39 protein-coding genes (1 of these 39 only partly in view) are annotated in these 41,005 nt (G+C 47.6%); 17 read left to right on the top strand and 22 right to left on the bottom strand.

From position 1 onward, the window contains the following. Positions 1-237 precede the first annotated feature (237 nt). The 3 genes from gyrB to dnaA all read right to left on the bottom strand — a co-directional run bounded on the left by gyrB (position 238) and on the right by dnaA (position 5,494). Positions 238-2,631: a DNA topoisomerase (ATP-hydrolyzing) subunit B gene (gene gyrB, locus Q0X97_RS05580; RefSeq protein ID WP_302066175.1), complete on the bottom strand. Its 2,394-nt coding sequence runs from the start codon at positions 2,629-2,631 to the stop codon at positions 238-240. A gap of 184 nt (positions 2,632-2,815) precedes the next feature. Continuing rightward, the gene (gene dnaN / locus Q0X97_RS05575) at positions 2,816-3,919 is read right to left on the bottom strand and encodes a DNA polymerase III subunit beta (RefSeq protein WP_107928514.1); all 1,104 of its coding nucleotides are present in this window, start codon (positions 3,917-3,919) and stop codon (positions 2,816-2,818) included. A gap of 21 nt (positions 3,920-3,940) precedes the next feature. Then, positions 3,941-5,494 carry a chromosomal replication initiator protein DnaA gene (dnaA, locus tag Q0X97_RS05570; protein WP_302066183.1) on the bottom strand — a complete coding sequence of 518 codons (1,554 nt, stop codon included), beginning with the start codon at positions 5,492-5,494 and terminating at the stop codon, positions 3,941-3,943. Positions 5,495-5,838: 344 nt separating this feature from the next. Between dnaA and rpmH the strand changes: the two genes are divergently transcribed. The 6 genes from rpmH to hpaC all read left to right on the top strand — a co-directional run bounded on the left by rpmH (position 5,839) and on the right by hpaC (position 9,778). Then, on the top strand, positions 5,839-5,973 hold the full coding sequence (rpmH, locus tag Q0X97_RS05565) for a 50S ribosomal protein L34 (RefSeq protein WP_004283944.1): 135 nt from the start codon (positions 5,839-5,841) through the stop codon (positions 5,971-5,973). A gap of 3 nt (positions 5,974-5,976) precedes the next feature. Continuing rightward, on the top strand, positions 5,977-6,315 hold the full coding sequence (gene rnpA / locus Q0X97_RS05560) for a ribonuclease P protein component (RefSeq protein WP_302066212.1): 339 nt from the start codon (positions 5,977-5,979) through the stop codon (positions 6,313-6,315). A 2-nt stretch (positions 6,316-6,317) separates the two neighbouring features. After that, complete coding sequence (yidD, locus tag Q0X97_RS05555) at positions 6,318-6,530, top strand: membrane protein insertion efficiency factor YidD (RefSeq protein ID WP_302066213.1); 213 nt, start codon at positions 6,318-6,320, stop codon at positions 6,528-6,530. Between the two features lie 127 nt (positions 6,531-6,657). Continuing rightward, positions 6,658-8,304: a membrane protein insertase YidC gene (gene yidC / locus Q0X97_RS05550; protein ID WP_302066214.1), complete on the top strand. Its 1,647-nt coding sequence runs from the start codon at positions 6,658-6,660 to the stop codon at positions 8,302-8,304. Positions 8,305-8,813: 509 nt separating this feature from the next. Beyond that, on the top strand, positions 8,814-9,251 hold the full coding sequence (gene hpaR / locus Q0X97_RS05545) for a homoprotocatechuate degradation operon regulator HpaR (protein ID WP_302066215.1): 438 nt from the start codon (positions 8,814-8,816) through the stop codon (positions 9,249-9,251). Positions 9,252-9,268: 17 nt separating this feature from the next. Continuing rightward, positions 9,269-9,778, top strand: coding sequence for a 4-hydroxyphenylacetate 3-monooxygenase, reductase component (gene hpaC / locus Q0X97_RS05540; RefSeq protein ID WP_302066216.1), 510 nt, complete (start codon positions 9,269-9,271; stop codon positions 9,776-9,778). Positions 9,779-9,835: 57 nt separating this feature from the next. On the opposite strand, the gene Q0X97_RS05535 is transcribed toward hpaC, so the two are convergent. The 10 genes from Q0X97_RS05535 to pilC all read right to left on the bottom strand — a co-directional run bounded on the left by Q0X97_RS05535 (position 9,836) and on the right by pilC (position 22,525). After that, entirely contained in the window at positions 9,836-10,291 is a 456-nt protein-coding gene (locus tag Q0X97_RS05535; protein WP_302066217.1) for a ClpXP protease specificity-enhancing factor, read from the bottom strand. A 63-nt stretch (positions 10,292-10,354) separates the two neighbouring features. Next, entirely contained in the window at positions 10,355-10,960 is a 606-nt protein-coding gene (locus tag Q0X97_RS05530; protein ID WP_302066218.1) for a glutathione S-transferase N-terminal domain-containing protein, read from the bottom strand. Between the two features lie 204 nt (positions 10,961-11,164). After that, positions 11,165-11,953 carry a cytochrome c1 gene (locus tag Q0X97_RS05525; protein WP_302066219.1) on the bottom strand — a complete coding sequence of 263 codons (789 nt, stop codon included), beginning with the start codon at positions 11,951-11,953 and terminating at the stop codon, positions 11,165-11,167. Between the two features lie 14 nt (positions 11,954-11,967). Further along, a complete protein-coding gene (locus tag Q0X97_RS05520) occupies positions 11,968-13,317 on the bottom strand; it encodes a cytochrome bc complex cytochrome b subunit (protein ID WP_302066220.1) in 1,350 nt (449 codons plus the stop codon). Positions 13,318-13,328: 11 nt separating this feature from the next. Continuing rightward, a complete protein-coding gene (petA, locus tag Q0X97_RS05515) occupies positions 13,329-13,913 on the bottom strand; it encodes a ubiquinol-cytochrome c reductase iron-sulfur subunit (protein WP_302066221.1) in 585 nt (194 codons plus the stop codon). A gap of 122 nt (positions 13,914-14,035) precedes the next feature. Continuing rightward, positions 14,036-14,785 (bottom strand): Nif3-like dinuclear metal center hexameric protein, encoded by a 750-nt coding sequence (locus tag Q0X97_RS05510; protein WP_302066222.1) that lies wholly within the window; start codon positions 14,783-14,785, stop codon positions 14,036-14,038. Between the two features lie 245 nt (positions 14,786-15,030). Next, positions 15,031-15,861, bottom strand: coding sequence for a peptide chain release factor N(5)-glutamine methyltransferase (gene prmC, locus Q0X97_RS05505; RefSeq protein WP_302066223.1), 831 nt, complete (start codon positions 15,859-15,861; stop codon positions 15,031-15,033). Between the two features lie 149 nt (positions 15,862-16,010). Next, positions 16,011-17,123 (bottom strand): putative lipopolysaccharide heptosyltransferase III, encoded by a 1,113-nt coding sequence (rfaQ, locus tag Q0X97_RS05500; RefSeq protein ID WP_302066224.1) that lies wholly within the window; start codon positions 17,121-17,123, stop codon positions 16,011-16,013. A gap of 302 nt (positions 17,124-17,425) precedes the next feature. Further along, positions 17,426-18,838 (bottom strand): amino acid permease, encoded by a 1,413-nt coding sequence (locus Q0X97_RS05495; protein WP_367881740.1) that lies wholly within the window; start codon positions 18,836-18,838, stop codon positions 17,426-17,428. A 333-nt stretch (positions 18,839-19,171) separates the two neighbouring features. After that, complete coding sequence (pilC, locus tag Q0X97_RS05490) at positions 19,172-22,525, bottom strand: PilC family type IV pilus tip adhesin (RefSeq protein ID WP_302067686.1); 3,354 nt, start codon at positions 22,523-22,525, stop codon at positions 19,172-19,174. A 511-nt stretch (positions 22,526-23,036) separates the two neighbouring features. On the opposite strand from pilC, the gene carA reads away from it, so the two are divergent. From carA to pyrI, 10 genes are all read left to right on the top strand, one after another. Beyond that, positions 23,037-24,170: a glutamine-hydrolyzing carbamoyl-phosphate synthase small subunit gene (gene carA, locus Q0X97_RS05485; RefSeq protein WP_302066227.1), complete on the top strand. Its 1,134-nt coding sequence runs from the start codon at positions 23,037-23,039 to the stop codon at positions 24,168-24,170. A gap of 74 nt (positions 24,171-24,244) precedes the next feature. Next, positions 24,245-24,511: a helix-hairpin-helix domain-containing protein gene (locus Q0X97_RS05480; protein ID WP_302066228.1), complete on the top strand. Its 267-nt coding sequence runs from the start codon at positions 24,245-24,247 to the stop codon at positions 24,509-24,511. 43 nt (positions 24,512-24,554) lie between these two features. Then, on the top strand, positions 24,555-25,205 hold the full coding sequence (leuE, locus tag Q0X97_RS05475; protein WP_302066229.1) for a leucine efflux protein LeuE: 651 nt from the start codon (positions 24,555-24,557) through the stop codon (positions 25,203-25,205). A gap of 53 nt (positions 25,206-25,258) precedes the next feature. After that, positions 25,259-25,762, top strand: a complete 504-nt coding sequence (locus Q0X97_RS05470) for an isoprenylcysteine carboxyl methyltransferase family protein (protein WP_302066230.1) — start codon at positions 25,259-25,261, stop codon at positions 25,760-25,762. A 319-nt stretch (positions 25,763-26,081) separates the two neighbouring features. Further along, positions 26,082-26,924, top strand: coding sequence for a PhzF family phenazine biosynthesis protein (locus Q0X97_RS05465; RefSeq protein WP_302066231.1), 843 nt, complete (start codon positions 26,082-26,084; stop codon positions 26,922-26,924). Between the two features lie 540 nt (positions 26,925-27,464). Further along, positions 27,465-28,193 (top strand): hypothetical protein, encoded by a 729-nt coding sequence (locus Q0X97_RS05460; RefSeq protein WP_302066232.1) that lies wholly within the window; start codon positions 27,465-27,467, stop codon positions 28,191-28,193. 36 nt (positions 28,194-28,229) lie between these two features. Further along, positions 28,230-31,439: a carbamoyl-phosphate synthase large subunit gene (carB, locus tag Q0X97_RS05455; RefSeq protein WP_302066233.1), complete on the top strand. Its 3,210-nt coding sequence runs from the start codon at positions 28,230-28,232 to the stop codon at positions 31,437-31,439. Between the two features lie 69 nt (positions 31,440-31,508). Continuing rightward, positions 31,509-31,640, top strand: a complete 132-nt coding sequence (locus Q0X97_RS05450; protein WP_302066234.1) for a hypothetical protein — start codon at positions 31,509-31,511, stop codon at positions 31,638-31,640. A 300-nt stretch (positions 31,641-31,940) separates the two neighbouring features. Continuing rightward, positions 31,941-32,861, top strand: a complete 921-nt coding sequence (pyrB, locus tag Q0X97_RS05445) for an aspartate carbamoyltransferase (RefSeq protein ID WP_302066235.1) — start codon at positions 31,941-31,943, stop codon at positions 32,859-32,861. 12 nt (positions 32,862-32,873) lie between these two features. Then, entirely contained in the window at positions 32,874-33,332 is a 459-nt protein-coding gene (pyrI, locus tag Q0X97_RS05440; protein ID WP_302066236.1) for an aspartate carbamoyltransferase regulatory subunit, read from the top strand. Between the two features lie 76 nt (positions 33,333-33,408). Here pyrI and Q0X97_RS05435 read toward each other — a convergent pair whose 3' ends face one another. After that, the gene (locus Q0X97_RS05435) at positions 33,409-34,650 is read right to left on the bottom strand and encodes an aromatic amino acid transporter (RefSeq protein ID WP_302066237.1); all 1,242 of its coding nucleotides are present in this window, start codon (positions 34,648-34,650) and stop codon (positions 33,409-33,411) included. A gap of 222 nt (positions 34,651-34,872) precedes the next feature. After that, on the bottom strand, positions 34,873-35,571 hold the full coding sequence (murU, locus tag Q0X97_RS05430; protein ID WP_302066238.1) for an N-acetylmuramate alpha-1-phosphate uridylyltransferase MurU: 699 nt from the start codon (positions 35,569-35,571) through the stop codon (positions 34,873-34,875). A 203-nt stretch (positions 35,572-35,774) separates the two neighbouring features. Here murU and Q0X97_RS05425 point away from each other — a divergent pair, with 203 nt between their 5' ends. Continuing rightward, complete coding sequence (locus Q0X97_RS05425; RefSeq protein ID WP_302066239.1) at positions 35,775-36,197, top strand: META domain-containing protein; 423 nt, start codon at positions 35,775-35,777, stop codon at positions 36,195-36,197. A 102-nt stretch (positions 36,198-36,299) separates the two neighbouring features. Here the strand turns inward: Q0X97_RS05425 and Q0X97_RS05420 are convergent, their stop codons facing one another. From Q0X97_RS05420 to pdxA, 7 genes are all read right to left on the bottom strand, one after another. Further along, on the bottom strand, positions 36,300-37,232 hold the full coding sequence (locus tag Q0X97_RS05420; RefSeq protein WP_302066240.1) for a VacJ family lipoprotein: 933 nt from the start codon (positions 37,230-37,232) through the stop codon (positions 36,300-36,302). After that, positions 37,229-37,507, bottom strand: coding sequence for a lipid asymmetry maintenance protein MlaB (locus tag Q0X97_RS05415; RefSeq protein ID WP_302066241.1), 279 nt, complete (start codon positions 37,505-37,507; stop codon positions 37,229-37,231). Before Q0X97_RS05415 ends, Q0X97_RS05420 begins: the two co-directional genes overlap by 4 nt. Positions 37,508-37,510: 3 nt before the next feature. Continuing rightward, positions 37,511-38,113 (bottom strand): phospholipid-binding protein MlaC, encoded by a 603-nt coding sequence (locus tag Q0X97_RS05410; RefSeq protein WP_085390078.1) that lies wholly within the window; start codon positions 38,111-38,113, stop codon positions 37,511-37,513. A gap of 30 nt (positions 38,114-38,143) precedes the next feature. Next, positions 38,144-38,653 carry an outer membrane lipid asymmetry maintenance protein MlaD gene (gene mlaD / locus Q0X97_RS05405; protein WP_302066242.1) on the bottom strand — a complete coding sequence of 170 codons (510 nt, stop codon included), beginning with the start codon at positions 38,651-38,653 and terminating at the stop codon, positions 38,144-38,146. Between the two features lie 5 nt (positions 38,654-38,658). Continuing rightward, positions 38,659-39,435, bottom strand: a complete 777-nt coding sequence (gene mlaE / locus Q0X97_RS05400) for a lipid asymmetry maintenance ABC transporter permease subunit MlaE (RefSeq protein WP_302066243.1) — start codon at positions 39,433-39,435, stop codon at positions 38,659-38,661. 62 nt (positions 39,436-39,497) lie between these two features. After that, positions 39,498-40,307 (bottom strand): ABC transporter ATP-binding protein, encoded by an 810-nt coding sequence (locus tag Q0X97_RS05395; protein WP_302066244.1) that lies wholly within the window; start codon positions 40,305-40,307, stop codon positions 39,498-39,500. A gap of 373 nt (positions 40,308-40,680) precedes the next feature. After that, positions 40,681-41,005, bottom strand: partial view of a 4-hydroxythreonine-4-phosphate dehydrogenase PdxA gene (gene pdxA, locus Q0X97_RS05390; protein WP_302066389.1) — the final stretch only. Its footprint extends 656 nt past the window's final position; 325 of the gene's 981 nt are visible here — the last part of the coding sequence; its start codon lies off the right edge, out of view; it ends in the stop codon at positions 40,681-40,683.

Raw genomic sequence — 41,005 nt, 5'->3', positions numbered from 1 at the left:
AAGTTCGATGTCGAGACGGTAGGTGTTGTTGAGGGCTTCGGTGGCGGTGAAGGAGACGACGGAAAGGTTGGGGCTGAAGCGGGAGAAGCGGAGATGGTAGGATTGGGTCGGCATGGCATAAACCTTCTGGTAAAAATATTGCGAATATTAAATTATGCTTATTGGTTTTGTCTATTCATTTAAGATAAGAGGCCGTCTGAAAAGATATTTCAGACGGCCTCTTGTTTCCGGCAGCTACTACACGTCTATGTTCTGGGCAACAAGCGCATTATTTTCGATGAAAGCGCGTCGGGGCTCGACTTCATCCCCCATCAAGGTAACAAACACTTCATCGGCAGCAATCGCATCTTCAATACGCACTTTCAACAAACGGCGTACGGCGGGATCCATTGTCGTTTCCCACAATTGCTCGGGATTCATTTCGCCCAAACCTTTATACCGTTGGATAGACATGCCTTTTTGAGCTATGCCCATCAAAATTTCCAAGGCATCTTCAAAGCTGCCGACATCGAATTCGTTCTCGCCTTTATACAATTTCGCATCCGTACCGATTAAACCCTTGAGCGATGCGGCGGTTTGAACCAATGTTTGATACGCTTTACTACTCAAGAACTTAGGTTCGATATAGCTTACCATCACGTTGCCATGCAGTTTACGGGTAATTTTGATGAAGTGCCCGCCTTCATGACCGTCAACACGCTCTAAAGCCACTTCTTTTTCATCCAATAATGAATTCAGTGCAGCAATGGCGGCATTGGTACTTTCCTCCGAAGATAAATCCACCGTATCCGTATACAGCATGGCTTTCAGCACCAAATCGTCTATTACCCGACTTTCTTGGGCAATAACGTTTTTTGCCAATAAAAACTGCTTGGCGGTTTGCTCCAATTCCTGACCTTCGATTACACGGCCGTCTGAAACAATTTTGGCTTTGTCTAAGGCCAAACCGAGCAGGAATTGGTCTTTCTCGAATTCATCTTTCAGATAACGCTCCTGCTTGCCGTGCTTGGCTTTATACAGCGGTGGCTGGGCGATGTAGATATAGCCGCGTTCAACCAATTCGGGCATCTGACGGTAGAAGAAAGTAAGCAGCAAGGTGCGGATGTGTGCGCCGTCCACATCGGCATCAGTCATGATGATGATGCGGTGATAACGCAGTTTTTCAGGGTTGAATTCTTCTTTGCCGATACCGGCTCCCAAAGCGGTAATCAATGTAGCCACTTCCTGACTGGCCAACATTTTTTCAAAACGGGCTTTTTCCACGTTCAGAATTTTACCTTTCAGTGGCAAAATAGCCTGAAACTTACGGTCGCGCCCTTGCTTGGCCGACCCTCCCGCCGAATCGCCCTCGACCAGATAAAGCTCCGATAAAGCAGGATCTTTTTCCTGACAATCCGCCAGTTTTCCGGGTAAGCCCAAACCATCCATCACCCCTTTTCGGCGGGTAATTTCGCGGGCTTTACGGGCAGCTTCACGGGCACGGGCGGCATCAACGATTTTGCCGCAAATGGTTTTGGCTTCGTTGGGATTTTCTTCCAGAAAGTCCGTTAATGCCTGACTGATAACTTCATTGACTACCGGGCCGATTTCGCTGGAAACCAATTTATCTTTGGTTTGCGAGCTGAATTTCGGATCGGGTAATTTAACCGATAACACACAAGTCAAACCTTCGCGCATATCGTCGCCGCTGGTATCGACTTTAGCTTTCTTGGCGATTTCATTGGATTCGATGTAGCTGTTGATGGTGCGGGTCATCACTTGGCGCAACGCAGTCAGGTGCGTGCCGCCATCCCGTTGCGGAATATTGTTGGTGAAACATTGCACCGATTCTTGATAGCTGTCGTTCCACTGCATTGCGCATTCCACGCTCATGCCTTCTTTTTCACCGAAAGCGTAAAATACTTTTTCGTGTAACGGCGTTTTTTTGCGGTTCATGTATTGCACAAAGCCCGCCACGCCTCCGGAAAAAGCGAAATCCTCTTCTTTTCCGTCGCGCAAATCAATTAATTTGATACCTACGCCATTGTTCAAGAAAGATAATTCTCGGATACGCTTCGCTAAAATTTCAAAATGGTATTCAATCAGACCGAATGTTTCTTCGCTGGCTAAGAAATGAACTTTGGTACCGGTATGGCCTTCGGGCGCATCACCGACCACTTTCAACGGCTCGACAGCTACGCCACGGCGGAACTCGACGAAATGCTCTTTGCCGTCGCGGTAAATGGTCAAACGCAACCAATCCGACAAAGCATTGACGACGGAAACCCCTACTCCGTGCAGGCCACCTGAAATTTTGTAGCTATTGTTGTCAAACTTACCGCCTGCATGCAAGATGGTCATAATCACTTCGGCAGCAGAACGGCCTTCTTTCGGATGAATGCCGGTAGGAATACCGCGGCCGTTGTCTTCAATCGTAATCGAATTATCGGCATTTACAGCCACGGTAATTTTGTCGCAATGCCCCGCCAATGCTTCGTCAATGGCATTATCAAGCACCTCGAACACCATATGGTGCAAGCCCGAACCGTCTTGCGTGTCGCCGATATACATCCCGGGGCGTTTACGCACTGCATCCAAACCCTCCAGCACCTGAATGCTTTCGGCACCATATTCTTCTTGCTGCATCGTCATAGAAAAGTCTTTTCTTACTGATTTTAAATAAGGATGCCGTCTGAAAATCATCAGCAGCCAAACGGCAAAACAACTGTTGGATTATACCTGATTTTGCATGTATTTTCAGCGTTTTTGTGTAATTCAACAGCCATTAAAAAAGGCCGTCTGAATTATTTCAGACGGCCTTTTATCCATAAAAAACTTAAATTCGCATCGGCATTACAATATATTTGAAATCGGGATTATTGGGAATGGTAAACAACGTAGAACGGTTGGCATCACCAAACGCCAACTGCATATCGTCAGCGTGAACATTACGCAGCACGTCCATCAGATAGCCGATGTTAAAGCCGACTTCAAGCTCCCCCCCCTGATAAGCAATTTCCAACTCTTCACGCGCTTCTTCCTGCTCGTTGTTGCTACACACCACACTCAGCAATCCGGGGCGGATGTGCAAACGTGCACCGCGGAATTTTTCATTTGCCAAAATCGCCGCACGCTCCAATGCGCCAAGCAACTGGGTTCGCCCCACCAAGAAGATTTTGTCATTGTCCAATGGGATAACACGGTTAAAATCGGGGAATTTACCGTCTACCACTTTGCTGACAATAACGGTATCGTTGCAACGGAAACGCACTTGATTGTTCAACAACTCCACCGTAAGCGGTTCACTGGGGTTGTTCAGCAATTTAAAGAGTTCCAATACTGTTTTACGCGGCAAAATCACTTCGGCTTTGGGCAAATCGGCATCAATGGTGGTACCCGAATAAGCCAAACGGTGTCCGTCAGTCGCCACCAAACGCAATTGACTGCCTTCAACCTGCATCAGCAAACCATTGAGATAATAACGGATATCTTGTACGGCCATGCTGTATTGCACTTGTGACAACATGTTTTTAAATGCTTCTTGCGATAGTGAAAATGCGGCGCTGACTTCCTCGCCCACACTCATCAACGGAAAATCTTCCGCGGGCAGCGTTTGCAAAGCAAAACGGGATTTGCCTGCCTTTAAAGTCAGGCGGTTTTGCGCCCAATCTAAAGAAACCAACGAGCTTTCCGGAAGCGCGCGCAAAATATCTTGCAATTTTTTCGCGTTGGTTGTGATGCGGAAATCACCCGCCTCGCTATGGGGGCCCGAAGTATTGATTTGAATTTCCAAATCCGTAGCTAAAATGTTGGTATGCCCGTGCACGTTCTCGAGCAATACGTTCGACAGAATCGGCAACGTATGGCGTCGTTCGACAATACCGGTTACTGCCTGCAAAGGTTTGAGCAAAGCATCGCGTTCAGCTTGTAAAATCAACATGGTTATCCCTTCGGGCTAAATTTAATTTTGAATAATTATCAACAATTTTTCATAATCTTGTGCTAATTCGGGGTCTTCTTCGCGCAACTTGGCCACCGCCTTGACTCCGTGCATTACCGTAGTATGGTCGCGCCCGCCGAAAGCTTCTCCGATAGACGGCAAACTCAGATTGGTAAGCTCTTTGGTCAGGCTCATGGCGATCTGGCGCGGGCGGGCAATGTTACGAGTGCGTTTCTTACCGAGTATATCACTGATTTTTATACGGTAATATTTTGCCGTGGCATCAATAATCAAATCAGCCGTAATCACTTTATACGAGCTCGCCACAATATCTTGCAATGCTTTTCGTGCCAAATCAATATCAATGGGTTTGTTCAAAAAACGGCTGCTGGCACTCACGCGGTTAAATGCGCCCTCTAACTCACGCACATTGGAACGGATAAGGTTGGCAATAAAAAATGCGGCATCTTCATTCAAATCCACACCGGCCGTTTCCGCCTTCTTCTGTAAAATCGCCACCCGCATTTCCAATTCGGGAGGTTCCAACTCTAAAGTCAAACCCCATGAAAACCGCGATTTCAAGCGGTCATCCATGTCTTCGATTTTAGTGGGCAATACATCGCAGGTGAGGATAAGCTGTTTTTTTTCATTATGAAAATGATTGTATAGATAGAAGAATTCTTCCATCGTGCGGTCTTTGCCTTTGATAAACTGAATATCATCGATAATCAGCAAATCATATTGTTTGTATTGCTGCTTGAACATATCGTAGCCATTGGTGCGCACGGCATTCATAAAGCTGCGAATATAATCGTCGGAATGCATATAACGCACTTTTGCATCCGGTTTATTTTTCAGCAATTCGTTACCAATAGCCTGTACCAAGTGGGTTTTACCCAAACCCGTACTGCCGTAAAGGAAAAACGGGTTATAGCTTTGACCGGGATTTTCAGCAATCGATTGCGCCGCCGCTGCCGCAATACGGTTTCCCTTACCTTCAACTAAAGTTTCAAAAGTATAATCACGGGACAAATTGGTTTGCGTGTAACGCACATCATCTTGTTCGCATACAGGTTCGTTTTTGGCAGGTTTTACAGGTTTGGTTTCCGCTGCCTTTTTGCCCGTTCCACTCTCCGGTGGTAGCTGCTTGATGCGCTCGGCCAAAATATCCTGTGCGCTTTTTTTACCTGCCGTATTGGTTTTCGACACTTTTTCAGACGGCCTTATTGTATTTTTATCTTCGAGGCCGTCTGAAAAGGCATTATCAGTATTACCTTTATCCGTATTTCGGCTCGGTTCCGACCCATCTGACGGTGCCATTTCATAACACTGGCCGCAGCCGGTTTTAAATGCGAAAGCCTGTTGCGACGGCACCAACTCCTTGCGCACCGCTTCGATTTCAGCAGCGAACTGATTTTTCAGCATATTGAAAGCAAACTGATTTTTGCCATAAACTACCCACATACCGTTTTCCTCGCCAACAGTTAACGGCGCAATCCATTTTTCAAACTGTTGCGGCGGCAATTTATCGTGAAGTCGGCGTAGGCAAAGAGGCCAAAATTCTGCAAGCGTCATGTGAGGTGGCTCGATTATAGCTAATACAACTGATTTTATCTGAACGGGATACTTAAAATAGCCTGGAAAACCGCTTGAAAGCCCTTTTAATCAAAACATTAAGCATTTATCCGGTCTCTTTTTTCAGGCGGCGTGAAAACAACATGTCAAGATTTGGCGGATTATACCGAAATTTATCCACAACCGCTATCTGCCGAGACCATGAGGCAAGTGGCGAAAACATGTGGGCAATTTATCTCACAAGCCACCGGTTTTACACGCAAACCGTTTATATTGATTGACAAAACCACTAAATTCAGGTGTAATTTATGGTTTAATTTTCTGATAAAACTTAGGAAAGAAACATGAAACGCACTTATCAACCTTCCGTTACCCGCCGTAAACGCACCCACGGCTTTTTGGTACGCTCAAAAACCCGCGGCGGTCGTGCTGTTTTGGCTGCACGTCGCGCCAAAGGTCGCAAACGCTTGGCTGTCTAAAACTTGGACAAAGGCTTCAGCAAGCAGTACCGCTTATTAAAAACGGATGATTTTTCATCCGTTTTTGCGTTAAAAAACCAGCGCAGCCGCGGGTTACTGCAAGTATTGCAATCAGACGACAACGGACTGAACCACCCACGCATCGGTTTGATTGTCAGCAAAAAAACGGCCAAACGCGCCCATGACCGCAATTATATGAAGCGGATCATACGCGAATGGTTCCGTTGCAATAGAGACAATCTGCCGCCGCACGATTTTATCGTTCGCGTGCGCCAACCATTTAACCGTGAAACCTCGGCCGAAGCCTGCCGCCAACTGGCACATTTGATGCAGAAGCGCTGACTATGCTTGCCAAATTACTACTCGGCCTCATCCGCTTTTATCAATACGTCATCAGCCCGATGCTGCCGCCCCGTTGCCGTTATACACCGACGTGCTCGCAATATGCCGTAGAAGCGGTGAAAAAATATGGCGCATTCAAAGGCGGCTGGCTGGCGGCCAAACGTATTGCACGCTGCCACCCGTTTGGCGGTTGCGGGCATGACCCCGTACCTTAAACCGTAAAAATACTACCTACCGAACACATATTTCTGTTCGTTTTTATTGGTTTATTTATCTGTTTCTATATAATGCCGTCTGAAACAGCAATAACGCCTTACCACTCGGCACTATCAGGAAAACTCTATGGACTTTAAACGACTAATGGCCTTTTTTGCCATTGCACTGGTTATCCTTCTTGGCTGGGAACAATTATTCCCTTCTCCCAAGCCGGTACCGGCGCAACAACAGGCCTCACCGACCCAACAATCCCCGGCCAAAATCCAAGCGGACACATCTGCTTTGACTCCTGCCGCACCCATCACGGTAACCACCGATACGATGAAAGCGGTCATCGATGAAAAAAGTGGCGACCTCCGCCAGCTGACTTTGCTGAAATACAATGCCAGTAGCGATGAAAGCAAAGATTTCGTATTGTTCAATGACAGTAAGAATTATACTTACGTTGCACAATCCGAGTTGTTCAATTCAGACGGCCAAAACGTATTAAAAAACATTACTTTCCAAGCTCCTCAGAAACAATATTCTCTGAACGGCGATAAAGTGGAAGTACGCCTGAGCGCACCCGAAACCAACGGCCTGAAAATTGATAAAATCTATACTTTCAATAAAAACAGCTACTTGATCGACATCCGTTTTGATGTTACCAACCAAAGCGGTGCTCCTGTAAAACTTGATGCCGTATACCGTCTGCTGCGCGACAACAGCAAGCCCGACGGCGAAGGTTACTTCAACCATACTTACACCGGCCCTGTTGTCTACACTCCTGCCGGCAAATTCGAAAAAGTAACATTCGAAGATTTGGATGATGACTACAATTCAGGCCGCGACCAAGCAGAATATGTACGTAAAACCGACTCCGGCTGGCTCGGCATGATTCAGCATTACTTCATGTCTACTTGGATTCTGCAACCTAAAGACGGCCAATCCGTCTGCAACAATGGCGGCTGCCAAATTGACTTGAAACGCCGCAGCGACAATCTTTACTCCGCCAGCGTCCGCGTACCAATGCCTGCGATTCAAAACGGCAACAAACTCGACTTCCCTGTCGGCCTGTATGCCGGTCCGCAAACAACCGGCACCATCAGCAAAATTTCTGACAACCTGCAACTGGCAAAAGACTATGGCAAAGTACATATTTTTGCCTCGCCGCTGTTTTGGTTGCTGGATAAACTCCACGGTTTCGTCGGCAACTGGGGTTGGGCGATTGTTTTACTGACTATCATCGTTAAAGCCATCCTTTATCCGCTAACCAACGCATCTTACCGCTCAATGGCAAAAATGCGTGCCGTAGCACCGAGATTGCAAGCATTGAAAGAGAAATACGGCGACGACCGTATGGCTATGCAGCAAGCCATGATGAAGATGTATAAAGACGAAAAAATCAACCCTCTTGGCGGTTGCTTGCCAATGCTGTTGCAAATTCCGGTATTCATCGGCTTATATTGGGCGATTTTCTCATCTGTAGAATTGCGCCAAGCTCCGTGGATTGGTTGGATTACCGATTTAAGCCGACCCGATCCGTGGTTTATTCTGCCCATTATTATGGCGGCCACCATGTTCATCCAAACTTACCTGAACCCGCCACCTACCGATCCTATGCAGGCTAAAATGATGAAAATCATGCCGATTATTTTCTCAGTAATGTTTTTCTTCTTCCCTGCTGGCTTGGTATTGTATTGGGTAGTCAACAACATTCTGACTATTTTCCAACAGTGGTATATCAACCGCAGCATTGAGAAGCAACGTGCTGCAGGTGAGGTAGTATCTTAAACAACCAACCAAAAGATAAAGGCCGTCTGAAAAGTTTTCAGACGGCCTTTTGCATCTCTTTCACTTTACACTAATTCGGAATAAAAATAACGAAAAGCTAATAAACCATATACTATAAAAAATCAAAAACGGAATCCGATTTCTTACTTGAAAAACTTACAAACCGTCTTTTTAAATCCATTCTTAACGGCGTTCTAAATAATTTACTTTATCCATCTTAACCTACTTATCGAACAGATCATCCGTCTTATTCCGAATAACCTGCACTCAAAGTAACACCCTTTCCTTAATATCCTAACTTTCTTGAGGATTTTATTGTGATTTCAAGCAGATTAGAATAATATTAATGATTACAACATCCCAACAAAAATACCGCCGGATAGCAATGATCCATCTGATTAAATGTTGCTCATTTCAAAAACCCAATTACCCATAGCAACGCTTCTTCCGATCGGAAAATTACTTAAACACGGCGGCGATAATGAAACACAAAAACGGAGACAGAAAACATGGTACATCAATCCAAACATGCATCTATGAACATTTGCCTAATTCAGGCGCGGGAAGCGTTAATGACTCAATTCCGCCCTATTCTCAACAATGCAGGCATTACCGATCAACAATGGCGCATTATCCGGCTACTGGCTGAGAATGGTACGCTTGATTTCCAAGATCTGGCCAACCAAGCCTGCATTTTACGACCCAGCCTTACAGGAATTTTGACACGCTTGGAAAAAGCCGGATATGTAGTACGGCTCAAACCCTCTAATGATCAGCGTCGTGTATATTTGAAACTTACGGCAGAAGGCGAAAAACTTTACCGATCCATTGGAGAGAAAGTCGACGAATGCTACGACAGAATTGAAACCGTTTTATCAAAAGAAAAAATGCTGCAACTTCAAACTCTACTCGGCGAATTATCACGTCTAGAGCAGCTTCTCAAATAATTCACACCACTTTAATAATGGCAAAAAATCATCCTGCCCAAACATTACAGCAAGATTTTCGTAACGCAATGGCTTCATGCGCGGCAGGTGTTCACGTAATCACTACTGACGGCGAAGCCGGGCGATACGGCATTACCATGACGGCAGTTACATCCATTACAGATGAACCACCTACTGTGATGCTGTGTATCAACCGCCGCTCGGCCATTATCCCCATTATTTCCGCTAACCGCCATCTATGCATTAATGTATTGTCCGCCGCACAACAAGATGTGGCTGAACACTTTGCAGGCATTACCAAATTATCCCCTGAAGAGCGTTTTGAATACCATATTTGGCACCGAGGGCAAAACGGACAACTGCAAGTAGAAGGCGCTTTGGCACACTTACACGGTAAAATCATCGCAAAACATGAAATAGGTACACATGATGTGTTTTATGTAGAAATAGATGAAATTCGGGTACACAACATCCCCCTGACGCCCGCTCTTATCTACTTTCGACGAAATTTCAATCAATTGATTTAGCTTTATATTTATGAGAATCATGGAAATGAAAAAATGCTGCCCCATAGCAGCATTTTTTCATTTAACCAATTTCAACCCCTTTTTGGATTTAGGTTCATTATTCGTTTCCCTGTGTTCCGTTGACTCATCTTCTTCTACGACAGGCTGTTTATTTTCTACAAAATGCAGAGGCTCTTCGCCTTTCTTTTCACTTTCAGTTTGATACGGTTCAACCTCAAATCCCATGCCTTCGCCACTCTCACGAGAGAAGATACTGATTACATGTCCAACAGGAATCCAAATCTCATGAGCGACCCCTGCGAAACGTGCAGAAAAATTAATCCATTCGTTATCTATGGTCAAATTATGGCTTGCCGTCTGGCCGATATTCAAAACAATCTCATTTTCACGCACATACTGCATGGGAACACGAGTATGCTCATTAACCCACACTACGATATGTGGCGTTTGATTATTATCCAAACACCACTCATATAGGGCGCGAAGCAGATAAGGTTTGGTACTAGTAGTCATCGCATCTTCCTTCTGAAAAATTATGGCTTTCAGACGGCCTCTTACTCAAAACAAACAACAAACTCAACGGCGCATCGCTTTTTCGGCAGGTGTCAAAGCCTCAATAAAAGCTTCACGTTGGAAAATACGTTCAGCATACTTCAAAATAGGTGCAGCGGATTTACCCAACTTGATATCGTAATAATCCAAGCGCCATAACAGCGGCGAGAGCGCCACATCAATCATAGAAAAATCATCGCCTAAGATATATTTATTTTTCGCAAATGAAGGTGCCAGCATGGTTAGCCCTTGACCAATCGCTTCACGAGCCTTGACCTGCTCCTTATTAGTTGCCTCAGGGTTTTCTAAAACCTGTACCAAACTGAACAACTCTTTTTCCATACGGAACAAAACCAAACGACCGCGACCACGCATAACCGGATCTCCCGGCATTAATTGCGGATGAGGAAAACGTTCATCAATATATTCATTTATAATATTGGATTCATGCAAAATCAAATCCCGTTCTACCAGTACCGGCACTTGGTTATAAGGATTCATAATTGCGAGATCTTCAGGCTTATTAAAGATATCAACATCTTTAATTTCGAAATCCATACCTTTTTCAAACAATACAAAACGGCAGCGTTGGCTAAACGGGCAAGTAATACCCGAATATAAAGTCATCATAATCTTGTGCTCCGGCAAAATCTATACCGCCTTTTTTCAGACGGCCTAAAAGATAACAGCTATCAATCGGTGGATTATAGCCGTTTCCAACCAAATTATCCACAAATTCGAAACAACTAATTGTTTTTTAAAAGACTTTCAATGAAATACTCAAAATAAAAAAGGCAAAACCAAATTGGTTTTGCCTTCTGATGGAATGGGCTTCTAGTGAACGTCTTTCCAATATTCTTTTTTCAAGAAATAAGCCAACGGTAACATCACGGCCAATAGGAAAATCAAAACGATATATCCTGTGCGTTTACGTTCCAGTTGGGCAGGCTCACCCATATAAACTAGATAATTTACCAAATCACGGACATAGTTATCATATTCTTTTTCAATAACTTTGCCATTTGGTAACCGACGGCTGTGCAATCCGGTGGATTCCCAGACCAACTTAGGAACCATATTGCCGTGTTCGTCTTTTACCATAACAGGTTGGCCTTTGGCATCCAGCTCAACCGCTTTAACACCTTGCTGTTCCCATAAAGGGTGAGGCATACCCACTTTATCAAATACGGTGTTATTCCAGCCGGTAGGGCGAGTCGGATCTTTATAAAAACCGCGCATATAAGCATACAGATAATCGGCACCGCGGGAACGGGCAATTAAAGTTAAATCAGGCGGTTCTGCGCCGAACCATTTTTTAGCATCTGCCGGAGTCATGGCCGACTGCATTACATCACCAACTTTATCGGTGGTAAACATCAGATTTTTCTTAATTTCATCTTCAGTCAACCCAAGATCCTGCAAACGGTTAAAACGCATGCCGCTTGCAGAATGGCAAGACAAACAATAGTTGGTAAAAATCTGTGCACCACGTTGCAAGCTGACTTGATCGCCTAAGTCGATATCAACTTTCTCATAGTGAGCATTCCCGCCCGCAGCAAACGCTACGCTCATAGGTGCTGCCAATAATAAGGCAGCCACCCAATTTCTCAGTGTTTGTTTCATTTTCGCTGCCCTCATTAAATGTTAGTTGCAAATAGATATGCACCCACCACAGTAATGGCAACATAAACAAAGAACATCAGTTTTTGTTTACCGGTACTCATGGTTACACGCTCAGGAACCGGACGGTCTTTATCCAGTTTAGTGTAGAACGGCATACCTAAGAAGAATGCAAAGTAAATGACAGACAGGATGCGTGCCACGATAGTGCGGGTATCGGTCGCTACTAAAGCACCCAAAATACCCAAACCGATGAAGGAAATGATAAACAGCACCAACATGGTTTTGAAAATCGGGCCGCGGTAACGGACGGACTTCACCGGAGATCGGTCAAGCCAAGGCAACAACGCAATCAATACCACCGCAGCACCCATACCGATTACACCCCAAACTTGCGTACCGAAGAATGAAGGAATGGCACGCAAAATAGCGTAGAACGGTGTGAAGTACCATACCGGGGCAATGTGTGCAGGCGTTTTCAGCGGGTTGGCCGGATCGAAGTTCGGTGCTTCCAAGAAGTAACCGCCACCTTCAGGGGCAAAGAACATGATGGCACAGAACACAATCAGAAATACTACTACGCCGAGAATATCTTTAACCGTATAGTAAGGGTGGAACGGAATACCGTCTAACGGAATGCCGTTTTTATCTTTCAGTTTTTTGATTTCTACGCCGTCGGGGTTGTTGGAGCCTACTTCATGCAAAGCAATCAGGTGGGCAACAACCAAGCCGACCAATACCAACGGTACGGCGATTACGTGCAGAGCGAAGAAACGGTTCAAGGTAACGTCGGATACGTTAAAGTCGCCTCGAATCCAAGTAGACAAATCGGGGCCGATTACGGGAATAGCGGCAAACAGGTTAATAATTACCTGTGCACCCCAGAAAGACATTTGACCCCACGGCAGCAGGTAGCCCATGAATGCTTCGGCCATCAAAGCCAAGAAAATCAATGAACCGAATACCCACACCAATTCGCGCGGTTTTTTGAAAGAACCGTAAATCAGGCCGCGGAACATGTGCAGGTACACCACCACGAAGAACATGGATGCGCCGGTAGAGTGCATGTAGCGGATGATCCAGCCGCCCGATACGTCGCGCATGATGTATTCGACGGCGGTAAAGGCTGCGGGAAGGTGGTATGAGTTCAGGTTGCCATCGGGCTTGTAGTTCATGGTCAGGAAGATACCGCTGACGATTTGAATGACCAGCACGAGCATGGCCAGCGAGCCGAAGAAATACCAGAAGTTGAAGTTTTTAGGCGCGTAATACTCGGTTACGTGCTCTTTCATCATTTTAGACAAAGGGAACCGTGCGTCCACCCAGCCTAACAATGATTTGTTTTCATTATTGGTTTGGTTTGCCATGATAAGTCCCTTTATTTGTCGTCGCCTACCAGAATGGTGGTGTCGCTCAGGTATTTGTAGGGCGGAATAATCAGGTTGGTCGGGGCGGGAACGCCTTTAAACACACGGCCTGCCAAGTCGAATTTGGAACCGTGGCACGGGCAGAAGAAGCCGCCTTTCCAATCTGCACCCAAGTCGGCCGGAGCGATATCGGGACGGAAAGTCGGCGAGCAACCCAAATGGGTACAGATACCAATGGCCACAAAGATATTGGGTTTAATAGAACGCATTTCATTTTTGCAGTATTCGGGCTGTTGCTCGACTTCCGATTTGGGGTCTACAACTGCCCCGTTCAAAGATGCCAAGTCTTTCTGCTGTTGCTCCGTGCGGTTTAGCACCCAAATGGGTTTCCCCTGCCACTCGGCTGTAACTAACTGACCGGGTTCTATCTTGCTTACATCTACTTCTATAGGTGCACCGGCAGCTTTGGCTTTTTCCGATGGGAAAAAGCTAGCCAAAAACGGTGTTGCCACGCCTAAAGCGGCAACACCGCCTGCCCCTGCCGTCGCCAAAGTTAGGAAGCGGCGGCGGCTTTGATTGATTTCTTGATTTTCCATTATTCAGTCATCCTAAAATTTTGGGAATACCGAGCCATTAAACTTGCTAATTCTACCTGATTTTATAGAGATACTTAAAGCATTATTTAAAATAACGTAAAGTTTTGCCGTATTTTTCAAATTCATGCGGGATTTGGCTCATCGAAGAAAAGGGTTTCTATACCGAATTCGCGGGCCAGCGCTTCTCCCAGAGCCTGTATGCCGTAACGTTCCGTAGCGTGATGACCTGCTCCGATGAAAGCGGTATCGGTTTCATTCGCCAAGTGGAACTGTACTTCGGAAATTTCGCCCGTGATGTAGGCATCCGCGCCGGCTTCTACGGCTTCTTGAAAAAATCCTTGTGCACCGCCGGTACACCATACGATGCGGCTGATGATGCGCTCTCCACCGCCGACCACAGTGGGAGCGCGTCCGAGCCGGCCACATAAATCGGCGCACAATTCATCTAAAGTTTGCGGGGTTTTCAGACGGCCTATATTCAGAAGATTTTGTTCGCCGAATTGTTTTTCGCGAACCCATCCCATTCTTTCAGCCAATTGAGCGTTGTTGCCTAACTCGGGATGGGCATCAAGCGGCAGATGGTAGCCTGCCATATTGATGCCGTGGCCGAGCAAGGTTGCGATGCGTTCTTTTTTCCAACCGGTAATGGTTACCGGCTCGCTCTTCCAGAACATGCCGTGATGCACCAGCAGCATGTCTGCACCTTGCTCTGCCGCATAGATGATGGCGGCACGACTGGCAGTAACGGCGGTGATGATTTTACTCACGTCGTTCCGCCCTTCAACTTGCAAACCGTTTGGCGCATAGTCTTTAAATAGGTCGGTTTGCAGGGTTTGGTCGCACCAATCGAGAATTTCTTGGCGTGTGGTCATGTGCTTCCTTTCTTTTTATAACGTTAATCTGCTTGTAAGACTAAATCGGATTTTCATTGCAGATTTTTTATTTTCCTGAATTTGAAAATTAAAATCTTGATAAAAAACAAAATATTGCAATTTTCATCGTTTAAAACTACATTTCACTACTACGCTCTTTGTGATAACACCGGTATAGCCCGGCATGAGGCAGCACAACAGGCGGCACTTGAACTGAATCATCAAGTCTATTGGGCATGAGATTTTCAGACGGCCTCAAGACCGATAGTTCCCAGTGTAATCCTGTCTTGCCCGGCGAGATCCTGCAAGGTTTCTATTTCGTGAAAACCGTTTTGTTTGAATAATTCCCGTACGGCCCGGCCTTGGTTGTAACCGTGTTCAACCATTAGACGGCCGCCTTCTTTCAAATAAGTCTGCGCACCTTCGGCCAAAGCACGGATACAGCTCAGGCCGTCTGAAAAATCGGTGAGTGCGGACTGCGGTTCGAAGCGCAAATCGCCCTGCTGCAGATGGCTGTCTTCGGCTTCGATATAAGGGGGATTGGAAACAATGATATCGAACGTATGGTTTTCAGACGGCCTCCCTGCCTCAAACCACGAACCGCATGAAAACTGAACTTCCGCCCCTAATGCCCGGGCATTGTCGGCAGCGGTTTGCAAGGCGGCAGTACTGATGTCGGAAGCGGAAACCTGTGCATCAGGGCGCTCCAACGCGATCGTTACTGCGATAATGCCGCTTCCCGTACCCAAATCCCACACTTTGCCGCTCTGAGGCAAATATCGGATAACGGCCTCAACCAAATGTTCGGTTTCCGGGCGCGGTATCAATACGTAGGGATTGACTTTAAACATGCGACCGTAGAATTCACGATTGCCCAAAATATAGGCCATCGGTTCTCCTTGTATGCGACGGCAAGCCAATGCATTTAAGGCCGTCTGAACATTCTCTTCGAGAACTTCATGCTCACGGGTAATCAATTGAGCGCGGGTATAACCGGTAGCATGTTGCAGCAGCATCCGTGCTTCCAGTTTGGGTAGCGGGCAGGTTTTTATCCATTCGGCGAGGGTTTGCGGCATTTCAGACGGCCTCTGTGTTTCAGACGGCCTGCTATTATAAAGAAGGCCGTCTGAAAAAGTGGAAAACCTTTTCAGACGGCCTCGATATAGAGCGGGGCAATAATCTTCACAGATAATGAATAAACAACGGCGAAAGGCTGTATGGCGAGTCAAACATTGCCGCTATCGTGCTCAATTTCAGATTGGAGACGGCCTAACTTTTCCTGCACTGCCTGCCATACCGCTTCGACAGGGATCGCACCCAACCAACGCCTCTCATCATTGGTATTGATACTGTCCGGATGCGGCAAACTGCCGTAATCGCCCGCCCATACTACCGACGCTTTATCTGAATAGGGTCGCCAGCGGCTTACCCAGCTCGGGCCGAACAATACCACTTGCGGCTTATCCAACGCCGCAGCCATATGCATGGGAGCCGAGTCCACGCCGATGAACAGCTTGGCTCCGTCAATAGCCGCAGCAAGTTCGCATAGATTCAAACTGCCGGACAGAACCCACAGTTTTGTATTTCCGGTAATTTTCAGACGGCCTGTTACTTGCTCCAATATACGCCGTTCCCTTTGATCAGGGGCGGCAGTCAATACGATATTCTCACCGCTATCCGACAAGCGCTGAAGCAATTCCGTGGTTTTATCGTCATCCCAACATTTGAATACCCAACGCGATCCGGGATGCACCAACACATAGTCCTCTCCTTGCCAGCCAAGGCCACTTAATTTGTTTTGCAAGCTCAAGCGGTCGGCTTCGCCGATATCAAGACGCACTTCTGGATGGTAATGGTCGAGAGAAAAGCCCAATGGGTCTAAAACAGCCAAATTGTGTTGCGTAATATGATGCTCATTCCCCAAATCTTTACCGAGAAAAGTATGGCAAAACTTCCACAATACATTGTTTCGTTTTTGGAAAGCGATTCCGGCACTTTGCCGCCCGCACAACTTGGCCAATATGCCGGCCCGCCATTGGTCGGATAGGTTCAACACCCAATCGTAATGCTGCTTCCTCAATTCCGTCAGCAAGCGAAATTCGCAAGCGGCCTGCTTCAATAGCCCCTGTTTTTTCCAATTGCGGTCTATGGTAAAAATACGCCGGAGTTGGCGGTTATTGCGAACCATGTCGGCAGTTTCCTGATACACAAGCATGTCCACCTCACAATCCGGATAAACATGCTTAATCGCACCCGCCACCGGAGTGGCAAGCAACACATCACCATGATGGCGGAGCTTACAAAGCAATACTCTATGCGGTTTATTTTGCATATCCATATCCATAACTTAGTAAAAATCTTTCAAACCATATACTGCCTGAAATACACGGGCATAAACATCTGCCCATAGCATAGCCCTTACTCACACTTCCGACTATTTGCTGTAAAGACATACAAACCATTTCGTTGCTCCAAAGAAACCTTTTAAATAAAAATCGCAAATTCAACCATACAGTATATAGATAAATTTGCTGCCGATATACTTCTATATAAGACGTATAACAAACACGATATCTAACCGGCCGTAATAAAAAGGCCGTCTGAAAATACTTTTCAGACGGCCTTGACTCTTTATTCAAATCAATGTGCATCTTGACTCAAATCTACCTGTTCCAATGGAATCTTACGCGTTTTGTAGCGCAGTTTGTGATAGAAATAAAAACCCAAGAATACCGGCAATCCCATGTAAGTGATAACCACGCGATCCCAATCAAGGCTGCCTTTCAACACCAACTCGGTATCCTGCCCGATAATCACCAAAACACACAAAGCCAATGCCAGCAAAGGCCCAAACGGAAACCACTTGGCACGATAAACCAGCGTGTTCAAATCCTTACCCTGAACGATATAAGCACGGCGGAATCGATAGTGGCTGATGGCAATGCCCAACCACGCGATAAAACCGGTCAACCCCGAGGCGGCAAGAATATATTGATACATCTTATCGCTTGCCAATTGCAACAGAAAAAGCGCCAGCACAATAATCGCCGTTGTAAACAACGCAAATATCGGCACACCTTTTTCATTAGTTCGAGAAAACTGTTTATAAGCCAACCCATTTTTCGCCATCGCATACAACATGCGCGTAGAGGCATACATGCCCGAATTACCGGCAGACAAAATCGATGTCAGAATAACCGCATTCATAACCGCCGCCGCAAACGCCAATCCCGCCCGCTCAAACACCAACGTAAAAGGCGATTTGGCAATTTCGTTTACATCCGCACCCAACAATTGAGGGCTGGTATAAGGAATCAAGAGCCCAATAACCAAAATGGCCAGAATATAAAAAATCAAAATCCGCCAAAACACCTGCTTGATGGCCTTAGGAATACTTTCCTCCGGATGTTCGGATTCACCCGCAGTAATACCGATCAACTCTGTACCTTGAAACGAAAAACCGGCAATCAGGAAAACACCCAGAATGGTCAGAAACTGCCCGGAAAATCCGCCCCCCAAAAACGGCGCATCACCCATGGTCATATTCGTCAAGCCCACGTATTCACCACCAAGAATACCGAAAATCGTCAATACGCCCACTGCCAAAAACACAATAACCGTAATCACTTTAACTAAAGCAAACCAGTATTCCGATTCACCGTAAGCCCGCACCGACAAGGTGTTCAACAAAAAGATCACAGAGAAAAACACCAAACTCCATGCCCACGGAGCCATAAACCGCAGCGGCTCCCAATATGTAATCACAACCGCCGCAATAACCACGTCAGCCGCAACGGTAATCACCCAGTTAAACCAGTAGTTCCAACCCAACGCAAAACCAAGAGAAGGATCGACAAAGCGTGCCGCATAAGTACTGAACGAGCCGGAAGTCGGCAGATAAGTTGCCATCTCCCCGAGCGAAGTCATCAAAAAATAAACCATCAGCCCAATGGCTACATAAGCAACAAGCGCACCACCCGGACCAGCAGAACTGATGGCCGTACCGCTGGCCATAAACAGCCCTGTACCGATACAGCCGCCAATCGCAATCATCGACAAGTGGCGTGTCTTCAAACGACGCTGTACCTGTGTATTGTGTTGAATATTTGACATAATTTAAAACATTATCAGCAAAACTGAAGAATAAAATAATTTAATTTTTGTTATGATACCTAAAAACTTCCATAACGTGTCAATAAAAGTCTCATATCAATAATCCAATCGTCGGAATCATATCCTGATAAGCACACAAGATAGAAATCTGCCGCACAGCATGATAAAGGCAACTAATATAGTAAAACCCTTTGACTTTAATATAGATAATAAAAAAAGCTGCTTGATAATTTATCAAGCAGCTTTTTACCTTTTAGACGTTATACACACGCTTTAATTAAAAATTTCTCTCCAACTAATGCGGCGTAATCCACAAATCCGCCCTTCAACACCAATAGATTCTTTTTTATTAGTAATAAGGGTTCGACTTGCTTTATCCACAAAACATTTATTTTGAGGAATAAATGGCATAGTAGTTATCATTCTATCGGTACCTGTGCCACCGCTATCGCCGTCAACAGTTACAGGATTATCGTCTCCTTTTGCTGTATCAACGTAAGTAAAGTTGAGCAATCCCGAACTCTTACGGCCATTTGCATAAAACTCTCCATTTCTAGGATTATTTTTAAAAACCAAATGCGCATCCGATTTTCTTAAAGCACCACCGGTTTCTGCATTCAGGCCAAATACCCAGCTAGAACTGCTGATTTTGTTACTGCTCTGTTTAACACATACATCTCCCTCAACGTTGTCGGTTTTAGCCGCATCATAGATTCGTGTGCTTACCACTGCAGTTCGCAAAATCATCGTCGGTTTGATTACTACCCGCTCACCGTTCGAAGCTAAATTAACTTTCCAGCCTTTATGATTTGAACCAATAGCGTTATTAGATAAAAAACGATATTCTTGTCCGTCAATAATTCTAGAAGAGATCGTCTGTACCTGTAAGTCATTACTTGTTGCGGCTACAGCTGTGCTGTTGGCTTTTGTTGAAGAAACATCATCAAAAATGCCGTAAACCGCCTGTTGGTTTTTATCTTCTAAATCTTCTTGATAAATATCGCTACCCGTACCAAAAATTACAACATATTTCTCTGTGCCTCGACGAGAAACGGCAGGAGCAGAAGTAATAGGCTGTTTGTCGTTACCTTGATAAATACGCTGATATGACCATTGCTCAGGATTCTCTTTCCTAAAATCGAATCGATACATATTACCACCGTAGTCTCCGGCATAAGCGATGTCAATAACACCATCAAAATTAACATCAACCAATGTTGGGCTAGATAACCCTCCTACTCCTTCTGCTACAGAAATTTTACGAAGTAATGTACCCGGATTACCAGTCTTAGTACCTACATTTGCTTCTTGACCTAAAATATCATAAACATACAAAGCAGTTTCTTGTTTATTCTCATCAGGTTTCGGGTTACCTACTTTTTTCCATTTTGACGAACTATATCCGCTTGCTAAGAAACCGGCATAACGAATATTTTTACTGATATCAACAGCAGCTGCATTCGCATTCCGTTGAATAGAAACACGACCAATTTGCGGAGAACCCACCGTGTATCCTAGTTTATTTTCACTACCTTTTGCCGTTTCAAAAAGTGGCACATCCGCTTTAGGATCTGTGCTACGCACGCCTGTCGGCTTCCCTGTAATGCGATTTATTCCACCAATATTTAAGGCATAAGCGCCACGCCCTCCTTGGCCCATTGAACCAAACATAAAAATCTGCTGTTTTTCATCCGCACTGTTATGTGATGCAGTGCGGCGCAGAACAAATCCTCCGTTAATCATATGACGGTGTGGAACAGTTTGGCCATATTTTTCATTAGCAAGATACTTGAGCCCTTTTGCTAAAGTATTGGTTCCATCCTGCTCCATTGCAGCAGGAATATAACTCAATTCTAATTTATAAGGATGCTCTTTATCATCCTGACTCACAAATATATGAGCCATACCATCATTGGCCGCAGTAACCAAAAGTGCTTGTCTACCATATCGTTCCTTACCGATAGCAGCAACCGGACTATCTAAGATATCACCAAGCTCCTGACCTTGTGCACGCACCCGATAAGTTTGGCTGTATTTTTTATTTTGAGCATGAGTTTTAATTGTCTCATCTGCTTCCAAACGAGCTACCCACGGCACCAATGCTTCTTTCCATTCCTTATCGTCAATCGCATTGCCTCTTTCTATCCCAAAATAAGCATTGTCTTTTTGCAAGTCTTTTGCCCAATGGATACCGTCTCCTGTATTTATCAAAGTCTTTCTATCAGCAAAAGAGGGATATTTAGGCTTAAGGGTAGCATTAATTTTACCATCGGAGTTGACATCAAAAAATTGTAGTTGACTGCTCCACGATCCGGTATCCAGTTGAACAATAGCAGCCAGATTGGGAACCTTATTGCCGGTTACGGCAGGAGCAACAGACCCTTCTATTTCTATGGGGTGATTTAAACTTTCTGCTTCGATGTTTTCAAAAATTCTGGTAAATGCATTAATCAAATCATTTGTATTTTTGGCGTTATGGTAATATTCGGGTTTACTGGCTCCCCTCTTGAGATAAGTTTCACCACGTTGACTAATATCTGTACCAAACCCGACTGTAAAAGTTTCTGCAATTTGATCAGCGTATATGCTTTTTCCTGTTTTCTTGTCTTTAAAGTCAATATCGGCACCATCCCAACTTTTCCCTGTCCTATCAAACCCACCTGTTTTAAAGTCCTTAGTAGCAAAAGTTTGGCTGAAAAAACGTAATCCATCATTTTGATCCCAAAATGTGTGATACCTGTCATTATCCTTTTGTCTATTGCATCCATTAGAGAAGTCTTTAGGGAATCCAAAATAAGCATCCCCACTATAGTTAAATGGAGGATTTTTAGCATTCCCTTCGTAACCACAACTTGTATTCGCATCTCCATCAGACATCAAAACAATATAGTTCTTTTGACAACGATAGAGAGTATTATCTTTTACAATTTTAGAAATTTCATGATAACGGCGGGTTGTTGGTGTACCACTATCAGCTTTAATTAACCGCACTTGCTCTTGAACATTTTTCCAATTATCGCTATATCCATCCAAATCAGATTTGCCATTATTATGCAAAGTTTGCAAACCCCAATTAATTTTATTGTTATAGTGTTTCAATATTGCAAAAAGTGCTTTTTTGGTAATGTCTAACTTTGATTCGTTATCATCTCTTTGGTTGGCAAAATTTCTGTCAACCGTGCTACGGCTTCTTCGCTGAGATGAAGATCGCCGAGATGAAGAATAGTAGCTAGGTCCCCCTGAAGAATAAGTGCCATAATAAGGATCGTAGTATGCTGACCCATATCTACTATAATATTTATCATCGTCGTCATCGTCGTCATAATAATCTCTTACATATCTATTATAATAATCATCATTATAATAATTGTAATCATAATAATCACTAGAATTATTACCTAGTTTCTTCCCAGACGGCGTATCTTTCATACTTCCGGAATCATCGATAAACAGCATTACATTAGGTTTGACTCCTTCACCCGCCGTTGTAACTGTTTTATTTTGGAGGTGCAAAGGAATCTGAGCAAACTGTGCATATGCGCTGTCGCCAATTAAAGCCAAAGCAGAAACCACGCTGCAAATTATCGGCCGCACAGTACCTTTAAAGCGAGAATTAGATTTTTTCATAATGTGCAAACTTTCATATGTTAGCATCTAAACTCAAATTTTAGAGCTATTTAAATAAATAGAGTAAGAATCGAATGGGGAAGGATTTCAGTATATTTTTAAACCTAATTCTATTTTAGCACATTCACATTATTTATCATATTCACATATTGATACATAAAATCAACAATATCAGAGATATATCCATCAAACCCCCTTAAACAATTATAAAAACAATCCCTTTCACCTTTATCAAATAATTGATTTTATTAATACAAATATGTAACTAAATTAAATAAATTGCCTTTGGCATATTTTTTCGGTACTTGAGCTAATTTTTTTTTTCGCTTAAAATGTGTTGCTTCTGCGGCATACACCATGCCCCCAAAGCACGTAACACAGTTTTCCGACAAACTGTGCGACGTGTTTTTTTTTGACCGGATACTTTAGGCCGTCTGAAAATCTATGAAGCTGCTTTGTTTTTCAGACGGCCTTCCAGCGGATAAATCACACAACACAGGAACGAATCATCATGACGACACCAGCAATCCTTGTTCTCGCAGACGGCAATATTTTTCACGGCACATCAATTGGTTATGAAGGTTCTGCCTCCGGCGAAGTGGTGTTCAATACTTCTATGACCGGTTATCAGGAAATCCTTACCGACCCTTCTTACCGCAAACAAATCGTTACCCTTACTTATCCGCACATCGGCAATACCGGTACCAACGGCGAAGATACCGAAAGCACCGCCGTTCATGCTGCGGGTTTAATTATTCGCGACCTGCCGCTTCTGCACAGCAATTTCCGCAGCAGCGAGAGTTTGCAGGAATATTTGGTTCGCAACCAAACCGTGGCGATTGCCGACATCGACACCCGCCGCCTTACCCGTATCTTGCGCGACAAAGGTGCGCAGGCCGGTGCGATTTTGACCGGTGCGGACGCTACCGTGGAGAAGGCACGCGAGCTGATTGCGGCATTTGGCAGCATGGTCGGCAAAGATTTGGCGAAAGAAGTAACTTGCGGTGAATCTTATGAATGGACGGAAGGCGAATGGAAGCTGGGCAAAGGCTTTGTAACGCCGTCTGAACAGCCTTTCCACGTTGTTGCTTACGATTTCGGCGTGAAAACCAATATTCTGCGCATGCTGGCCGAACGCGGTTGCCGCTTGACCGTCGTGCCTGCGCAAACTCCGGCAAAAGACGTACTGGCGATGAACCCCGACGGCGTGTTTCTTTCCAACGGCCCCGGCGATCCCGAGCCGTGCGATTATGCGATTGCGGCGGTAAAAGAACTGCTGGAAAGCAAAAAACCGCTGTTCGGCATTTGCTTGGGACATCAATTGTTAGGTTTGGCCGTCGGCGGCAAGACCCGCAAAATGACGTTCGGCCACCACGGTACCAACCATCCCGTGCAAGACCTGGAAAGCGGCAAAGTGATGATTACCAGTCAAAACCACGGTTTTGAAGTGGATGTTGAAAGTTTACCGGACAATGTCAAAGTAACCCACCGCTCGCTGTTTGACGGTTCGTTGCAAGGCATTGAATTGACCGACCGCACGGCGTTCAGCTTCCAAGGCCATCCTGAAGCCAGCCCCGGCCCGCATGATGTGGCCTATCTGTTTGATAAATTTATCGACAGCATCAAAGCAGCAAAAGCCGCTTAAGGTTTTCAGACGGCCTTTCACAAACACAAAGGCCGTCTGAAAAACATTTTCCCAACCAGCACAGCCAAACCGCCATGAACCTTGCCGAAGCCAACCGCGAACAAGCCCGCCGATTAACCGATTCACCGAATATCGGCAACGCTTCGGCACAAGATTTAATCGGACGCAATGCTTATGCCATGTACGACAAGTTATGTATGCGGAACGGGCAAAAAATCGCCCCCTGCACGATTAACGTATTCCTATCCGCAGTTGACTTTATAAACGACGGCAAGCCTAAACCGCGGCGGGCTTATACGACACAACGCAAAACCTGTTTACAAACCTGCCAACCCGAATAAACCAACCGCTCCGATTATCCAACCCAAACCCTTTTGCAAACCTATGTTCGGCATCACCCACCTTACCACCTACATTATCGGCACCATTGCCGTTATTCTGCTGCCCGGGCCAAACTCCATGTTTTGCCTGGCCGTCGCCGCACAACACGGCGTGAAAGCGGCTTACCGTTCGGTAGCAGGCATTTTACTGGGTGATTCCCTGCTGATTCTTTTTACCGTATTGGGCGCGGGAACATTATTAAAAGTCTATCCCGCGCTTTTTTACGCCCTCAAACTGATAGGCGGCCTTTATCTGGTTTATATCGGTTGGCATTTACTGCGCGGGGCTGTAAGAAAATGGCAAGCCCCCTCGTCCTTGACAGAAGCCGATTCAGAGCCGCAACGCCAACCTGCACGGCACATCTTCAAACGTGCCTTGTTGTTGAGCCTAACCAACCCGAAAGCGATATTGTTTTTCCTATCGTTTTTCGTACAATTTGTCGACCCGGCTTATCCGCACCCCGCGCTGTCGTTTTTAATCTTGGCGTTGATTTTGCAAAGCACCAGTTTCATCTATTTGAATCTTTTGGCATTTACCGGACACAACATGACACGGCTTTTCAGACGGCATCGGAAAATATCCTCGGCCGCAATGGGTACGGTCGGGCTGTTGTTTATCGGGTTTGCCGTAAAAATGTGGGCGGCAACAATATAAAAGGCCGTCTGAAAAACGCATCTACTTGAAACACTCACATAAGGAAATACTTCATGATTACAGCCATTTTCATCATTTTCTTCTCCATCCGCCTCGTTTCCCTTTCCATCTCCATCCGAAACGAAAAACGCCTGATCGCCGCCGGAGCCAAACAGTTCGGCGAGAAAAACTCCAAGCTGCTTGCCGCCGCCCACATTGCCTACTACTTCGCCGCCCTAGCCGAATCCCATATCCGTAGCGTGCAGTTTGATGCCGTTTCCACCGTCGGCACCGCCGTTACCGCCTTCGCCCTCGTGATGCTGTTTTACGTAATCCATGCGCTCGGCGAAATATGGACACTGAAAATCTATATCCACCCGCAACACAAAATCAACCGCTCTTGGCTGTTCCGCCATGTACGCCATCCCAACTACTTTTTAAACATCATTCCCGAACTCATCGGTATCGGCCTGCTCTGCCACGCATGGACAACCATGACCATCGGCCTGCCCGTTTACTTGGTGATTCTCGCCATCCGCATCCGCCAAGAACACGAAGCCATGCGCCATTTGTGGTAAACATTCGCAGAGGCCGTCTGAAAGCCCATTTTCAGACGGCCTCGGAAGCACCTGCGCCCAATCGGGCGGCTATAAAATAACGTACCTTCCCGCTCGATCTGAAACAGACATTCGGGCACAGATACAAAGGAAGCCGCAAAGCCGCTGAAACAATTTCAGACGGCCTTACCTGAAAATCGGTAGCGTGTGTGCCAGCGGCACGCACGCGGTGATTGGGGTTTACATTAGAAATTAACAACGCGTACGTGGCTGTGCCACACACCCTACACACAGGCTACACTTGCTACGCTTACTGAATCACTTTAATTAAGGAACAGCCATGCGCGAATATGAATTTGTTTTGGTCAACGTGTTTGCCGAAACCCACTTCGGCGGCAACCCGCTGGCTGTATTTCCCCAAGCCGAAGGGTTGGACGACAAGACCATGCAGCAGATTGCCCGCCAGTTTAATTTAAGTGAAACCGCGTTTGCTTTTCCTTCGGAATCCGCCGCAGCCGACCTGCGGATTTTCACACCCGCACACGAATTGCCGCTAGCCGGCCATCCCATACTCGGCAGCGCATCCGTGTTGCAGCAACAGCAAGGCCTGCCTGAAAACTTTGTGCTCAATACTCGCGCCAAGCCCGTTTACCTGAGCGGCTCAAACAACACAATGACCCTGAAAATCAGCGGCTACACCTGCCGCCCTTCAGCCGCTTCCCGTGTCGAATTGGCCGAAGCAACAGGCATTTGCGCAGCGGAAATCGCCGAAAACGCTTACTGGCTCGACAGCGGTTCGCCACAGCTTTTGCTGCAAGTTTATACCGCCGCCGCGCTGGAAAACGCCCGTATCGACTACGCCAAGCTCAATGCCGTTTGCCGCGCCGATTCGGGGCGCACCATGATTTACCTGTGGCATGAACAAGGCGACACCGTTCAGGCGCGGATGTTTTACGCACAAAACGGCGCCATTTTGGAAGACAGCGGCACCGGCTCAGCCTGCGCCAACCTCGGCGCCTATTACCTTTCGCGCGGCACATTCCCGCTCACACGCAGCGTGCGGCAAGGCGACCAAACCGGCCGCTCCAACCGCCTCAGTTTGCGCGTAGACGAAGCCGAAAATATCTATGTGGGCGGGAGCGTGGTGGAAGTCGGGCGTGGCATGTTCAAGCTGCCGCGTTAATCTGTAAAATATTTTACCGGCACTATATGGCCATGTTTAAGGTTGGTTTTTTTAAATTATTCAGATGTAGGTCGGATTCTTGAATCCGACAGAATAGGGAAATACGCGGCAAGGAAAATTAGTTCAGACGGCCACAAATGGTTTGTCGGATACAAGTATCCGACCTACGGCTGCATCAGATGGGTTGCTTGTATTGCATGAAAGCCTTGTGTGTGGAAGCTGAGGCTCGGGAACTAAAGCCTAAAATTTGTGATAGCGGTCTTTTAGCATTCAGATATCCAACATCTCATATCTGAACAATTTTTCAGACGGCCTTAACCGAGAATCAGTAGGGTGTGTGCCAACGGTACGCACGCGGTTGTCGAGGTTTGCGGTACAAATAAAAAACGCGTACTTAAGATTGTCCTGATGTAGGTCGGATTCTTGAATCCGACAATTAGGAAAATGCACGGCAAAGAAAAAATGTTTCAGGTAGCCTTAAATTGATTTTGTCGGATACGAGTATTCGACCTACGCTTGCTGTTTACAGAAGGAGAGAAAATGACATTATATAATTTTATATTGAAATTATTTAAAATTTGGAAGGGGAGTGTATTTGCACGATTGGCATTAATGTGCATAAGTGCTGGCATCATTTTTTTAGGTGTTACACGTTGGTGGGAAGGGATGGCAACATCATTACTTGAAAAATATTTAGATTTAAAAGTTTCTCAAAATCTGAATACATATGTAGGTATTTTTCTAATAGCTTTAGGTTTTATATTTGCACTTATGGAATATAAATCTCAACAGCGTAGAGACATTTCCGATAATCTTGCCAAAACTACAGAGCAAAATGCTACTCTAACAAATCAGAATGCATTTCTCACGTTCAAATCTCAGCAAGAAGAAATTTGTTATTCAATTTTAAGAAATCTAATAAATAAATTTCAAAAAATTAGAATTCCACTTTTGGAAGATAGAGCTAATGAAATTAGCTCTTCATACTCTAAAGAAAAATTAGTTGAATACATTGAATTTATTTTACTTAATCCTAGTGTGGAACATCAACATCGTGTATGGTTTTTCAATATGCGTGGAGAAGGACAAACAGGCAAACCTCTGCTGTATCAGTTTATTGAAAATTACAAACAAATTATTGATGAAGCTCAAAAATTAGATTGCACAGAACTAATAAAAGGAAGTCCACTAAACAACGCGTATAGAAATGTAATAGACGAGAATTTTATCCAAATAAGAAAAGATGCATATTGGGAAGATTATATTTAAATTCCTAAATTTCAATTATTATAGAAAGACCCCGCCATGCCCAAACGTACCGACCTAAAATCCATCCTAATCATCGGCGCCGGCCCCATTGTGATCGGCCAGGCCTGCGAGTTTGACTATTCCGGCGCGCAAGCGTGTAAGGCTTTGCGCGAGGAAGGCTATAAAGTCATTCTCGTCAATTCCAACCCCGCCACGATTATGACCGACCCTGAAATGGCCGATGTTACCTATATCGAGCCGATTATGTGGCAGACGGTGGAAAAGATTATCGCCAAAGAGCGCCCCGATGCGGTGCTGCCGACCATGGGCGGCCAAACGGCGCTGAATTGTGCGCTGGATTTGGCGCGCAACGGTGTGCTGGCGAAGTATAACGTCGAGCTGATCGGCGCAACGGAAGACGCGATTGATAAAGCGGAAGACCGCGGCCGCTTCAAAGAGGCGATGGAAAAAATCGGCTTGCATTGCCCGAAATCTTTTGTGTGCCACACCATGAACGAAGCCTTGGCGGCGCAAGAGCAGGTGGGCTTTCCCACGCTGATCCGTCCGTCGTTTACCATGGGCGGTTCGGGCGGCGGCATTGCCTACAATAAAGACGAATTTATCGCGATTTGCGAACGCGGTTTCGATGCGTCGCCCACGCATGAGTTGCTGATCGAGCAATCGGTACTCGGCTGGAAAGAGTACGAAATGGAAGTGGTGCGCGATAAAAACGACAACTGCATCATCATCTGTTCGATTGAAAACTTCGACCCGATGGGCGTGCATACCGGCGACTCGATTACGGTTGCCCCCGCACAAACGCTTACCGACAAAGAATACCAAATCATGCGCAATGCTTCGCTGGCGGTGCTGCGCGAAATCGGCGTGGACACGGGCGGCTCGAATGTTCAGTTTGCCATCAACCCTGAAAACGGCGAGATGATTGTAATTGAGATGAACCCGCGCGTGAGCCGTTCTTCGGCGCTGGCTTCCAAAGCTACCGGCTTCCCGATTGCGAAAGTGGCGGCAAAACTGGCGGTGGGCTTCACTTTGGACGAACTGCGCAACGACATCACCGGCGGCCGCACGCCTGCGTCTTTCGAGCCTTCGATTGACTATGTGGTAACAAAAATCCCGCGCTTTGCGTTTGAGAAATTCCCCGCTGCCGACGACCGCCTGACCACGCAAATGAAATCGGTGGGCGAAGTGATGGCGATGGGCCGCACGATTCAGGAGTCGATGCAGAAAGCCCTGCGCGGTTTGGAAACCGGTTTGTGCGGCTTTAATCCGCGCAGCGACGACAAAAACGTGATCCGTCGCGAGCTGGCCAACCCCGGCCCCGAGCGCATTTTGTATGTGGCCGATGCGTTCCGCGCCGGTTTCAGCAAGGAAGAAATCCACGAAATCTGCGCGATTGATCCGTGGTTCTTGGCGCAAATCGAAGACTTGGTTCAAGAAGAGCAAAAAGTTTCAGACGGCCTTCTGAACGATTTGGACTTTGCCACCCTGCGCCGCTTGAAACGCAAAGGCTTTTCAGATAAGCGTTTGGCGCAATTGCTGGGCTTGTCTGAAAAAGAAGTGCGCGAACACCGCTACGGCCTGAAGCTGCATCCCGTGTACAAACGCGTGGACACTTGCGCGGCGGAGTTCCAATCCGACACGGCTTACCTCTATTCCACTTACGAAGAGGAATGCGAAGCGAGGCCGTCTGAAAAACGCAAAGTGATGATTCTCGGCGGCGGCCCCAACCGCATCGGCCAAGGTATCGAATTCGATTATTGCTGCGTGCATGCTTCTCTTGCCCTGCGCGAATCGGGTTTTGAAACCATTATGGTGAACTGCAACCCCGAAACCGTTTCCACCGACTTCGACACTTCCGACCGCCTCTACTTCGAGCCGCTCACGCTGGAAGACGTGCTGGAAATCGTGCGCACCGAAAACCCGTGGGGCGTGATTGTGCATTACGGCGGCCAAACCCCGCTGAAACTGGCCAATGCTTTGGTGGAAAACGGCGTGAACATCATCGGCACGTCCGCTGATTCGATTGATGCCGCCGAAGACCGCGAACGCTTCCAAAAAGTGCTGCGCGAATTGGGTCTGCGCCAACCGCCGAACCGCACTGCGCGCAACGAAGAAGCAGCGTTGGTGCTGGCCGAAGAAATCGGCTATCCGCTGGTGGTTCGCCCGTCTTACGTATTGGGCGGCCGCGCCATGCAGGTGGTGCATACGCAAGAGCAGCTCAAAACCTATATGCGCGAAGCCGTGCAGGTATCCGAAGACAGCCCCGTGCTGCTGGATTTCTTCCTCGATAATGCCATCGAAGTGGACGTAGACTGTGTTTCAGACGGCCACGAAGTCGTGATCGGCGGCATTATGCAGCACGTCGAACAAGCCGGCATTCACTCCGGCGATTCCAGCTGCTCGCTGCCTCCGCATTCCCTGAGCCAAGAAATCCAAGACGAAATCCGTCGTCAAACCAAAGCGATGGCTTATGCGCTGAATGTGGTCGGCCTGATGAACGTGCAATTTGCCGTGCAAGACGGCGTGGTGTTCGTGCTGGAAGTGAACCCGCGCGCCTCGCGCACCGTACCGTTCGTATCGAAAGCCACCGGCGTACCGCTGGCCAAAGTGGGCGCGCGCGCAATGGCCCGCATCAGCCTGAAAGAGCAAGGCATTGAAAAAGAAGTGATTCCGGATTTCTACGCCGTGAAAGAAGCGGTGTTTCCGTTTATCAAGTTCCCCGGCGTGGATACGATTCTCGGCCCGGAAATGCGCTCCACCGGCGAAGTGATGGGCGTGGGCGAAACATTCTCCGAAGCCTATATGAAAGCCCAACTCGGTGCGGGCGAGCGCATGCCTGCCGTGGGCAAAATCTTCATTGCCGTGCGCGACGAAGACAAACCGCTGATTCTGCAAACCGCCAAAAACTTCCAGTCGCTCGGCTACGGCGTATGCGCCACTCGCGGCACCGCGGCCTATCTGAAGGAACAAGGCGTGAGCGTGCAGGTGGTGAATAAAGTGCTGGAGGGCCGCCCGCATATTGTGGATGCGATTAAAAACGGCGAGATTGCGTTGGTTATCAACACGGTAACCAACAACCCGCAAGCCGTTGCCGACAGCCATTCTATCCGCCGCAGCGCCCTCACCCAGCGCGTTCCGCAATACACCACCACTGCCGGCGGCAGAGCCATGAGCGAAGGCGTTAGAAGTTTGAACGCCATGGGCGTTTACAGCGTTCAGGAACTGCATGGGCGTTTGAAGAAGTAACACCCCCTGCCGGCACCTTGCCAAAGCGCCTAACCGTGATGACCTACATTACCGATAGAAAGGAATTTTATGAAAACGTTATTGACTGCCGTCGTTTTAGCCTTGGCATTGTCGGCCTGTGCCGGCACTTCGGGCGGAACGCAGGCGTATGGCGAAATCAAAGGCGGAGTGGAAACCAGCCACACCCGCTCCGGCCGTTAATGATGGGAGAGGCCGTCTGAAATTCCGCTTTGTAAAAACATTGCCGTGCTTATTTTCAGACGGCCTGAAGACTTGATATTCATTTTTTCACGTCTTCCCCCCTTTCAGACGGCCTCTGTTTTGTGCGATAATCGCCCCCGCTCAATGTATGTACAACCCGATTTAACCCGAATCTGCAAAACTGCTATGAACTTAGTTTGTCCGCACCGTAGCCCATATTCCGCTGCATGCCGCAGCAGTTTTGCCATTCTCAATCACAGCCCGTATTAGACGGGCTTTTTTATGGAAAAAGGAAACACCATGCCTAATCTGCTTTACCGCCAAAATGTGATTTCCATCGCCGATTTGAGCACGCCGCAACTTGAGCTGCTGCTGCATACGGCACTGAAGCTGAAAGCCGAACCTCGAGACGACTTGCTCGAAGGCAAGCTGATCGGTTCGTGCTTTTTCGAGCCTTCCACGCGTACACGGCTGTCGTTTGAAACCGCCGTGCAACGCTTGGGCGGCAAAGTAATCGGTTTTTCCGACGGCTCCAGCACCAGCGCGAAAAAAGGGGAAACCATTGCCGACTCCGCCCGCATCATCAGCAGCTACACCGATGCGATTATCCAACGCCACCCGCGCGACGGCTCCGCACGCGTGTTGGCCGAGTTCAGCAGCGTGCCCGTTATCAACGCGGGCGATGGCACCAACCAACATCCTTCGCAAACCCTGCTCGATTTGGTAACGATTTACGAAACGCAAGGCACGCTGAGCAACCTGAATATTGCCATGTCGGGCGACTTGAAATACGGCCGCACCGTGCACTCGCTCACACAAGCCTTGAAACGTTGGGGCTGCAAATTCGCTTTTGTGTCGCCGCCCAGCTTGGCCATGCCCGAATACATCACCGAAGAATTGGATGAAGCGGGTTGCGAATATCAGATTCTGCCTTCGCTTGAAGCGGCAGCCGAGTGGGCCGACATTCTCTACATGACCCGTGTACAGCGCGAACGTTTCGACGAGCAAGAATTCGCCAAAATTCAAGGCAAATTCAACTTGGAAGCATCCATGCTCGCCAACGCCAAAAGCAATCTGCGCGTGCTGCACCCGCTGCCCCGCGTAGACGAAATCCATCCGAATGTCGACGATACGCCGTATGCCTATTATTTCCAGCAGGCCACCAACGGCGTGTATGCGCGGATGGCGATTTTGTCTTTGATTTTGAACGAAGAAGTATAAGGAGAACGCGTCATGGAAAAGAAACAATACAGCGTTGAAGCAATTCAAACCGGTACGGTTATCGACCATATCCCCGCCGGCAAAGGTTTGGCCATTCTGCGCCAGTTCAAACTGCTGCACTACGGCAACGCCGTAACCGTAGGTTTCAATCTGCCGAGTAAGACCCAAGGCAGTAAAGACATCGTGAAAATCTCAGGCGTGCATCTGGATGAAAAAGCCGCCAACCGTTTGGCCTTGTTCGCACCCGAAGCCACCGTCAACGTGATTGAAGACTTCAAAGTGGTGCAAAAAATGCAGTTGAACCTGCCGGAAACCATCAGCGAAGTGTTCCGCTGCCCGAATGCCAACTGCGCCAGCCACGGCGAACCGGTTAAAAGCCGTTTTTACGTACGGAATCAGGGCGGGCAAACCAAACTGAAATGCCATTACTGCGAAAAAACGTTCTCGCGCGAATCTGTTGCCGAAGCATAAATAGAAATCAAAAAGGCCGTCTGAAAACTTTCAGACGGCCTTTTTAACGAATGATGTCTTGTGCGGCCGATTGCGGTCAGCCTTTGAATACCGGCACCACTTCCAATTGGCTCAATATTTGTGCGGCAATGTTGATCACGCCGAATGCGAATACCCACACAATCAGCCACATTCCGCCGTAAACTCTATAGCCTTTGTTTTCACTGAATTTCTTACGCGCCTTATAAAGCAGCATGGCGGGAATCAGCGCCGTCCACACCGTCGCCGCCAAACCCACATAGCCGATTACGGTAACAAAGCCGGTAGGAAACAGCAAACAGCAGATAAGCGGCGGCAAAAAGGTTAATGCTGCGGTTTTGGTGCGCCCCGCAACACTGTCGTCCCATTTGAACAAGTCGGCGAGATAATCGAACAAGCCCAGCGTTACACCCAAAAATGACGAGGCAATCGCCATATAGGCAAAAAACGACAACACTGTGTTCATGCTGCCTGTAGGCACGAATTTCGACAGCGTTTCGATCAGCACCGACACCTGCCCGCCCGCTTCAATAACCGGCGCGAATTCGTTGCGCGGCAGGTTGCCCTGAATCGCCAACTGCCACAACGTATAAATCACCAGCGCAATCAATGTGCCCAAACGCAAGGCACGGGCCACTTTGGGCGCGTCGCCGTTGAAGTATTTCAACAGGCTCGACACGTTGCCGTGAAAACCGAACGAAGCCAAACAAACCGGCAAAGCGGCAGCTACATAAATCCAGTATTGCGTGCCTGCGGCAGCCTGCGTATCCAGCAGCACGGGCAGTTGCACATTGGTCAACAATCCGCCGGTCGCCCAGAAAAAAGCGATAACCATGCCACCGATTAGCACGCTGGTCAAACGGTCGACCAGATAAGTGGATGCCCAAACACAAAACGCCAATACTGCAAAAAACACCAGTTGCCCCACCGGCAGCCCGACCGCGCCGCCTGCCAAATTGCCCAAGCCTTTGGCGGTTAAATCGCCGCCCACAAAGATGTAGGCATAGGTAAGCAGGTACAGCACAAAAGCAACGGCGATACCGTTTACCGCATTCCAGCCGCGCCCGAGCAAATCTTTAACCATCGTGTCGAAGCTGGCACCGTGCGGATAATGGGTATTGACTTCCAACAGCATCAGCCCGCTGGAAAGCATGGAAAACCATGTATAAAGCAGCACGACGAGCGATCCGGTAAACCAAACGCCCGAAGTAGCGGTGGGGTTGGCAAACATACCGGCACCGATGATGGTGCCTGCGATAATCAATGCGCCGCCTAAGAGCGACGGGTTTTTAGCAGACATAAAATCCTTTCAGACGGCCTGTATTAAGAAATGTAAAGGCATTATAGCCGATAAACCGAATGATGACGCAAGTGGCGGTTGCCCGGAACAGTATGTATCCTATGTATCTTTTGTGGTTTGATAACGGTATCGAATATTCAAAACAGGCCGTCTGAAAGATTTCAGACGGCCTCCGAACCATAAACTGGTAATGTTTTTACAGCCCAACTGCTGCCCACTTGCTCAATACCAATGCCGTGCCAATTCGTCGGCCTCCGCCAACCGCTCTACCGTGCCGACATCCAGCCACAAACCGTTATGCTTCTCGCCGGATACCAGATTTTTATCCATGGCTCCGCGTAACAGGGGCGCGAGTTTGGCGGCTTTTCCGGGCGGTGTGTTTTCAAATAAATCGGGATGGTAAACACCCATACCGCTGAACGTTAACGGCTGCCCCGCGCTGCTTTGCGAAGCCACTCGGCCATTATCCAGCAATGCAAAATCGCCGGCTGGGTTGTGCACCGGATTGGGCACAAGCCACAAATGTACCAACCGCTGTTGCTGCTTCAGACTTGCCGCTGCTTCAAAGGCCGTCTGAAAATCAATATCGGTCAGCACGTCGCCGTTCACCACCAAAAAGGGTTCGTTACCCAGCAAAGGCAATGCGGTTGCTATGCCGCCGGCGGTTTCCAAACCAGTTTCGCCTTCGCGAGAATAAGCAATCTGCACGCCGTAAGCCGCGCCCGTGCCCAATGTTTCTTCAATCTGCCGTCCCAGCCAAGCATGATTGATCACAATTTCGTCGATGCCGGCGGCTTTCAGACGGCGTAAATGCCAACCGATCAAAGGTTCGCTCCCCACCTTCAACAGCGGTTTCGGGCAGGAATCGGTGAGCGGACGCATCCGTTCGCCGCGTCCGGCCGCTAAAATCATGGCTTTCATGGATATTCCGTTATGTTTTGAACCGGCAGAATTGTATAACAAAGGCCGTCTGAAAAGAAAACCGAATTGTGCCACCAGAGTGTTGCTGCAACGACACAAGCGGGAAAACCGACATACTATTTGAGCTTTTATTCAAACGGACTAGGCCTCTTTGTGATATATAGAATGCTGCAACCCGACTTATCAGAAAGAAGGATTTGATTATGAAACTTGTTACTTTGTTGCCCGCTCTGGCACTTTCAGGCTGTATCGTTTTCCCTATCCCCGTACCTGAAAAACCTTCCGTGCCGCAACAGATTTACGGCAAATGGCAAATTACCGAGCTGAACAGCCAAGCCGTACGCAAACCTGATGCGGTATTGACATTAAACAGCTCGGATTCCAGCTTCCACGCACGCACGGATTGCAACAACTTATTCGGCCAATATTCCGCCACCGCCGATAAGAAACTGCATTTCAAAGACGTTGCTTCCACTCTGAAAAGCTGCCCCGACAGGCGGATCGAAGAATTATTGGGCAGCGTATTGCCGAAAGTAGACAGCTACCGTTTCAACAACCGCCACATTGAAATGCTGGATAAGCAAGGCCGGGTGGTTCTGCAAGGTCAACGGCCTTCCGCCGAATAAAACGGCTTTTGCCAAAACTTCAGGCCGTCTGAAACTTTTTTCAGACGGCCTGAAATTGTTTAATACAACCCGATTCAGCGTTTCGGGTCGGCAAAAACAAGCTTAAAAGCCATACCCCACCGGTTCGCCCCGTTGGGCGGCTTCAACCATTTCCACGCCATCCGCGTGCAGAGAATGCGTGTCTTGCAGATCATCAGGAGTCCATAAAGTGAGAATCTCTGTATGCTCATCCGGCCGTGCGGTATTGGCGCTGCTGTCAGGCAAAGGCACTTCGGCAGGAGCTTGATAATCATCGGTCTTCGGCGCATCGCCTTCGTTGACCAAGTCGTCAATGTCAATATTATCTTCTTCACCCTGCGGTGGAGTAATCCCAAGCTGGCGGGCGCGCACTTTCATATAAATATCACGGGTGTACGCATATTTATCAATCGAAGCATCGCCCAAGCTGTCGGTTAAATCAAGCAATTGCTCACGCACGCTGACTGCTCTGACCGCTTTATTGCCTATGCGGTTGGCCGCGGTGTGAAACACTGCATTATCAACGGGATAAATACTGGTAATGGTGTTACCCACACTGTCGCGCACGGTCGAAGGGCCGGTGAGCGGATACACAAAATAATTGCTGTTTTTCCAGCCCCATGTGGCAAAAGTATCGCCCAGCGTGTTTTTGTTATTGGGAATACCGCCTGCATCGGCAATATTAATCAAGCCACCCAAACCGAAGGTGGAATTCACGCCGACACGCACCAAGTCTTCGCTTGCCCGTTTGATGTCCAACCGCAGCAGATTGCTGCCCATACTCACCACATCACGCAGGTTATTGAAAAAATTGCTCACGCCGGTGCGGACGGGCTGCGGAGTAACGGCACGATAACCGCGCGCCACGGGTGTCAGCACATAGCGGTCGGCGGTGTCGTTGATTTTAAACATCACCCGGTTATACGGTTCATACGGGTCGGCGGGATTGCGCTCCGCCCATACGGGTTGAGAAATGGTAAGCGTCAACACCATCACGGGAATTGCTGATTTTTTCATGTATTCACCCAGTCTTTGATTTCGTACAGTCCGGCAAGATCTTGCACTGATTCGGGAACCGCACAAAGTTTTACGCCAGAAGCATTCAGGCGCAAGGCCGTCAGCAACAGCGACACACAGGAAGAATCTGCACGATTTACGCCGGATAAGTCCAACGTATGCACTTCTTTCAGACGGCATTGCTGTTCAAATTGTGCATAAGCGGCAGATGCCACCGTTTTTACGGTAACATCGCCGCTCAAATACAATACGCCGTCTTTCACTTCGGTATTCATGTTTTATTTGCCGCCGTTGTTTTTGGCTTTCAATTCGGCAATCAGGCCGTCGATGCCTTTGTTTTTAATGGTTTCGCCGAATTGGTTGCGGTACACGGTTACCAAACTCGCCCCTTCGATGGCAACGTTGTAAACACGGTATTTGCTGCCGCTTTGGTAGGTGGTGAAATCCATGTTCACCGGTTTGCCACCGGGCTGGGTGATTTCAGTGCGCACAACGATTTCTTTACCGCCCCGGTTTACCACCGGATTGTCTTTTACGGTAACGGCGGAATTTTTGAATTTCAGCATAGTGCCTGAATAAGTGCGGATCAGCAGGCTTTGAAACTCTTGAGACAATGCTTTTTTCTGCTCGGCAGTAGCTTCACGCCACGGATTGCCGACGGCAAGAGCCGTCATACGTTGGAAATCGAAATAAGGCAGCGCATAGTTTTCCGCTTTGCGGCGTACGGCGGCATCATTATTGCCGTTGGCTTCTTTCAGGATACTCAAAACCTGAACCGAATTTTCACGTACTTGGCTTACCGCATCGGCAGGAGCGGCAACGGCCAAGCCGATGCTCAAAACACCGATACTCAAAGCACTAATCAAAGAAGTTTTTTTCATTATGAATTCCTATTAATATGAATAAGTTGCTTATTCCGAAGCGGCTTGGCCGCTCTCTCCGGCTTTTTTACCGCCAGCGTTCTGTTCGGCAAAATTGGTCATAAACTTACCAATCAGATTTTCCAGCACGATAGCCGAGCCGGTAACCGTAATAGTATCGCCGGCCGCCAATTCCTCTTCATCTCCGCCTTGCATCAGGCCGATATATTGTTCCCCCAAAAGGCCGGAGGTCAAAATCTGCGCAGACACATCGCTGCTGAACTGGTATTGGCTGTTCAAATTCAGCGATACTTTCGCCTGATAGGTTTTGGGATCAAGCTGAATGCTTCCAACCCTTCCCACCAGCACTCCGGCCGCTTTTACCGGCGCATTCACACGCAACCCGCCGATATCGGTAAAGTCGGCATACACGGTATAGGTTTTGCCGGAGCCGCCACCAACCGCCGCACCGCCGGCCACACGGAATGCCAAGAAACCGATGGCGACAACACCCAATAAGACAAACAAACCTACCCAAAATTCCAAAATACTTTTTTTCATCGCACTTACTCAGTAAACATCAATGCAGTTAAAATAAAGTCAATCGCCAACACGGTAAGGGCGGAAGACACTACCGTACGGGTGCTGGCACGCAAAATACCTTCCGACGTGGGCACACAGTGAAAACCTTGGTGTACGGCAATCAGCGTTACCGCCACCCCGAACACCGCAGATTTGATCAGGCCGTTCAGCACATCGTAGTCGAAAGAAATATTGCTTTGCATTTGCGACCAGAAAATACCGCTGTCCAAGCCCAAGTATTGCACACCGATCAAATACGCGCCGTAAATACCCGCCACGTTAAAAATCGAAGCCAACAGCGGCATTGAAACAACACCAGCCCAGAAGCGCGGCACAACCACGCGGGCCACGGGGTTAACCGCCATCACATTCATGGCTTCAAGCTGCTCGGTGGTTTTCATCAAACCGATTTCACTCGTCATCGCACCGCCCGCGCTGCTTGCAAACAAAATGGCGGCCAATACGGGGCCAAGCTCGCGCAGCAGACTGGCGGCAACCATAAAGCCCAACACGTCGGCCGATTTGAACTTCGACAATTGCGTATAACCCTGCAAACCCAGCACCATGCCAACAAACAAGCCCGACACGGCCACAATCAACACCGACAATACGCCGGCAAAATACACTTGGCGCACGCTCAGACGGAACCGCGTGAGCGCTGTTCCCGATTTCGCCAGAATCTGCAAGAGAAACAGGCAGACACTGCCGAGCGAACGGATAAATTTCAGGGTGTTATGCCCGATGGTTTGGATAAAATTCATATGGTTTCAAATTATTTAATACCGCCAAACGGCCCGTAATATTGTGAAGAGGCCGTCTGAAACTACTGATTCGCCCCCAGTAAATCCTGCTGCAAACTGGTCTCCGCCGGATAACGGAACGGCACGGGTCCGTTAGGTAAGCCGCCGATAAACTGCTGCACCCACGGCGAATCCAACCGGCGCATCTCTTCAGGCGAACCTGAGAACATTATTTCTCCATGTGCCAGAAAAATGACTTGATCGACAATAGAAAGCGACTGTTCGATATCGTGGGATACCATCACGCTGGTGGAATGCAGAGCTTTGTTGATACGGCTGATTAAGTGTGCGATCACGCCCAAAGAAATCGGATCCAAACCGGTAAACGGTTCATCGTAAAGCATGATTTCCGGATCAAGCGCAATGGTGCGTGCCAACGCCACACGCCGCGCCATGCCGCCGGAAAGTTCAGACGGCATCAGCTTCTCTACACCGCGCAAACCTACCGCATTTAATTTCAATATAACCAAATCGCGGATTACCGGCTCGGGCAGTTTGGTCAGCTCGCGCATCGGGAATGCAACGTTGTCGAACACCGATAAATCGGTAAACAGCGCACCGTGTTGGAACAACACCCCCATACGGCGGCGATGTTCATAAAGTTCAGCCGGGCCGAAGGCGGCCAAATCTTTTCCCTCTACCAGCACCTTACCTTGCTGCGGATGAATCTGACCGGTAACAAGACGCATCAGCGTAGTTTTACCACTGCCTGAACCGCCCATGATTGCAGCAAAATTACCTTGTTCGATGGTGAAATTAATGTTGTTGAGAATCGGGCGTTCGCCGTAAGCGAAAGCTACGTCTTTCATTTCGATAAAAGGAGTATTTGTCATGCGGATGTGCGGGTTTCAAATGTTTGTATTTTAATAATGAACCACGTTAGGGGCAATTTTTCAAACGGCTTATATGTGAAAAAATACATGGATGTATGTAAATTATTGATATCGCATTCTTTAGACTTCATAGAAAATACAACAAAACCGGTTGGAATAACGATAAATGGCGTAATAATGTTTCAAACGGCATAGAGGCCGTCTGAATGCCCTCAAGCAGCCTTTGAGCAGGCAGATTCACAATATGTGGTAAAAATTATTCAGATGCGCCATTTTTATGTTTCTCTCCGCAAAAAAGAGCTTGCCTTCCAAGAGTCAACAATGGTTTGCCTGCGCATCCATTGCCGTCGGCCATATCATTTTATTTTGACATTCAACGGTTATTGTTCTGCACCATAGCCAAAGCAGTATCCACCGCCACAATCAGGCTGCCCGAGTCGGCTTTGCCTGTACCCGCCAAATCCAATGCCGTGCCGTGATCGACCGATGTACGCACGAAAGGCAAGCCGAGCGTGATGTTTACGCCTTTACCGAAGCTGGCATATTTCAACACGGGCAGCCCTTGGTCGTGATACATTGCCAAAACGGCATCAAAACCTTGCAACATGGAAGGCTGAAACAGCGTATCCGCAGGATAAGGCCCGCTGACTGCTATACCTTGCGTTTGCAGGTTTTTCAGCGCCGGCGTAATCACTTCG

This window comes from Neisseria sp. MVDL19-042950, from assembly GCF_030504625.1.
Classification (GTDB): Bacteria; Pseudomonadota; Gammaproteobacteria; order Burkholderiales; family Neisseriaceae; genus Neisseria.
This window is presented reverse-complemented; position numbering and strand designations above follow the sequence as displayed.

Excerpts from the sequence above, each read along its gene's own strand:
- Q0X97_RS05425 (WP_302066239.1), top strand. The coding sequence starts at position 35,775 with ATGAAACTTGTTACTTTGTTGCCCGCTCTGGCACTTTCAGGCTGTATC.
- Q0X97_RS05460 (WP_302066232.1), top strand. The coding sequence starts at position 27,465 with ATGACATTATATAATTTTATATTGAAATTATTTAAAATTTGGAAGGGG.
- rpmH (WP_004283944.1), top strand. The coding sequence starts at position 5,839 with ATGAAACGCACTTATCAACCTTCCGTTACCCGCCGTAAACGCACCCAC.
- Q0X97_RS05480 (WP_302066228.1), top strand. The coding sequence starts at position 24,245 with ATGAACCTTGCCGAAGCCAACCGCGAACAAGCCCGCCGATTAACCGAT.
- carB (WP_302066233.1), top strand. The coding sequence starts at position 28,230 with ATGCCCAAACGTACCGACCTAAAATCCATCCTAATCATCGGCGCCGGC.
- pyrB (WP_302066235.1), top strand. The coding sequence starts at position 31,941 with ATGCCTAATCTGCTTTACCGCCAAAATGTGATTTCCATCGCCGATTTG.
- Q0X97_RS05450 (WP_302066234.1), top strand. The coding sequence starts at position 31,509 with ATGAAAACGTTATTGACTGCCGTCGTTTTAGCCTTGGCATTGTCGGCC.
- Q0X97_RS05530 (WP_302066218.1), bottom strand. The coding sequence starts at position 10,960 with ATGATGACTTTATATTCGGGTATTACTTGCCCGTTTAGCCAACGCTGC.
- carA (WP_302066227.1), top strand. The coding sequence starts at position 23,037 with ATGACGACACCAGCAATCCTTGTTCTCGCAGACGGCAATATTTTTCAC.
- leuE (WP_302066229.1), top strand. The coding sequence starts at position 24,555 with ATGTTCGGCATCACCCACCTTACCACCTACATTATCGGCACCATTGCC.
- Q0X97_RS05410 (WP_085390078.1), bottom strand. The coding sequence starts at position 38,113 with ATGAAAAAAACTTCTTTGATTAGTGCTTTGAGTATCGGTGTTTTGAGC.
- hpaR (WP_302066215.1), top strand. The coding sequence starts at position 8,814 with ATGGTACATCAATCCAAACATGCATCTATGAACATTTGCCTAATTCAG.
- pyrI (WP_302066236.1), top strand. The coding sequence starts at position 32,874 with ATGGAAAAGAAACAATACAGCGTTGAAGCAATTCAAACCGGTACGGTT.
- Q0X97_RS05535 (WP_302066217.1), bottom strand. The coding sequence starts at position 10,291 with ATGACTACTAGTACCAAACCTTATCTGCTTCGCGCCCTATATGAGTGG.
- Q0X97_RS05465 (WP_302066231.1), top strand. The coding sequence starts at position 26,082 with ATGCGCGAATATGAATTTGTTTTGGTCAACGTGTTTGCCGAAACCCAC.
- Q0X97_RS05395 (WP_302066244.1), bottom strand. The coding sequence starts at position 40,307 with ATGACAAATACTCCTTTTATCGAAATGAAAGACGTAGCTTTCGCTTAC.
- gyrB (WP_302066175.1), bottom strand. The coding sequence starts at position 2,631 with ATGACGATGCAGCAAGAAGAATATGGTGCCGAAAGCATTCAGGTGCTG.
- Q0X97_RS05435 (WP_302066237.1), bottom strand. The coding sequence starts at position 34,650 with ATGTCTGCTAAAAACCCGTCGCTCTTAGGCGGCGCATTGATTATCGCA.
- rfaQ (WP_302066224.1), bottom strand. The coding sequence starts at position 17,123 with ATGGATATGCAAAATAAACCGCATAGAGTATTGCTTTGTAAGCTCCGC.
- Q0X97_RS05495 (WP_367881740.1), bottom strand. The coding sequence starts at position 18,838 with ATGATTGCGATTGGCGGCTGTATCGGTACAGGGCTGTTTATGGCCAGC.
- Q0X97_RS05525 (WP_302066219.1), bottom strand. The coding sequence starts at position 11,953 with ATGAAACAAACACTGAGAAATTGGGTGGCTGCCTTATTATTGGCAGCA.
- pilC (WP_302067686.1), bottom strand. The coding sequence starts at position 22,525 with ATGAAAAAATCTAATTCTCGCTTTAAAGGTACTGTGCGGCCGATAATT.
- prmC (WP_302066223.1), bottom strand. The coding sequence starts at position 15,861 with ATGCCGCAAACCCTCGCCGAATGGATAAAAACCTGCCCGCTACCCAAA.
- hpaC (WP_302066216.1), top strand. The coding sequence starts at position 9,269 with ATGGCAAAAAATCATCCTGCCCAAACATTACAGCAAGATTTTCGTAAC.
- petA (WP_302066221.1), bottom strand. The coding sequence starts at position 13,913 with ATGGAAAATCAAGAAATCAATCAAAGCCGCCGCCGCTTCCTAACTTTG.
- Q0X97_RS05510 (WP_302066222.1), bottom strand. The coding sequence starts at position 14,785 with ATGACCACACGCCAAGAAATTCTCGATTGGTGCGACCAAACCCTGCAA.
- murU (WP_302066238.1), bottom strand. The coding sequence starts at position 35,571 with ATGAAAGCCATGATTTTAGCGGCCGGACGCGGCGAACGGATGCGTCCG.
- Q0X97_RS05420 (WP_302066240.1), bottom strand. The coding sequence starts at position 37,232 with ATGAAAAAATCAGCAATTCCCGTGATGGTGTTGACGCTTACCATTTCT.
- mlaD (WP_302066242.1), bottom strand. The coding sequence starts at position 38,653 with ATGAAAAAAAGTATTTTGGAATTTTGGGTAGGTTTGTTTGTCTTATTG.
- yidD (WP_302066213.1), top strand. The coding sequence starts at position 6,318 with ATGCTTGCCAAATTACTACTCGGCCTCATCCGCTTTTATCAATACGTC.
- mlaE (WP_302066243.1), bottom strand. The coding sequence starts at position 39,435 with ATGAATTTTATCCAAACCATCGGGCATAACACCCTGAAATTTATCCGT.
- dnaA (WP_302066183.1), bottom strand. The coding sequence starts at position 5,494 with ATGACGCTTGCAGAATTTTGGCCTCTTTGCCTACGCCGACTTCACGAT.
- yidC (WP_302066214.1), top strand. The coding sequence starts at position 6,658 with ATGGACTTTAAACGACTAATGGCCTTTTTTGCCATTGCACTGGTTATC.
- Q0X97_RS05415 (WP_302066241.1), bottom strand. The coding sequence starts at position 37,507 with ATGAATACCGAAGTGAAAGACGGCGTATTGTATTTGAGCGGCGATGTT.
- Q0X97_RS05470 (WP_302066230.1), top strand. The coding sequence starts at position 25,259 with ATGATTACAGCCATTTTCATCATTTTCTTCTCCATCCGCCTCGTTTCC.
- dnaN (WP_107928514.1), bottom strand. The coding sequence starts at position 3,919 with ATGTTGATTTTACAAGCTGAACGCGATGCTTTGCTCAAACCTTTGCAG.
- Q0X97_RS05520 (WP_302066220.1), bottom strand. The coding sequence starts at position 13,317 with ATGGCAAACCAAACCAATAATGAAAACAAATCATTGTTAGGCTGGGTG.